Source organism: Galbitalea sp. SE-J8, assembly GCF_030345695.1.
Taxonomy (GTDB): domain Bacteria; phylum Actinomycetota; class Actinomycetes; order Actinomycetales; family Microbacteriaceae; genus JAUASV01.
Map to the genome: position 1 here is coordinate 1 of NZ_JAUASV010000024.1, position 49,878 is coordinate 49,878.

The following is a 49,878-nucleotide window of genomic DNA, read 5'->3' on the forward strand; positions in this document are numbered from 1 at the left end:
ATCGTGAAGATGCCTTTCGAGTGGGTTGTAGGAGATTCCTCGAAGGGACTACACGGTGACCGCGCCCACGTCTACGACGAGACCGGCCACCGCGAACTACACCACGTTAAGGGGCACTACTGCGCTCGCGGGCTCCTCGACCAGCGGGGCGCGTGGTCTCGAGACGCCGGCTCGCTGCGCTCGCAGGCTCCTCGACCGGCGGGGTGGCAGGCTCCTCGACCGGCGGGGGTGGCGGGTTCCTCGACCGGCGGGGTGTGGCGCAGCGGGGCGGCGCGCCCTCTCAGCGAGCGGATCGGTCTAGGATCGAGGGCGTAGGCATCCTTTAAGGCCGTCCGGAGAGGCGGGGAAGGGGGTCGGTTCTGAGCGCGCGCACCGTGTTGCAGCAGGCCGATATCGCCCGGGCGTTGACCCGGATCTCGCACGAGATCCTCGAGTCCAACCGCGGCGCAGGCGACCTCGTCGTTCTCGGCATCCCCACCCGCGGCGCGCTGCTCGCGACGCGCATCCAGGCGCTCCTCGAGGGCATCGAGCCGGGCTCGGCCGTGGTCGGCAGCCTCGACGTGACGATGTACCGCGACGATCTCGCCCGCCAGCCCACCCGCGCGCCGGGGCGCACCGCCATCCCGGCCGGCGGAGTCGGCGGCCGAACGGTCGTGCTCGTCGACGACGTGCTCTACTCCGGCCGCACCATCCGCGCCGCGCTCGACGCGATCGGCGACCTCGGCCGCCCCCGCGCCGTGCGTCTCGCGGTGCTCGTCGACCGCGGCCACCGCGAGCTGCCGATCCGCGCGGACTTCGTCGGCAAGAACCTGCCGAGCGCGACGACCGAGCGCATCAACGTGCGCCTGGCCGAGCTCGACGGCATCGACGACGTGACGATCAGCGAGGGGGCCGACGGATGAGGCACCTGCTCAGCACGCGCGACCTGTCCCGGGACGAGGCGGTCGGCATCCTCGACGTCACCGAGGACATGGCCGAGGTGAACGCCCGCGAGGTGAAGAAGCTGCCGACGCTGCGCGGCAAGACGGTCGTGAACCTGTTCTTCGAGGACTCGACGCGCACCCGCATCTCGTTCGAGGCCGCCGCGAAGCGCCTCTCCGCCGACGTCATCACGTTCAGCGCGAAGGGCTCGAGCGTGTCGAAGGGCGAGAGCCTCAAGGACACCGCGCAGACGCTCGCGGCGATCGGTGCGGATGCCGTCGTCATCCGGCACGCCAGCTCCGGCGCGCCCGCCGTGCTCGCGAGCTCCGACTGGATCGACGCCGCCGTCGTGAACGCGGGCGACGGCACGCACGAGCACCCCACGCAGGCGCTGCTCGACGCGTTCACCATCCGCAGGCGGCTGCACGGCGACGCGAGCCGCGGCCGCGACCTCGACGGCGTGCGCGTGACGATCGTCGGCGACATCCTGCACTCCCGCGTCGCCCGCTCGAACGTCTGGCTGCTCACCACGCTCGGCGCGCGCGTGACGCTCGTGGCGCCCGGCACGCTGCTGCCGTTCGGCGTCGGGGGCTGGCCCGTCGACGTGCACCACGACCTCGACGCCGCCCTCGCCGAGGGACCCGAGGTTGTCATGATGCTGCGCATCCAGAGCGAGCGGATGCACGCCGCCTACTTCCCGACGGCGCGCGAGTACGCCCGGGAGTGGGGCCTGACCGACGACCGGCTGGCGCGGCTCGCGCCCGGTACGCTGATCATGCATCCCGGACCGATGAACCGCGGGCTGGAGATCTCGGCGACCGCCGCCGACTCGCCCGCGTCGACCGTGCTCGACCAGGTCGCGAACGGGGTGTCGACACGAATGGCCGTGCTGTATCTGGCGCTCGCCGGCGCGGAGGGAGCGGGAGCATGACCGAGACCACCCTGATCCGGGGCGCGTCGCTCGCCGGCGGCGAGAGGGCTGACCTGCTGCTGCGCGACGGCGTGATCGCCGAGGTCGGCACCGGGCTGTCGGCGGCCGGCGCGACCGAGGTGGATGCCGCCGGTCTCGTCGCCCTGCCCGGCCTCGTCGACCTGCACACCCACCTGCGCGAGCCCGGCTTCGAGCAGAGCGAGACCGTGCTCACCGGTTCGCGCGCGGCGGCATCCGGCGGCTACACCGCCGTGTTCGCGATGGCGAACACGAGCCCGGTCGCCGACACCGCGGGCGTCGTCGAGCAGGTGCAGGCGCTCGGGCAGCAGCACGGCTACGTCACCGTGCGGCCGATCGGCGCGGTCACGGTCGGCCTGCAGGGCACGCAGCTGAGCGAGATCGGCGCGATGGCCGGCTCCCGCGCCCGCGTCACGGTGTTCAGCGACGACGGCGTGTGCGTCTCCGACCCGCTGCTCATGCGCCGCGCTCTCGAGTACGTCGCGACCTTCGACGGCGTCATCGCCCAGCACGCCCAGGACCCGCGCCTCACCGAGGGCGCGCAGATGAACGAGGGCGAGCTCTCCGGCGTCCTCGGCCTCGCCGGCTGGCCCGCGGTCGCCGAGGAGTCGATCATCGCCCGCGACGTGCTGCTCGCGGAGCACGTCGGCGCGCGCCTGCACGTCTGCCACGTCTCGACCGCGGGCAGCGTCGACGTCATCCGCTGGGCGAAGGCGCGCGGCATCCGCGTGACCGCCGAGGCGACGCCGCACCACCTGCTGCTGACCGAGCAGCTCGTCGCCGGGCACGGCGACGGGCACGGGCACGGCGCGGACGCCGCGCAGCACCGCGCCTACGACTCGCGCTTCAAGGTGAACCCGCCGCTGCGCCGCGCCGAGGATGTCGCGGCACTGCGCGCCGCGGTCGCCGACGGCACGATCGACATCATCGCCACCGACCACGCCCCGCACCCGGTCGAGGCGAAGGAGTGCGCCTGGGACGAGGCCGCGAACGGCATGGTCGGCCTCGAGTCGGCGCTCAGCGTCGTGCAGGCCGCGCTCGTCGACAGCGGCGCGATCGGCTTCGCGGACGTCGCCCGCCTGATGTCGAGCGCGCCCGCCGCGATCGGCCGGCTCGACGGCTACGACGCGCCGCTCGCCGCGGGCGGCCCCGCGAACGTGACGCTGTACGACCCGGCCGTGTCGCGCGCGTTCGGCACCGCCGACCTGCACGGCAAGAGCGTCAACAGCCCGTACCTCGGCCGTACGCTTCCCGGACGCGTCGTGGCGACGTTCTTCGAGGGACGCCCGACGGTCGTCGACGGCGTGCTGCGCGAGCCCGAGGAGGTGTCCCGTGGATAAGGCCATCGGTGCGATCGTGATCGTCGCGATCATCGTCGTCGTCTTCTCGCTCATGGCGCTGTCCTGGCGCCGTCGCCGTCGTCGCCAGGACGCGTTCGACGCGGTCGTCGCGGCTCCGGCATCCGAGGGTCGGGCGCTCGCGACGGCCGGCGGCCTCTACCTCGCGACCACGCCGCGCGGCGACCGGCTCGACCGAGTCGTCGTCGGCGGCCTCGGCTTCCGCGCCCGGCTCGCCGTGAGCGTGCACGCCGACGGCGTCCGCCTGCCGCTGCCCGACGGCACCGTGCTCATCCCCGCCGCCGATCTCATCGAGGTCGGCACGGCGAGCTGGGCGATCGATCGCGGCATGGAGCCGGGCGGCATCACGGTCGTCAGCTGGCGGCTCGGCGACCGCGACGTGGAGAGCTTCCTCCGGTTCGACGAGCCCGGCCCGGTCGTCGCCGCCATCCAGTCCCTCATCCCCATCGCAGCAACGCAGAACGGAGGTGATCCGCAGTGACCCGCACCACCGTGCCGGCCGTGCTCGTGCTCGAGGACGGCACGCGCTACCCCGGCCGCTCCTACGGATCGCTCGGCACCGCTCTCGGCGAGGCGGTCTTCACCACCGGCATGACCGGCTACCAGGAGACCATCACCGACCCGAGCTACGCCGGACAGATCGTGCTCATGACCGCGCCGCACATCGGCAACACCGGTGTCAACGACGAGGACCCGGAGAGCCGCCGGATCTGGGTCGACGGCTTCGTCGTGCGCGACCCCAGCCGCGTCGTGTCGAATTTCCGCGCCACCCGCAGCCTCGACGACGACCTCGTCGCGCAGCAGGTCGTCGGCATCTCGGGCATCGACACGCGCGCCGTCACCCGGCGGCTGCGCGACGTCGGCGCGATGCGCGCCGGCATCTTCTCCGGCACGGATGCGACCAAGACCGCCGAGCAGCAGCTCGCGATCGTGCGCGCGGGCGCCGAGATGTCGGGCGCGAACTTCTCGGCGCAGGTGTCGACGCCAGCCGCGTACGTCATCCCCGCGGTCGGCGAGCGGATCGGCAACGTCGCGGTGCTCGACCTCGGCGTGAAGCGGGCGACGCTGCACTACCTCGCCGAGCGCGGCTTCGAGGTGCACGTGCTGCCCCAGACGGTCACGCTCGACGAGGTGCTCGCGATCGAGCCGGTCGGCGCGTTCTACTCCAACGGCCCGGGCGACCCCGCGGCGAGCGACGCGCACGTCGAGCTGCTGGGGGGCATCCTGCGCGCCGGGCTGCCGTTCTTCGGCATCTGCTTCGGCAACCAGCTGCTCGGCCGCGCGTTCGGCCTCGGCACCTACAAGCTGCCGTTCGGCCACCACGGCATCAACCAGCCGGTCGTCGACCGCACCACCGGCAAGGTCGAGGTCACGGCGCACAACCACGGCTTCGCGGTGGACGCGCCGACCGACGGCCCGTTCGAGAGCCCGGCCGGCTTCGGGCGCATCGAGGTGAGCCACGTCAACCTCAACGACGGCGTCGTCGAGGGGCTCACGGCGCTCGACATCCCGGCGTTCAGCGTGCAGTACCACCCCGAGGCCGCCGCCGGCCCGCACGACGCCAACTACCTGTTCGACCGGTTCCGCGACCTCGTGCTCTCGCGCGGCCCGCTCAATGCCACCGACCCCGCAGAGGATCGCTAACCGTGCCCAAGCGCGACGACATCAACTCCGTCCTCGTCATCGGCTCCGGCCCGATCGTCATCGGTCAGGCCTGTGAGTTCGACTACTCGGGCACCCAGGCCTGCCGCGTGCTGCGCGAGGAGGGCGTGCGCGTCATCCTCGTCAACTCCAACCCCGCGACGATCATGACCGACCCGGACTTCGCCGACGCCACCTACGTCGAGCCGATCACCTGGCAGACGATCGAGGCCATCATCGCGAAGGAGCGGCCCGACGCCATCCTGCCGACCCTCGGCGGCCAGACCGCGCTCAACGCGGCCATCCAGCTGCACGAGCACGGCGTCCTCGAGCGGTACGACGTCGAGCTCATCGGCGCCGACTTCGAGGCGATCAACCGCGGCGAGGACCGCCAGATCTTCAAGGAGCTCGTGCTCGCCTCGGGCGCCGACGTCGCGCGCAGCCACATCGTGCACACGCTCGACGAGGCCCTCGTCGCCGCCGTCGACCTCGGCTACCCGCTCGTCGTGCGCCCCTCGTTCACGATGGGCGGCCTGGGCTCGGGCTTCGCGTACGACGAGGCCGAGCTCGTGCGCATGGTCGGCGACGGCCTGCACCAGTCGCCCACCACCGAGGTGCTCCTCGAGGAGTCGATCCTCGGCTGGAAGGAGTACGAGCTCGAGCTCATGCGCGACATGTCGGACAACACGGTCGTGGTCTGCTCGATCGAGAACGTCGACCCGGTCGGCGTGCACACGGGCGACTCGATCACCGTCGCGCCGGCGCTCACGCTCACCGACCGCGAGTACCAGAACCTGCGCAACATCGGCATCGACATCATCCGTCGCGTCGGCGTCGACACGGGCGGATGCAACATCCAGTTCGCGGTGCACCCGCTCACCGGTCGCGTCATCGTCATCGAGATGAACCCGCGGGTGTCGCGCTCGAGCGCGCTCGCGTCGAAGGCGACGGGCTTCCCGATCGCGAAGATCGCCGCGAAGCTCGCCCTCGGCTACCGCCTCGACGAGATCCCGAACGACATCACGAGGGTCACCCCGGCGTCGTTCGAGCCCACGCTCGACTACGTCGTCGTCAAGGTGCCGCGGTTCGCGTTCGAGAAGTTCCCGAGCGCGGATGCCACCCTCACGACGACCATGAAGAGCGTCGGCGAGGCGATGGCCATCGGCCGCAACTACGCCACTGCGCTGCAGAAGGCGCTCCGCAGCCTGGAGAAGCGCGGCAGCAGCTTCCACTGGGTCGGCGACCCGGGCAGCAAGCGCGAGCTCGTCGAGCTCGCGGCCGTGCCGACCGACGGCCGCATGGTCACGGTGCAGCAGGCGATGCGCGCGGGAGCGGCGATCGAGGAGCTCTACGAGGCGACGGGCATCGACCCGTGGTTCCTCGACCAGATCGCCCTCATCAACGAGGTCGCCGGCGAGATCGGCTCGCTGCGCGCCCTCGACGCCGACCTGCTGCGCTACGCCAAGGAGTACGGCTTCAGCGACGCCCAGATCGCGCAGCTGCGCGGCATCAGCGAGCACGAGGTGCGCGCGCTGCGGCACCAGCTCGGCGTCCGCCCGGTCTACAAGACGGTCGACACCTGCGCGGGGGAGTTCCCGGCGCTCACGCCGTACCACTACTCGAGCTACGACACGGAGACCGAGGTGATGCCGAGCGAGCGCCGCAAGGTCGTCATCCTCGGCTCCGGTCCGAACCGCATCGGCCAGGGCGTCGAGTTCGACTACTCCTGCGTGCACGCCTCGTTCGCGCTGCACGACGCGGGCTTCGAGACGATCATGATCAACTGCAACCCCGAGACGGTCTCGACCGACTACGACACGAGCGACCGGCTGTACTTCGAACCGCTCACGCTCGAGGACGTGCTCGAGGTCATCCACGCCGAGTCGGCCTCCGGCGAGCTCGTCGGCGTCGTCGTGCAGCTCGGCGGCCAGACCGCGCTCGGCCTCGCGAAGGGCCTCGAGGCCGCGGGCGTGCCGATCCTCGGCACCTCGCCCTCGGCCATCGACCTCGCCGAGGAGCGTGGACTGTTCGCCACGATCCTCAGCGCCGCCGGTCTCACCGCACCGACGAACGGCACCGCCGTCGACGTGCGCGACGCCGTCGCCGTGGCCGAGCGCATCGGCTACCCGGTGCTCGTGCGGCCCTCGTACGTGCTCGGCGGCCGCGGCATGGAGATCATCTACGACTCGGCATCCGTCGTCGACTACTTCGAGCGGATGGCCGGCCAGGCGATCATCGCGGCCGACAGTCCGCTGCTCGTCGACCGCTTCCTCGACGACGCGACCGAGATCGACGTGGACGCGCTCTACGACGGCACCGAGCTCTACATCGGCGGCATCATGGAGCACATCGAGGAGGCCGGCGTGCACTCCGGCGACTCGGCCTGCACGCTGCCGCCCGTGACGCTCGGCAGGGAGGTGCTCGAGCGCGTGCGCGAGGCCACCCTCGCGATCGCGCGGGGCATCGGCGTCGAGGGGCTGCTCAACGTGCAGTTCGCCGTCGGCGCGGGCATCCTGTACGTGCTCGAGGCGAACCCCCGCGCCTCGCGCACCGTGCCGTTCGTCTCCAAGGCGCTCGGCATCCCGCTCGCGAAGGCCGCGTCGCTCATCATGACCGGACGCAGCATCCGCTCGCTCGTCGCCGCCGGCCTGCTGCCCGCGGCCGACGGCTTCTCGGTGCCGCTCGACGCGCCCGTCGCGGTCAAGGAGGCGGTGCTGCCGTTCAAGCGCTTCCGCACGAAGGAGGGGCTCGTCGTCGACTCGATCCTCGGCCCGGAGATGCGCTCGACGGGCGAGGTGATGGGCATCGACACGACGTTCCCGCGCGCGTTCGCGAAGAGCCAGGATGCGGCCTACGGTGGCCTGCCCGCCTCCGGCACCGTGTTCATCTCGGTCGCCGACCGCGACAAGCGCTCGATCGTGCTGCCCGCGCTGCGGCTCACCCAGCTCGGCTACTCGATCGTGGCGACCGAGGGCACCGCCGAGGTGCTCGCGCGCAACGGCATCGAGGCGCGGGTCGTGCAGAAGCACTTCCTCGGCCAGAAGGCCAGCCCGGTCGAGGCGGACATCGTCGACATGATCAACGCGGGCGAGATCGACATCGTCATCAACACGCCCTCCGGCCAGAGCGCGCGCGCCGACGGCTACGAGATCCGCACGGCGACGGTCGCGGCCGACAAGCCCCTGTTCACGACGATCGCGCAGGTCGGCGTCGCGGTCGCGTCGCTCGAGTCGGGCGGCGACGAGATCTCGGTGACCTCGCTGCAGGACTACGCGCTCGCCCGCGCCGAGAGGCTAGCGCGCGCATGACCTTCGGTGAGCGTCTCTCGGCCGCCTTCTCGGCGCACGGCCAGCTGTGCGCGGGCATCGACCCGCACGCCTTCCTGCTCGAGGAGTGGGGGCTGACGGATGATGCGGCCGGCGTGCGCGAGTTCGGCCTGCGGGTGGTCGAGGGCGCGGCCGGGCTCGTGGGCGTCGTGAAGCCGCAGGTGGCGTTCTTCGAGCGCCACGGCGCCGCGGGGATCGCGGCGCTCGAGCACGTGCTCGCCGCCGCGCGCGCCGCCGGGCTGCTCGTGATCGCGGACGCCAAGCGCGGCGACCTCGGCACGAGCGTCGAGGCGTACGGCCAGGCCTGGCTGACGCCGGGCTCGCCGCTCGAGGCCGATGCGCTCACCGTCGCGGCGTACATGGGCACGGGCTCGCTGCATCCGGTGCGCGCGCTCGCGACCGAGCACGGCAAGGGGCTGTTCCTGCTCGCGGCGACCTCGAACCCGGAGGCGGCCGCGCTGCAGCGCGCGGTCCGCGCCGACGGCGCGACGGTCGCCGCCGGTATCGTCGCTGACGTGCACGCCTGGAACGCCGAGAGCCGCCGCGCCGCCGCGCCCGCCGCGCTCGGCCCGTTCGGCGTCGTCGTCGGTGCCACCGTCGCCCTCGCGGACTACGCGATCGCCGACACGGAGCTCGTCGGCACCCCGGTGCTCGCGCCGGGATTCGGCCACCAGGGCGCCCGGTTCCGCGACGCGACCGCGCTGTTCGGCGCCGCGACCGGCGGCGTCGCGATCAGCTCGTCGCGCGGCGTGCTCTCGGCCGGGCCCGATCGGTTCCGCGCCGCCCTCGCGCAGCAGGCGGACGAGGTGCGCGAGGCGTGCGCCGCGTGAGTGCCCGTCCCGAGCCGCCCGAGGTCGACCGCGCAGCGGCCGGTCGCGCCGCGATCGCCGCCCGCCGAGCCCGTGCCGCTGTGAAGCGCGCGGTCGCGGACCGCAGTCGCACCGCGCTCGACGTGGCCGAGACCGCGTGGGCGGATGCCGCATCCGCCGAGGCGGGACTGCGCGTGCGCGACCTGCTCACGAGCATCCCGACCCTCGGCCCCACGCGCGTCGCGAAGGCCATGCGCGCGCTCGGCATCGCCGAGTCGAAGCGCGTCGGCGGCCTCGGCGTGCGCCAGCGCGCGCGACTGCGGCACTGGCTCGCGGCGCGCCGGGCGCCCGCGGCGACCTCGCGGCTCGTCGTGCTCGCCGGACCGACGGCGGTCGGCAAGGGCACCGTGAGCGCGTACATCCGCGAGCACTACCCCGACGTGCTGCTGAGCGTCTCGGCGACCACGCGCCGGCCCCGGCCGGGCGAGATCGACGGCGTGCACTACTTCTTCGTCGACGACGCCGAGTTCGACCGGATGGTCGGCGCGGGGGAGCTGCTCGAGTGGGCCGTCGTGCACAACTCGTACCGCTACGGCACCCCCCGGCCGCCCGTCGACCGGGCGCTCGCGGAGGGCAAGCGCGTGCTGCTCGAGATCGACCTGCAGGGCGCCCGCCAGGTGCGGGCGTCGATGCCCGAGGCGGTGCTCGTGTTCCTGCTGCCGCCCTCCTGGGAGGAGCTCGTGCGCCGGCTCGTCGGCCGTGGCACGGAGTCCGCTGAGGAGCAGGCGCGCCGGCTCGAGACCGCGAAGGTCGAGCTCGCCGCCCAGGACGAGTTCGACGTGCGCGTCGTCAACTCCGAGGTGGGCGAGGCGGCGCACGAGGTCGTAGACTTGATGCTCGTGCCCGAGGCGCCCGGCGCCCCCCACTGACCTTTCTCCGCTCTCGTTAGGAGCCCGCAATGGCCGACAAGAACTCCGGCATCATCGACCCGCCCATCGACGACCTGCTCGCCAAGGTCGAGTCGAAGTACCAGCTCGTCATCTTCGCGTCGAAGCGCGCGCGCCAGATCAACGACTACTACGCCGATCTGCACGAGGGCTCGCTGTTCGACAACGTCGGCCCGCTCGTCGACTCGACGATCGACGACAAGCCGCTCTCGGTGGCGCTGCACGAGATCGGCGAGGACAAGCTCGTCCTCCAGCGTCTCGCGCCCACGGAGTAGCTCCGCGTCAGCGCAGGGCCCGACCGTCCGCGGTCGGGCCCTTCGTCGTTCCCGGTGCTCTGCGTTCGGCGGTAGATCCGCGCACCAACGGACGGCGTTCTCGCGTTCGGACGGAGTTCCTGCACCAGCCATATGCGCGAACTCCGTCCGTAGCTCCACGGACGGTACGGCGTTCGGCCCGCGGCGGAGCGTTCAACGGGCGGCGGGCGGGCGGGCGAGCGCCGGGGCTCGCCCGCTCGCTAGGCTCGGGGCCGTGGGTCTCACCGTCGTCGTCGGCATCTCGGGCGGCATCGCCGCCTACAAGGCGGTCGGCGTCATCCGCGCGCTCGTGCTCGCCGGGCACGACGTCCACGCCGTCGCGACGGATGCCGCCCTGCGCTTCGTCGGACGTCCCACCCTCGAGGCGATCAGCCGCAATCCCGTCGAGACGGACCTGTTCGAGGGCGTCGCACAGGTGCGCCACGTCGCACTGGGCCAGGCCGCCGACCTCATCGTCGTCGCGCCCGCGACCGCCCACACGATCGCGAAGATCGCGACCGGTCTCGACGACGACCTGCTCGGCACCACGATCCTCGCGAGCCGCGCGCCGCTCGTGATCGCCCCCGCGATGCACACCGAGATGTGGCAGAACCCGGCGACCGAGGCGAACATCGCGACGCTCCGCGAGCGCGGCGTCACCATCGTGGGACCGGAGTCCGGCCAGCTCACCGGCAGCGACAGCGGCCAGGGGCGCATGGCCGAGCCGGAGGACATCGTCGCCGCAGCCCTCGCCGTCACGGGTCCGCGGGACCTCGCAGGCCGGCGCATCGTCGTCACGGCGGGCGGGACGCGCGAGCCGCTCGACCCGGTGCGCTTCCTCGGCAACCGCTCGAGCGGGCTGCAAGGGGTCTCGATCGCCGAGCGGGCCGCCGCGCGCGGTGCCGATGTGACGCTCATCGGCGCTCACCTCGAGGTGCCGGTGCCCGCATCCGTCGCCTTCGTCCCCGTCGGGACGGCGCGCGACCTGCAGACGACGGTGACGGATGCGGTCGCCGGCGCCGACGCGCTCGTCATGGCCGCGGCGGTCGCCGACTACCGCCCCGAGTCGGTCGCCGAGACCAAGATCAAGAAGGAGCAGACGGGCGACGAGCTCGTGCTGCGCCTCGTGAAGAACCCGGACGTGCTCGCCGAGCTCGGCGCGCAGCGGCGTCCGGGGCTGACGCTCGTCGGCTTCGCGGCCGAGACGGAGACCGACGACGACGCGCGGCTCGAGCTCGGCCGCGCCAAAGCCGCGCGCAAGGGTGTCGACTTTCTCGTCCTCAACAGGGTCGGCTGGGCCGAGGGTTTCGTCACCGACCGCAACAGCGTCACCGTGATCGACGCCGCCGGTACCATCGTCACGGAAGCGAGCGGGGCGAAGGTGACGGTGGCGGACCGTATCCTCGACCTGCTCGCCCGCTGACCCTCCCCCGCTCGAAGGACCCTGATGTCGCTGCGCCTGTTCACGTCCGAATCCGTGACGGAGGGGCACCCCGACAAGATCTGCGACCAGGTCTCCGACTCGATCCTCGACGCGCTGCTCACGGTCGATCCGGCCGCCCGGGTCGCCGTCGAGACGCTCGTCACGACCGGGCTCGTGCACGTCGCGGGCGAGGTCACGACCTCGGGCTACGTCGACATCCCGGGCATCGTGCGCCGCCGCATCACGGACATCGGCTACACGTCGAGCGACGTCTGGTTCGACGGCCGCTCGTGCGGCGTGAGCGTGTCGATCGGCGAGCAGTCGCCCGACATCGCGCAGGGCGTGGACCACGCGTTCGAGACGCGCGAGGGCACCTCGACGGATGCCGTGGACGAGCAGGGCGCGGGCGACCAGGGCATCATGTTCGGCTACGCCACGCGCGAGACCCCGCAGCTCATGCCGCTGCCGATCTGGGTCGCGCACCGCCTCGCGGAGCGTCTCGCGGAGGTGCGCAAGTCGGGTCAGGTCGACTACCTGCGTCCCGACGGCAAGACGCAGGTCACCGTCGGCTACGAGGGCAGCGTGCCGAAGACGATCGAGACGGTCGTCGTCTCCACCCAGCACTCGCCCTCGATCAGCACGGGCGACCTCCGCGCCGCGATCGACGAGCTCGTCATCGCGCCCGTGCTCGACTCGCTCGACCTCGACTCCGCCGCGCGCGAGACGCTCGTCAACCCGACCGGCGTGTTCCACATCGGCGGCCCGCAGGGGGATGCCGGCCTGACCGGACGCAAGATCATCGTCGACACGTACGGCGGCGCGTCGCGCCACGGCGGCGGCGCGTTCAGCGGCAAGGACCCGTCGAAGGTCGACCGTTCCGCCGCGTACGCGATGCGCTGGGTCGCGAAGAACGCGGTCGCGGCCGGTCTCGCCGACCGCCTCGAGGTGCAGATCGCGTACGCGATCGGCAAGGCAGCGCCCGTGGGCCTCTACGTCGAGACGTTCGGCACCGGGCACGTTCCCGACGACACGATCGTGGAGGCGCTGCGCGAGGTGTTCGACCTGCGCCCGGCCGCGATCATCCGCGACCTCGACCTGCTGCGCCCGATCTACGCGCAGACCGCCGCCTACGGTCACTTCGGGCGCGAGCTGCCCGACTTCACCTGGGAGCGGCTCGACCGCGTCGACGACCTGCGCGCCGCAGCGCGGCTGTAGCCATGGCCGGGAGCGTCGCGCGCGTTCTCGTGGACTCGCCGCTGCCGCAGCTCGACAGGCTGTTCGACTACCGGGTGCCCGACGCGCTCGCGGCGGATGCCGTGCCCGGGGCGCGCGTGACCGTGCCGCTGCGCTCGGCCGGCCGCACGAGCGCGGGCTGGATCGTCGAGCTCGCCGAGTCGGCCGACTTCGCGGGCGCGCTCAGCGAGCTCGACTCGGTCGTGTCTCCCGTGGCCGTGCTCACCCCCGAGGTGTGGCGCCTCGCGCGCGCGGCGGCGACGCGCGCGGCGGGCAACGCGAGCGACATCCTGCGGGTGGCGATTCCCGCTCGCCAGGTCCGCGTGGAGAAGAAGTGGCTCGCCGGGCACGCCACCTCGACCGAGCGCGCCCCGCGGATCGAGCCCGCCGAGACCCCGGCCGCCGCACACGTGCCGGTGCGCGCGATCCGTGCTGGCGGTCGAGCCGCATCCGTCCCCGGCTATCCGCACCTCGCGCAGGCCGTCGCGGCCCACGCCCGCGTCGCGGTCGACGCGATCCCCGGCGTCGTCGACGCGGGCGGCACATGGGTCGGCGCCTGGGCGCGCACCCTCGCCGAACTCGCCGCGGCGACGCTCGCGCGCGGGGAGTCCGCGATCCTCGTCGTGCCCGACCACCGCGACCAGCGGCAGCTCGAGGCCGCGCTCGCGCAGCTCGTCGACCCGGGCGACATCGCGCCGCTCGACGCGAAGCAGCCGAACGCCGACCGCTACCGGCACTTCCTGCGGTGTCTCGAGCCGCGCCCCGTCGTCGCCGTCGGCACCCGGTCGGCCGTGTACGCGCCGGCCCACGACCTCGGCCTCGTCGCGATCTGGGACGACGGCGATCCGCTGCACGCCGAACCGCTCGCGCCCTACGTGCACGCGCGCGACGCGGCCCTGCTGCGCCAGGAGCAGAGCGGATGCGCCCTCGTCGCCCTCGGCAACACCCGCAGCACCGACGTCGAGCGGCTCGTCGAGATCGGCTGGCTGCTCACGATGAGCCCCGAGCCCGCGGTGCTGCCGCGCGTCATCCCGACCGCGAGCGTCGTGACGGATGACGCGCGCGCCCCGTCCGCGCGCATCCCCTCGACCGCGTGGCGCGAGGCCAAGCTCGCGCTCGAGTCGGGTCCCGTGCTCGTGCAGGTGGCGCGGCCGGGCTACGCGCCGCGACTCGCGTGCGCGGACTGCGGGCGCAGCGCGCGCTGCCTGCGCTGCGAGGGGCCGCTGCACGTCGTGCGCCGGGGCGCGACGCCGTCGTGCCAGTGGTGCGGCGCGCTCGCCGTCGACTGGCGCTGCTCCAACTGCGAGGGCACGCGGTTCCGCCTCGCTCGCGCCGGAAGCACGCGCACCGCGGAGGAGCTCGGCCGCGCCTTCCCCGGCGTGCGCATCATCCTCGCCGACGGGGAGCACCCTGTGCTTGAGGTCGACGCCGAGCCGGCCCTCGTCGTCGCGACGCGCGGCGCCGAGCCGGTCGCGGCCGGCGGCTACCGGGCCGTCCTCCTGCTCGACGGCGAGAGCATGATCGCGCGGGAGAGTCTGCGCGTGAGCGAGGACTGCCTGCGCTGGTGGTCGAACGCGGCGGCGCTCGCGGCGCGGCGCGCGCCCGTCGTGCTCGTCGGCGTCGGGGGAGCGGTCGCCTCCGCGCTGAGCACCTGGCGGCAGGCGGACTTCGCGCGCAGCGAGCTCGCGGATCGGGCGGAGCTGCGCTTCCCGCCGGCGGTGCGCGTCGCATCCGTGACCGGTCGCGAGGCGCTCGTGAGCGAGACCATCGAGCGGCTCGACGTGCCGCCGGTCGACGTGCTCGGTCCGGTGTCGATCGGCGAGGGGAACGCGCGCACGATCGTGCGGTTCGACTTCGCCCGCGGCGCCGCGATCGCCGAGCAGCTCAAGGCGGAGACGGTGCGGCTCGCGACCGCGCGGCGCGCGCCGACGCTCCCGGGCCAGCGTCCGTCGCCGCGCCCGACGGTGCGCGTGCACGTGGACGACCAGGAGCCATTCCTCGACCTCTGAGCCTCGCTGGTCGAGGAGCGCCCGGCGCCCCGCCTCGCTGGTCGAGCAGCGCCCGGCGCCCCGCCTCGCTGGTCGAGGAGCGCCCGGCGCCCCGTTCGCTGGTCGAGGAGCGCCCGGCGCGAAGCGTCGGTCGCGTCTCGAGACCATGACGGATCTCTGTGGGGGGCGGGGTGGTCTCGGGACGCGACGCTCGCTGCGCTCACGGCGCTCCTCGACCAGCGGGGCGGCGCTCCTCGACCAGCGCGCGACGCTCCTCGACCGGCGGGGTAGCGCTCCTCGACCGGCGGGGGCGGCGCTCCTCGACCAGCGCGCGACGCGCGACCGGCGAGAATGGACCCCGATGTCCCCCCTGCGCCTCCTCTTCGCCGGCAGTCCGGCCGCCGCCGTCCCGTCCCTCAAGGCGTTGATCGCGAGCGGGCACGATGTCGCCGCGGTGCTCACGCGCGCCGACTCGCCGCAGGGCCGCAAGCGCGTGCTCACGCCGACCCCGGTCGCCGCGCTCGCGGAGGAGCGCGGCATCCCGGTGCTCCGCGCGAACCGCATCGACGAGGCGACGACGCGCGCGATCGCCGACCTGCGGCCGGACCTCGGGGTGATCGTCGCCTACGGCGCCCTGCTGCGCGAACCGCTGCTGAGCACCCCGCGCCTCGGCTGGATCAACCTGCACTTCTCGCTGCTGCCGCGCTGGCGGGGCGCCGCCCCGGTGCAGCGGGCGATCATCGCGGGCGACGACGTCACGGGCGCGGCGGTGTTCCAGCTCGTGCCCGAGCTCGACGCGGGCGATGTCTACGGGCAGCTCACCGAGTCGATCGGCTCGCAGCAGACCGCGGGCAGCCTGCTCGAGCAGCTCAGCGGCAGCGGCGCGACGCTGCTCACCCGGGTCGTCGACGCTCTCGCCGTCGGCACCGCGCGCGCTGAGCCGCAGGCCGGCGACGTCACGCTCGCGCCGAAGCTCACGATCGCCGACGGGCTGATCGACTGGACGACGGATGCCGCGTCCGCCCACGCGCGCATCCGCGGCGTCACCCCCGAGCCGGGCGCGTTCGCGCTGCTGTCGGGGGAGCGGTTCAAGATCCACCGGGCGGCGATCGCGCGGGACGTGCCGCGACCGGCGCCGGGGACGCTCGCGGCGAGCGGCGGACGCGTGCTCGTCGGCACGGCGACCGACCCGATCGAGCTGCTCGAGGTGCAGCCGGCGGGCAAGCGCCCGATGGGCGCCGCCGACTGGTGGCGCGGGCGCCCGGCCGACGCGCCGGACGCGTTCGACCCGGCCGGGGCATCCACATGAGCGACGACGCCGCGGAGGCACGGCCGGGCGGTGCACGGCGCCCGCGCCCGGGCCGGGCGGGCGCCGACGCCTCCGGGACGGCCGGACGTGCCGCCGATCCGTCGTCGGCGACGCCGGGAGCGGTGCCGCGCCCCGGTGACCCGCGGTCGGCGACACCCGACACGGGCGGTTCGCACTCGCCAGCGCCGCGCGCCGACGACCCGCCGCCGGCCGCGCCCCGCGCCAGACCGCGCGCCGGCGATCGACCGCCCGCCGCGGCGAGCGCGCGCCGCGTGGCCCTCGACGTCATCCGTGCGGTGCACGCGGACGACGCCTACGCGAACCTCCTGCTGCCGGCCCGCATCGCCCGCGCCCGGCTGAGCGCCGCCGACGCCGGCCTCGCGACCGAGCTGACCTACGGCACGCTGCGGATGCAGGGCTACTACGACGTCATCATCGGCATCGCCGCGCGCCGGGACCCCACGCGCATCGACGCGCCCGTGCTCGACGTGCTGCGCCTCGCCGCGCATCAGCTGCTCGGCATGCGCGTACCCGCCCACGCCGCCGTCGACGAGGCGGTCGAGCTCACCCGCGCGATCGGCGCCCGCAGCGCGTCCGGCTTCGTCAACGGCGTGCTCCGCACGATCACGAGAACGGATGCCGCCGCCTGGCGCGAGCGCGCCCTCGCCACCGCGGGCACCGGGCTCGAGTCCCGGGCGATCGGCACGAGTCATCCGTCCTGGGTCGTCGAGGCGTTCACGCGCGCCCTCGACGCGGACGGACGCCTGCCCGGCGGCGACACGGCCGAGCTCGACGCCCTGCTCGCGGCGGACAACGACGCCCCGCGCGTCGCGCTCGTGGCGCTGCCCGGCCTCGAGGGCGTCGCCGAGCTCGTCGCCGCGAGCGGGGGAGTGCGGGCGCCCTACTCTCCCGTCGCGGTGCGCGAGGTCGCGGGCGATCCTGCGGCCATCGACGCCGTGCGCGGCGGCACGGCCCGTGTGCAGGACGAGGGGTCGCAGCTCGCCGCCCTCGCGCTCAGCCGCGTGCGGGCGGTCGAGCCGGGCGAGCGCTGGCTCGACCTGTGCGCGGGACCCGGCGGCAAGGCGGCGCTCCTCGCGGCCGAGGCGCGACTCGGCGGCGCGCGGCTCACGGCGAACGAGCTCGTGCCCGCCCGGGCCGGGCTCGTCGAACGGGCGCTCACCGCGGCGTTCGGCGCCGACGCCCCCGAGGTCACGACGGGCGACGGCACGCTCGTCGGCGCCGCCGAGCCCGGGCGCTACGACCGCGTGCTGCTCGATGCGCCGTGCACGGGCCTCGGAGCGCTCCGCCGCCGGCCGGAGGCGCGCTGGCGCAAGCGCCCCGGGGACGTCGCCGAGCTCGCGGACGTCCAGTCGCGTCTGCTCGACTCGGCGATCGCGGCGACGCGCCCGGGCGGCGTCATCGCCTATGTGACGTGCTCACCGCATCCGGACGAGACGGTCGCGGTCGTCGAGAACGCGCTCGCGCGCCACGGCGACGCGATCGCCCTGATCGACACGCCCGAGGTGCTGCGCGCGATCAGCCGCGAGACGATCGACGTGCGCGGCGCGACGAACGCGCAGCTCTGGCCGCACGCGCACGGCACCGACGCGATGTTCATCCAGCTGATCGCTAGGGTCGAGAGGTGACCGCGCGCATCGAACCCAGCATCCTGGCCGCCGACTTCGTCAACATGCAGGCCGCGCTCGAGTCGATCGCGACCGCGGATGCCGTGCACGTCGACGTCATGGACAACCACTTCGTGCCCAACCTCACGTTCGGGCCGCAGATGGTCGGCCGGATCCAGGACACGAGTCCCGTGCCGCTCGACGTGCACCTCATGATCGACGACCCGGAGCGCTGGGCGCCCGGCTACGCCGAGCTCGGCGCGTTCAGCGTCACGTTCCACGCGGAGGCGGCGCGCGACGCGGTCGCGCTGGCCCGTCGCATCCGTTCGATCGGGTCGCGCGTCGGCATCGGGCTGAAGCCCGGAACGGATGCCGCCCCCTACCTCGACCTGCTCCCGGAGTTCGACCAGGTGCTCGTGATGACCGTCGAGCCGGGCTTCGGCGGGCAGTCGTTCATGGCCGACACGATGCCGAAGCTGCACGCGCTGCGCGAGGCCGTCGACCGGCACGGGCTCGACGTGTGGCTGCAGGTCGACGGGGGCATCGACGACACGACGATCGCGGTAGCGGCCGAGCACGGCGCCGACACGTTCGTGGCCGGCTCGAGCGTGTTCCGGGGAGATCCCGCCGAGCGGATCGCGGCGCTGCGGGCAGCCGCGTCCGCCGCGTCGCACGCGCATCCGGGCGGGGCCGCGTGACCGGCGGACCGCGTGACGGGCGGGGCCGCGTGATGGGCACGGCCCGGCCGACCCGCTCGCACGGCGAGAGCGGGCGGGCGTGAACCGCCCCCGCTTCGCGGCGATCGACGACGGCATGCTCCGTCGCCTGCGCGTGCTGTTCGCGTTCGTCGGCGTCGTCTGGACGGCCTTCGGGGTCGTGCGGATCGTGTACGCCACGAGCCTCGGCGGCCCGGTGCTGACCGCGATCGTGCTGGTGATCGGGCTGGGCTTCGTCACGGCATCCGTGCTCGCGCACGTCGAGCTGCGCGCCCGGGGTTCGGAAACTCAGGAGTAGCGCACCCGCCGCCCCCGAACGCCGCGGTGCGACGGCCGCGCGCCGCGACAACTCCTGAGTTTCCGAATGTGCGACGCTGGAGGCATGGCTGACACCAACCGCACCAAGCCCGAGATCGAGTTCATCGAGGGCCCCGCTCCGACGGAGCTCGTCATCACCGACCTCATCGAGGGCGACGGCCCCGAGGCCGCGCCCGGCGCCACGGTCGACGTGCACTACGTCGGCGTCGACTTCGAGACCGGCGAGGAGTTCGACTCGTCGTGGAGCCGCGGCCAGTCGATCCAGTTCCCGCTGCAGGGCCTCATCAAGGGCTGGCAGGACGGCATCCCCGGCATGAAGGTCGGCGGCCGCCGACGGCTCGTCACGCCCCCGGCGCTCGCGTACGGCCCGGCCGGCGGCGGGCACCGCCTCTCCGGTCGCACGCTCGTCTTCGTCATCGACCTGCTCGGCGTGAAGTAGCCCGCGCCCAACCCGAGTCCCGAGACCGAGTTCCGAAAACTAAGGAGATCCCGCCGGGATCGCGCCCGAACCGCCCGGTTCGCGCAGCACCGGCGCGGATCTCCTTCGTTTTCGGATGCACGCGCCGGTTCTCGCGCGCACGCGCCGACTCTCGCGCGCACGCGCCGGCACGGGTACGCGCCGGGTGCACGGATGCCGCCCCCGCACCCCGGGACCGCCGCCCCCCGCGCCCCGGGACCGCCGCCCCCGCCCCGACCCGGTACCCTGGGAGCGTGAAGACGTTCGACGAGCTGTTCGCCGAGCTGACCGAGAAGGCGGCGAACCGCCCCGAGGGCAGCGGCACCGTGGCGGAGCTCGATGCGGGTGTGCACTTCATCGGCAAGAAGATCGTCGAGGAGGCCGCCGAGGTCTGGATGGCGGCCGAGTACGAGAGCGACGACGACCTCGCGCTCGAGCTCAGCCAGCTCGTCTACCACGCCCAGGTGCTCATGGTCGCGAAGGGCCTCACCCCGGCGGACCTCTGGCGACATCTCTGAACCCCGCCCCGTTCAGAGAGTCCTAGCCGAAAGACACCCATGCTTCGAATCGCAGTGCCCAACAAGGGGTCGCTGAGCGAGACCGCCGCCGACATGCTCGCCGAGGCCGGCTACGCCGGCCGCCGCGACGCGCGCTCGCTCTCCGCCCTCGACGCCCGCAACGACGTCGAGTTCTTCTACCTGCGGCCGCGCGACATCGCCACCTACGTCGGGTCGGGCGCGCTCGACGTCGGCATCACCGGGCGGGACCTCCTGCTCGACGCCCGCAGCGGAGCGCGCGAGATCCAGACCCTCGACTTCGGCGACTCGACGTTCCGGTTCGCGGGACGCCCCGGGGAGTTCTCCGACATCCACGACCTCGCCGGCAAGCGCGTCGCGACGAGCTACGTCGCCCTCGTCGGCGACTTCCTCGCGCGCCACGGCGTGCAGGTGACGATGGTCGGTCTCGACGGCGCGGTGGAGTCCGCGGTCAAGCTCGGCGTCGCGGATGCCGTGGCCGACGTCGTGAGCACCGGCTCGACGCTGCGCGCGCAGGGCCTCGAGATCTTCGGACCGGTCATCCTCGAGTCGAGCGCCGTGCTGATCAGCGCGAACCCCGCCATCGCGGGCATCGACACGCTGCAGCGCCGCCTGCAGGGCGTGCTCGTCGCGCGCCAGTGGGTGCTCATGGACTACGACGTGCCGACCGCGAGGCTCGCCGAGGTCACCGCGATCGCGCCGGGCTTCGAGAGCCCGACGGTGAGCCCGATGCAGGACCCGGACTGGGTCGCCGTGCGCGTCATGGTGCGCCGCGTCGAGGTCAACCAGGTCATGGACGCGCTCTACGCCGCGGGCGCCCGCGCGATCCTCGTGAGCGCGATCCACGCGGCGCGGATCTGAGCGGGGGCCCCGTGACCGTCGCGCAGTGCTGGCCGGTGACGACGTGACCGTCGCCACCCGCGTCATCCCGTGCCTCGACGTCGCCGCGGGGCGCGTCGTGAAGGGCGTCAACTTCCTCGGACTGCGCGACGCCGGCGACCCGGTCGAGCTGAGCCGCCGCTACTACGAGCAGGGGGCCGACGAGCTCACGTTCCTCGACGTCAAGGCCACGGTCGACGACCGCGACACGATGTACGACGTCGTGCGCGCGACGGCGGAGCAGGTCTTCATCCCGCTCACCGTGGGCGGCGGCGTGCGGAGCGTCGACGACGTGAGCCGGCTGCTCGCGTGCGGCGCCGACAAGGTCGGGGTCAACTCCGCGGCGATCGCCCGGCCCGCGCTCGTCGGCGAGATCGCCGACGTGTTCGGCGCGCAGGTGCTCGTGCTCAGCCTCGACGTGACCCGCGCGGAACGGATGCCGTCGGGCTTCGTCGTGACGACCCACGGTGGCAGTCGCGAGACCGAGCTCGACGCCCTCGACTGGGCGCGCGAGGCGATCGAGCGCGGTGCGGGGGAGCTGCTCGTCAACTCCATCGACGCCGACGGCACGAAGCAGGGTTTCGACCTGGAGCTCGTGCGCGCCATGCGCGAGGTCTCGTCGGTGCCCGTCATCGCGTCGGGCGGGGCGGGCGCGCTCGAGCACTTCGCCCCCGCGGTCGCGGCCGGCGCGGATGCGGTGCTCGCGGCATCCGTGTTCCACAACGGAGAATTGACCATCGGCGACGTGAAGGGCGCCCTCGGCGCCGAGGGGATCCTGGTTCGATGACCGACAGCAAAGCCACCGGCAGCACCGCATCAGACAGCACCGCGGCCGTGCTCGACCGGGCCGCGTTCGGCGCCGACGGGCTGCTGCCCGCGATCATCCAGGAGCAGGGCACGAAGGACGTGCTCATGCTCGGCTACATGGACCGCGAGGCGCTGCGCCGCACGCTCACCGAGGGCCGCGTGACGTTCTGGTCGCGATCCCGGCGGGAGTACTGGCGCAAGGGCGACACGAGCGGTCACGCGCAGTACGTGAAGGCGGCCGCGTTCGACTGCGACGCCGACACCCTGCTCGTCACGGTCGAGCAGATCGGTGCGGCGTGCCACACCGGCGCGCACGCGTGCTTCGACGTCGACCCGCTCGAGGCCACGGTCGGCGCGCCGCCCGCGAGCAACACGCCGCCGAGCGACACACCGCCGAGCAACACGCCAACGAGCAACGGAGGAACGGATGCCTAGCACCGGCCGCGCCGAGTTCGAGGAGCGCCTGCGCGCCGGTCACCGCGTCGTGCCGGTCGTGCGCGAGCTGTTCGCCGACGGGGAGACGCCCGTCGGCATCTACCGCAAGCTCGCCGCGGGCCGCCCGGGCTCGTTCCTGCTCGAGTCGGCCGAGCAGGGCGGCATCTGGTCGCGCTTCTCGTTCGTCGGCGTCGCGAGCTTCGGCGTGCTCACCCAGCGGGAGTCCGACGACGGCACGGCCACGGCGCTCTGGCTCGACTACGGGCTGTCGGCCGAGCGGGCGCTCGGGCCCGGCGCGCCGGCCGGACCGCTCGACGCGGTCGCCGCGCTCTACGCGCGCTGGGCGACGCCGGCGGTCGACGGCGCCCCGCCGCTCACGGGCGGCCTCGTCGGCTTCATCGGCTGGGAGGCGATCCGCCAGATCGAGCACCTGCCCGACGCCCCGCCCGCCGACTACGCCGTGCCCGGCCAGGCGCTGAGCTTCGTCTCGGAGCTCGTCGCGATCGACCACCGCGACGGCACCGTGCAGCTCGTGGCGTCCGCGCTCGGCTCCCCGGACGGCGAGGCGATCGACGCGGATGCCGCCTGGGCCGACGCGCAGGCCCGCCTCGACGCGATGCAGGCCGAGCTCTCGCGCCCCTCCGACGCGTGGGTCGGCACGGTCGACTTCGCCGCATCCGTCGCCGACGCGGAGCGCCGGTCGACGCGGGCCGAGTTCGAGGCCGTGGTCGACGCCGCGAAGCGGTTCATCCGCGACGGCGACGTGTTCCAGGTCGTGCTCTCGCAGCGCTTCGCCCTCGAGCTCGAGGCGAGCGCCGTCGACGTGTACCGCGTGCTGCGCACCCTCAACCCGAGCCCGTACATGTACCTGCTCGCGCTCGAGACGCCCGACGGCGAGCCGTACTCGATCGTCGGCTCGAGCCCCGAGGCGCTCGTCAAGGCGCAGCGCGGCCGCGTCTACATGCACCCGATCGCCGGCTCCCGGCCGCGCGGCGCGACCCCGGAGACGGATGCGGCGCTCGCCACCGAGCTGCTCGCCGACGAGAAGGAGCGCGCCGAGCACCTGATGCTCGTCGACCTGGCGCGCAACGACCTGCTCAAGGTGTGCCGCGCGGGCTCCGTCGAGGTCGTGGAGTTCATGCAGGTGGAGCGGTTCAGTCACATCATGCACCTGGTGTCGAGCGTCGAGGGCGACCTGCGCGCGGACGCGGGCCCGATCGACGTGTTCCGTGCGACGTTCCCCGCGGGCACCCTGAGCGGCGCCCCGAAGCCGCGCGCGCTCGAGATCATCGACGAGCTCGAGCCGGCCCAGCGCGGCGTCTACGGCGGCATCGTCGGCTACTTCGACTTCGCGGGCGACCTCGACCTGGCGATCGCGATCCGCACGGCGACGATCGTCGGCGACCGCGCCTACGTGCAGGCCGGCGCGGGACTCGTCGCCGACTCGGACCCCGCGACCGAGCACCAGGAGACCGTGAACAAGGCCGCCGCGCCGCTGCGCGCCGTCGCGATCGCGAACACCCTGCGCCGTCTGGCACCCGACGGGGAGGACGGATGACGGACGCGCGCGGCCGGCGCGCGAAGTCGCTCCTGCTCACGGGCGACCTCGTCGGCGCGGCGCTCGTCTTCCTGGCCTGGACGCAGACCTGGGTGTCGGTGACGCTGCCCGACCTGCCGGCGATCGCCGCGGACGGCTCCACGGCGGCGCCGGCGCTCACCGCGCTCGCGCTCGCCCAGGCCGCGCTCGTCGGCGCCCTCGCGATCGCGGGAGTCGTCATCCGTCTCGGCCTCGGTGTCGTGCAGGTGCTGCTCGGCGTCACGGTCGTCTGGCAGTCGGTCGTCGCGATCGCCGATCCCGCGACCGCGGCCGGACCCGCGATCGCCAAGGCCACGGGGGTGACGGGCGGCGCCCTCTCGCACGGCGCCCAGGTCGCGCTCGCGGGCTGGCCGTGGCTCGCGGTCGCCGGGGGCGTGCTCCTCGCGCTCCTCGGCCTCGGCGTGATCGTCACGGCGCGGGCCTGGCCGGGCTCGGCGCGCAAGTACAGCGCGGTGCGCGTCGCGTCCTCCGACGGACAGCGCTCGAGCGTCGACGACTGGGACGCGCTCAGCCGCGGCGACGACCCGTCCGCGCCGCCCGAGTGACACCGGCGGGCGCCGCCGGACGATCCGGTTCGGGCGACTGATCGACGGCGCCCGGTGTCAGCGCTCCCGAACCGGACCGAACAGGCGCGAGCCGATCTCCGCTGCCCCTCGACAGGGGGATAGTCGAGCCCCTATCGTGTGCCGTGCACCCGGGTACCACTCGCCGACGAAGGAGTACCGATGTCCTCTCGACCCTTGATCCGGCTGAGCGGGGTCGTCGCGACCGCGCTGCTCGCGGCCGTCGCCCTCGTGCCGGCCGGCACGGCGACCGCGGCGCCCGCGAACCGGTGGACCCGCGTGAGTCTCGGCGCGATCAACAACTTCACGAGCCCCGACCTGCTGCGCCTGCCGACGGGTGCGCTGCTCGCGGCCTGGCAGGAGAACGGCTCGGGCGCGTCGCCCACCGACGACTCGATCCAGGCGGCGATCGTCTCGCCCGACGGCCGGAAGGTCGGCTCGCGCAGCACGATCGCGAGCGGCTGGGCCACGCTGTCGTCGTCGCCGCACCTCGCGATCGCCGACGGCTCGGTGCTCGCCGCGTACGTCGGCATCCACTCCCTGGTCACCGAGGATCCGCTCAGCGGCCCCGTGCTCGGCTCGCGCAGCGCCGACGGGGTCACGTGGGCCCAGGACGCGCTCCCGCTGTCCGGTCCGCGGGCCGGCGGCGTGTACGGGCTCGACCTCGTCACCGACGGCCACCAGCCATACACCGCGTTCATCCCGACCTCCACCGACACGATCGGCTACCATGCCGGGCAGGCGACCTCGTTCGACGACGCCGGCGACGTCGGCATCGTGTCCGCGCCGGCCGGCGACGCGTACGACGTCGCGCTCGTTCGCGACAGCGCCACGGGCGACATCTACTCCACGTGGAAGGCGCTCGGCGGCCCGGCGAAGGGGCTGAACGCGCAGCGGATCTGGCCCACCCCGGGCCCGGCGACGCCGCTGCCCGGCGCCCTCACCGGCGGCGACTTCACCGGCGGAGCGGTCGCCGTGCCGATCGGCGCGACGAGCACGAGCCGGGGCGGCGTCTGGCTCGCGTACGGCGTCGGCTATCCGACGGCGACCACGGTGCTGCTCTACAACCCGGCGTCCGGGAAGCGCCTCACCGTGGCGTCGAAGCAGCCGGGCGTCACCGGGGTCACGGCGAGCGCCGGCCCCGACGGCCGGGTCTGGGTGGCGTGGCTCACCAGGAATGCGGCCGGATCGAGCATCGTGCGCGCGGCGCGCAGCAACAGCGCCGTCACCCGTTTCGGGGCCGCGGCATCCGTGCCGGTGCCGGCCTCGCACGGCTACGGCTCGGCGTCCAACGTCGCCGCCGAGGGCAGCTCGGGCGCGCTCGACGTCGTCGTGAACGCGAGCGTTCCCGGTGACCCGAGCCGCACGGCGCTGTACCAGACCCGCATCCCGCCGCTGCTCTCGGTGGCGCTGTCCAAGACGGCCGTGTCGAGGTCGGCCGCGAAGAGCATCCGGGTCACCGTGACGGATGCCGGCGCGCCCGTCGCCCGGGCGAAGGTCACCTGGCGGGGCAAGAAGTTCACCACCTCGAAGAAGGGCACGGTCACGATCCGCGTGCCGAAGGGGCTGCCGGCGGGCAAGAAGTCGATCGCGGCCGCGAAGTCCGGGTACACGCCGGGCGCCGCGAAGCTCACGATCACGAAGCGCTGACCCGCGAGAGGCTGACCGCGACCGGCGCGCGGCACCCCCGCCCCGGCGGGGACGGGGGCGCCGCGCACGGTACGCTGGTCGGGTAACGCCGTCCGAGACTCAGGGAGCACCATGGCGCACGACGCGAACGAACCCGGCCACGGCAACTCGCCCGCCGCCTGGACGGCCGTGGTGATCATGCTCGTCGCGTTCGCGGCGGGCACCGTGTTCTTCTGGCTCGACCTGCCCGCCCTGGTCTGGGCGAGCGCCGCGCTCCTCGTCGTCGGCCTGCTCGTGGGCATCCTGCTCAAGAAGCTCGGCTACGGCGTCGGCGGCGACCGGATCACGCAGAAGGCGCACGAGTAGAGTGCTCGACTCCCTCCTCGCCGGCGCTCTCGCCGACGCGGCGGAGCGACGGGAGCGCACGAGCCTCGCGGATGTCGAGGCCGCAGCCCTCGCACGTCCGGCCGCGCTCGACGCGCTCGCCGCCCTCGCTCCCGCCGACCGCGTGAAGATCATCGCCGAGGTCAAGCGCGCGAGCCCCTCGCGCGGCGATCTCGCCGCGATCCCCGACCCCGCGCTGCAGGCCGCCCGCTACGAGCAGGGCGGCGCGAGCGCGATCAGCGTGCTCACCGAGGGCCGCCGCTTCAAGGGCACGCTCGCCGACCTGACCGCGGTGCGCGAGCGCGTGACGCTGCCGGTGCTGCGCAAGGACTTCGTGGCCGACCCGTACCAGGTCTTTGAGGCGCGCGCCGCGGGCGCCGACCTCGTGCTGCTCATCGTCGCGGCGCTCGATCAGCCGGCGCTCGCCGGGCTGCACGCGCTCATCGGCGAGCTCGGCATGACCGCGCTCGTCGAGGCGCACGACGCCGACGAGCTCGCGCGCGCGGCCGACCTCGGCGCTCGGCTGGTCGGGGTCAACGCGCGCAACCTCTCGACGTTCGAGCTCGACCAGACCCTATTCGGCTCGCTCGCCGACCGCTTCCCGGCGGACGCCATCCGGGTCGCGGAGTCGGCCGTGACCACCCCCGACGACGTGCGCCGCTACCGCGCGGACGGCGCCGATGTCGTGCTCGTCGGCGAGGCGCTCGTCACGGGCGACCCGGTCGCGACCCTGAGGGCGTTCCTGGCATGACCGGGCTCCGCGACGTCACCGGCCCGTACTTCGGCGAGTTCGGCGGCCGTTTCGTGCCGGAGAGCCTCATCGAGGCGCTCGACCAGCTCACCGAGGCCTACGAGTGGTCGAAGACCGACCCCGGTTTCGCCGCCGAGCTCGCCGGGCTGCACCGCAGCTACACCGGCCGCCCGAGCCCGGTCACCGAGGTGAAGCGCTTCGCCGAGCACGCCGGCGGCGCGCGGGTGCTGCTCAAGCGCGAGGACCTCAACCACACCGGCAGCCACAAGATCAACAACGTGCTCGGTCAGGCGCTGCTCACCAAGCGCGTCGGCAAGACCCGCATCATCGCCGAGACCGGGGCCGGCCAGCACGGCGTCGCGACCGCGACCGCCGCGGCGCTGTTCGGGCTCGACTGCGTCATCTACATGGGCGAGGTCGACACCCGGCGCCAGGCGCTCAACGTCGCGCGGATGCGCCTGCTCGGCGCCGAGGTGATCGCGGTGCGCAGCGGCTCCCGCACCCTCAAGGACGCCATCAACGAGGCGTTCCGCGACTGGGTGACGAACGTCGAGACGACCAACTACATCTTCGGCACGGTCGCGGGGCCGCATCCGTTCCCCGCGCTCGTGCGCGACTTCCAGAAGATCATCGGCGAGGAGGCGCGCGAGCAGGTGCTCGAGCTCACCGGCGCGCTCCCGGATGCCGTGGCCGCGTGCGTCGGCGGCGGCAGCAACGCGATGGGCATCTTCGACGCCTTCCTCGACGACGCGGGCGTGCGCCTGCTCGGCTTCGAGGCCGGCGGGGACGGCGCGGACACGCCGCGGACCGCCGCGACCATCACGGTCGGCAGCCCGGGCGTGCTGCACGGCGCGCGCAGCTACCTGCTGCAGGACGAGGACGGCCAGACGATCGAGTCGCACTCGATCTCCGCGGGCCTCGACTACCCGGGCGTCGGCCCGGAGCACTCCTGGCTGCACGCCATCGGCCGCGCCGAGTACCGCCCGGTCACCGACACGGCCGCGATGGAGGCGCTGCGCCTGCTCAGCCGCACCGAGGGCATCATCCCGGCGATCGAGTCGGCGCACGCGCTCGCGGGCGTGCTCGACCTCGGCCGCGAGCTGGGACCGGACGCGACGATCCTGGTGAGCCTGTCCGGCCGCGGCGACAAGGACATGGAGACGGCGGCGGCCTGGTTCGACCTGTACGACGCCGAGCCGGAGGCCACCGAGGGCGACCTCGGCGGGGTCGAGTCGTGAGCCGCGTCGCTGCGGCGATCGGCCGGCGCAACCGGGAGGCCGCGGGCGCGCTCGTCGGCTACCTGCCGGTCGGCTTCCCGGACCTGCCGACGAGCATCGAGGCGGCCGTGGCCCTGGTCGAGAACGGCGTCGACGTGCTCGAGCTGGGCCTGCCGTACTCCGACCCGGTGATGGACGGCGTCGTCATCCAGGACGCGACCCAGCGGGCGCTCGCGAACGGCTTCCGCCTGCAGCACGGCTTCGAGGCCGTGCACGCGATCGTCGAGCGCACCGGGGCGCCCGTGCTCGTGATGACCTACTGGAACCCGGTGCTCCGGTACGGCGTCGACCGGTTCGCCGACGACCTCGCCGCCGCCGGGGGAGCGGGCCTCATCACGCCCGACCTGATCCCGGACGAGGCCGCCGGGTGGCTCGCGACGTCCGACCGCACCGGGCTCGACCGGGTGTTCCTCGCCGCGCCCACCTCGACCGGGACGCGGCTGCGCCGCGCGGTCGAGCTCAGCCGAGGCTTCACCTACGCCGTCTCGACGATGGGCATCACGGGCGAGCGGGCGGATGTGGCGCGCAGCGCGCGCGATCTCGTCGAACGGATGCGCGCGGTCGGCAGCGACTCGGCGTGCGTCGGCATCGGCATCTCCACCGGCGAACACGTGCGCGAGGTGCTGGAATACGCCGACGGGGCGATCGTCGGCACCGCCCTCGTGCGCGCCCTCGCGGACGGCGGCGTCGCGGGCGTCGCCCGCACGGCCGCCGCTCTCGCCGCCGGTACACTCGGCTAGGCCTCCACTCTCACCGACCCGGGGCCTCCCGCCGAATAGGCCCTCCCTCGAAAGGCGCATCGCGACGTGACCGTCCCCGCAAGCATCCCGAGCCCTCCCGAGGCGTTCCAGACCTTCACGATCCCGCTCGGTTCCTGGCTGCACTTCCTCGGCGTGCCCGAGAGCTACGGCCTGACGATCCACGCCTATGCGCTGTGCATCCTGGTCGGCATCGTGCTCGCGGTCGTGGTCACCTCCCGCCGGCTCACGAAGCGCGGCGCTGAGCCCGGCGTCGTGCTCGACATCGCGCTGTGGACCGTGCCGCTCGGCATCATCGGCGCGCGCCTGTTCCACGTCGTCACGCACCCGGGCGACTACTTCGGCACGACCGAGAAGCTCGTCTCGATCCTCTACATCTGGGAGGGAGGGCTCGCGATCTTCGGCGCCCTCATCGGCGGCGCGATCGGCGTGCTCATCGGCTGCCGCATCACGGGCATCCGGTTCTGGGCCTTCGCCGACGCGATGGCCCCCGGCCTCATCCTCGCCCAGGCCTTCGGCCGCCTCGGCAACTGGTTCAACCACGAGCTCTTCGGCTGGCCGACCAGCGCGCCGTGGGGCCTGCAGATCGAGTCGTCGAACCCCGCCTTCCCCGTGGGACTGCCAGCGGACACGCTGTTCCAGCCGACTTTCCTGTACGAGATCATCTGGAACACGCTCGGCTTCCTGGTGATCCTGTTCTTCGCGCGCCGGCTCCAGTGGGGCAAGCAGCTCGCGGTGTACCTGATATGGTACGGCGCCGGTCGCATGGTCTGGGAGACGATCCGCGTGGATCCGAGCCTGTATTTCCTCGGAATCCGCACCAACGTCTGGGCGGCGCTCGTCGCCGTCGTGCTCGGAATCGTGATCCTCGTCGTGCAGTCCCGGCGGCATCCGGGAGCCGAGCCGAGCGTGTACCGGCCCGGTCGCGAGTGGGCGGGCCCGACGGGCTCTGCGGTAGACTCGGCAGAGACCTACTCGGACACCGACGACGACGGCGATGACGCCACGGCGACACCCGAGAACCCGACCGCCACAAGCGGAGCTGACAAGCGCGGTGCCGAAAGCACCGAGGTCACCGCGTCCACACCTGCCGGACCATAACCCCTCAGCTGGGCCACCGACGTCCCCGCCCACGCGCCATTCCCACGAGTGAGGACGGATCGATGGCTCTCACCCATTCACACGCGGCCCCGACGCCCGCATACGAGCGGTTCAGCGGCGTGCCCGCGGCCCAGGGGCTGTACGACCCGCGCCGCGAGAAGGACGCCTGCGGGCTCGCCATGGTCGCGACGCTGCGCGGTACGGCCGGTCACGACATCATCGATGCCGCGCTCGGCGCGCTGCGCAACCTCGAGCACCGCGGCGCGATCGGCTCCGACGCCGGCACCGGCGACGGCGCGGGCATCGTCACGCAGATCCCCGACGAGTTTCTGCGCGCCGTGACGAGCTTCGAGCTGCCCGAGGTCGGCTCCTACGCCGTCGGCATGGCGTTCCTGCCGACGGATGCGGTGCAGCGCGCGAAGGTCAAGAAGGGCATCGAGCGGCTCGCCCACGCGGAGCACCTCGAGGTGCTCGGCTGGCGCGAGGTGCCGGTGCGCCCGGACGTGCTCGGCAACCTGGCGCGCGCCGCGATGCCCGCGTTCCAGCAGCTGTTCGTGCGCTCCACCCGCGTCGACGCCGAGGGCGTGCGCCCGTCGGGCCTCGCGCTCGACCGCCAGGCGTTCCGGATGCGCAAGCGCATCGAGCACGAGCTCGGCACCTACCTGCCGAGCCTGTCCTGCCGCACCCTGGTCTACAAGGGCATGGTCACGACGCTCCAGCTCGAGCCGTTCTACCCCGACCTGTCCGACGAGCGGTTCGCGTCGAAGCTCGCCCTCGTGCACTCGCGCTACTCCACGAACACGTTCCCGTCCTGGCCGCTCGCGCAGCCGTTCCGCCGCATCGCCCACAACGGCGAGATCAACACGGTGCAGGGCAACCGCAACTGGATGCGCGCGCGCCAGTCGCAGCTGGAGTCGGAGCTGATCGGCGACATCCGTCCGCTGCTGCCCATCAACGGGCCGAGCGCGTCCGACTCGGCCTCGTTCGACGAGGTCGTGGAGCTGCTCGAGCTCTCCGGCCGCTCGCTGCCGCACGCGATCATGATGATGGTGCCGGAGGCGTGGGAGAACGCGCCCGACATCGACCCGGCGCGCAAGGCGTTCTACGAGTACCACGCGATGATGATGGAGCCGTGGGACGGCCCCGCCGCGCTCGTGTTCACCGACGGCACGCTCGTCGGCTCCACGCTCGACCGCAACGGCCTGCGCCCCGGCCGGTTCCTCGTCACCGACGACGGCCTCGTCGTGCTCGCGAGCGAGATCGGCGTGCTGCCCGACATCGACCAGACCCGCGTCGTGCGCAAGGGCCGCATCCAGCCCGGCCGCATGTTCGTCGTCGACACGGATGCCGGCCGCATCATCGAGGACGAGGAGATCAAGTCCACGCTCGCGGCCGCCGAGCCGTACGCCGAGTGGCTCGAGCAGGGCCGCATCTTCCTGTCCGACCTGCCCGAGCGGGAGCACGTCGTGCACACGCCCGCGTCGGTCGCGCGCCGCCAGCGCACGTTCGGCTACACGGAGGAAGAGGTGCGCATCCTCATCGGCCCGATGGCGCGCACCGGGGCCGAGCCGCTCGGCGCGATGGGCTCCGACACGCCGATCGCGGTGCTGAGCGATCGCCCGCGCCTGCTGTTCGACTACTTCACGCAGCAGTTCGCGCAGGTGACGAACCCGCCGCTCGATTCGATCCGCGAGCAGATCGTCACCTCGATGAAGCTCGGCCTCGGACCGGAGCGCAACCTGCTCGCCGCGACGGGCGAGCACGCCAAGCAGATCGTGCTCGACTTCCCGGTCATCGACAACGACGAGCTCGCGAAGATCCAGCACTTCGAGACCGCGTCCGGCCGCCGGCCGACCGCGACGATCCGGGGGCTGTACCGCGCCGACAAGGGGCCGAAGGCGCTGCAGAAGCGCATCGCCGAGATGTGCCGCGAGGTCGACGCCGCGATCGCCGCGGGCGCGCAGTTCATCGTGCTGTCCGACCGCGACTCGAACCGCGACCTCGCGCCGGTGCCCTCGCTGCTCATGCTCGCGGGCGTCCACCACCACCTCATCCGCAACGAGAACCGCATGAAGGTGGGGCTGATCGTCGAGGCGGGCGACGTGCGCGAGGTGCACCACGTGGCGCTGCTCATCGGCTTCGGCGCGAGCGCGATCAACCCGTACCTCGCCATGGAGACCGCGGAGGAGCTCGTCCGCGGCGGCCACCTCACGGGGGTCACGCCCGAGAAGGCGACGAAGAACCTGATCAAGGCGCTCGGCAAGGGCGTGCTCAAGATCATGAGCAAGATGGGCATCTCGACGGTGTCGTCCTACGCGGGCGCGCAGTGCTTCGAGGCCGTGGGCCTGTCGCAGGAGTTCGTCGACGAGTACTTCACCGGCACCGCGAGCCTGCTCGGCGGCGTCGGCATCGAGGTGATCGCCGCGGAGAACGCGGCCCGGCACGCCTACGCCTACCCCGAGGACGGCGCGGCGACCGCGCACGAGCGCCTGCTCACCGGGGGCGAGTACCAGTGGCGCCGCGAGGGACCGCCGCACCTGTTCAGCCCCGAGACGGTGTTCCGCCTGCAGCACGCGACGCGCGAGCGCCGCTACGACGTGTTCCGGGAGTACACGAAGCAGGTCGACGACCAGGCCGAGCGGCTCATGACGCTGCGCGGGCTGTTCCGGCTGAAGACGCACGCGCGCACGCCCGTGCCGATCGACGAGGTCGAGCCGGTCGCCTCGATCGTGAAGCGCTTCTCCACCGGCGCGATGAGCTACGGCTCGATCAGCGAGGAGGCGCACTCCACGCTCGCGATCGCCATGAACAGCCTGGGCGCGAAGAGCAACACGGGCGAGGGCGGCGAGGACGTCGAGCGCCTGCTCGACCCCGAACGGCGCAGCGCGATCAAGCAGGTCGCCTCCGGCCGGTTCGGCGTCACGAGCATGTACCTGACGCACGCCGACGACATCCAGATCAAGATGGCGCAGGGCGCGAAGCCCGGCGAGGGCGGCCAGCTGATGGCCGCGAAGGTGTACCCGTGGGTGGCGCGCACGCGCCACTCGACGGCCGGCGTCGGCCTCATCTCGCCGCCGCCGCACCACGACATCTACTCGATCGAGGACCTCAAGCAGCTCATCTTCGACCTCAAGCGCGCGAACCCCGGCGCCCGCGTGCACGTCAAGCTCGTGTCGCAGAACGGCATCGGCGCGGTCGCGGCGGGCGTCACGAAGGCGCTCGCGGATGTCGTGCTCGTCTCCGGCCACGACGGCGGCACGGGAGCGTCCCCGCTCAACTCGCTCAAGCACGCCGGCACGCCGTGGGAGATCGGCCTCGCCGAGACGCAGCAGACGCTCATGCTGAACGGCATGCGCGACCGCGTCGTCGTGCAGGTCGACGGCCAGATGAAGACCGGCCGCGACGTCATCATCGGCGCGCTGCTCGGTGCCGAGGAGTTCGGCTTCGCGACCGCGCCCCTCGTCGTCTCGGGCTGCATCCTGATGCGCGTCTGCCACCTCGACACCTGCCCGGTCGGCGTCGCGACGCAGAACCCCGAGCTGCGCGCGCGGTTCAGCGGCAAGCCCGAGTTCGTCGTGAACTTCTTCGAGTTCATCGCGCAGGAGGTGCGCGAGTACCTCGCCGCGCTCGGCTTCCGCTCCATCGACGAGCTCATCGGCCGCTCCGACCTGCTCGACGTCGACCGCGCCGTCGAGCACTGGAAGGCCGACGGCCTCGACCTGTCGCCGATCCTCGTCGGCCCCGACTTCAGCGACGACGAGCCGCGCCGCAACGCGCGCTCGCAGGACCACGAGCTCGAGAAGCACTTCGACGTGCAGCTCATCGAGCTCGCGGCCGACGCGCTCGAGGGCGGTGGGGCGGTCGCGATCGAGCTGCCGATCCGCAACACGGAGCGCGCGGTCGGCACGATGCTCGGCCACGAGGTCACGAAGCGCCACGGCGAGAACGGCCTGCCCTCGGGCACGATCGACGTCACGCTGCGGGGCTCGGCCGGGCAGTCGTTCGGCGCGTTCATGCCCGCCGGCATCCGGCTGCGGCTCATCGGCGACAGCAACGACTACGTCGGCAAGGGCCTCTCGGGCGGCGAGATCATCGTGCGTCCCGTGCCCGGCGCGTCGTTCGCCGCCGAGGAGAACGTGATCGCCGGCAACGTCATCGGCTACGGCGCGACGCAGGGCACGATGTTCATCCGCGGCATCGTGGGCGAGCGGTTCCTGGTGCGCAACTCCGGCGCGACCGCCGTCGCGGAGGGCGTGGGCGACCACGCGCTCGAGTACATGACGGGCGGGCTCGCCGTCATCCTCGGCTCGACCGGGCGCAACCTCGGCGCCGGCATGTCCGGCGGCACGGCGTACGTGTACGGGCTCACCCCCGAGAAGGTCAATCCCGACGCCCTGGCGGCGGGCGAGCTGCGCCTGGAGAAGCTCGACAGCGCCGACCGCGCGATCCTCGTCGACCTGCTCACGCGGCACCGCGACGAGACCGACTCGACGCTCGCGAACCGCCTGCTCGACGACATCGACGCGACCGTCGACGCGTTCGTCAAGGTGCTGCCGCGCGACTACGCGGCCGTGCTGCAGACGCGCCAGGTGGCGGTCGACGAGGGCCTCGACCCCGACGGCGACGTCGTCTGGGGCCGCATCCTGGAGGCGACGAACGGATGACGCTGCACCGCATCCGTCCCCTGACCCCGACGACCGCGTCCCTGCCGGATGCGTTCCCGAACGAATCGGAGGTGCCCCGTGGCTGACCCGAAGGGCTTCCTCAAGACGCGCGAGCGCGAGCTGCCCGCGCGTCGTCCCGTCGCGCTGCGCCTGATGGACTGGCGCGAGGTGTACGAACCCGGCGACCAGAACGTCACGCGCACCCAGGCGGGCCGCTGCATGGACTGCGGCGTGCCGTTCTGCCACCAGGGCTGCCCGCTCGGCAACCTCATCCCGGAGTGGAACGACCTGACCTGGCGCGGCGAGGGACGCGACGCGATCGAGCGCCTGCACGCGACGAACAACTTCCCGGAGTTCACGGGCACGCTGTGCCCGGCGCCGTGCGAGTCGTCGTGCGTGCTCGGCATCAACCAGCCCGCCGTCACGATCAAGAACATCGAGATCTCGATCATCGACCAGGCCTTCCAGCACGGCTGGGTCACGCCGCACCCGCCGGAGCGCCTGACCGGCAAGACCGTCGCCGTCGTCGGCTCGGGCCCGGCCGGCCTCGCGGCCGCCCAGCAGCTCACCCGCGCCGGGCACACGGTCGCCGTGTACGAGCGCGAGGACCGCATCGGCGGGCTGCTGCGCTACGGCATCCCCGATTTCAAGATGGAGAAGAAGCGTCTCGAGCAGCGCCTCGCGCAGATGCAGGCCGAGGGCACCCGTTTCCGGGCGGGCGTCGCGATCGGCCGGGACATCTCCTGGAGCGACCTCAGGGCGCGCTACGACGCCGTCGTGGTCGCGACCGGGGCGACCGTGCCGCGCGACCTCCCCATCCCGGGCCGCGACCTGCTCGGCGTGCAGTTCGCGATGGACTACCTCGTGCAGCAGAACAAGGTCGGCGCGGGCGACCAGGTCGCCGACCAGATCACGGCGGAGGGCAAGCACGTCGTCGTCATCGGCGGCGGCGACACCGGCGCGGACTGCATCGGCACGGCGCACCGCCAGGGCGCGCTGAGCGTCACGAACCTCGCGATCGGCAAGCAGCCGCCCAGCGAGCGGCCCGAGCACCAGCCGTGGCCGACCACGCCCAACCTGTTCGAGATCACGAGCGCGCACGAGGAGGGCGGGGAGCGCGTGTTCCTCGCCTCGACGGTCGAGTTCCTCGCGAACGAGGCCGGGGAGGTGCGCGCGCTGCGCGTCGCCGAGACCGAGTACGTCGACGGCCGCCGCGTGCCGAAGGCGGGCACGGAGCGGGAGATCCCCGCCGACCTCGTGCTCATCGCGATGGGCTTCACGGGCGCCGAGCGCGACGCGCTCGAGGACCAGCTGCGGATGCCGTTCGACGACCGCGGCAACGTCGCGCGCGACGCGGACTACGCCACGAGCGAGGCCGGCGTCTTCGTCGCGGGCGACGCCGGGCGCGGCCAGTCGCTCATCGTCTGGGCGATCGCCGAGGGCCGCGCCGCGGCCGCCGCGGTCGATCGCTACCTCGAGGGGACGACCGTGCTGCCGGCGCCCGTGCGCGCCACGGATCGGGCGCTCACCGCCTGATCGGCTCGATAGGCTCGACCGGAGACGTCTTCCTCCACCACCACAGTCTCTTGCGGAAGGAATCCATGAGACGCGCCAAGATCGTCGCCACCCTCGGGCCGGCGACGTCGAGCTACGACAGAATCAAGGCCATCATCGAGGCGGGCGTCGATGTCGCCCGCATGAACCTGAGCCACGGCAGCTACGACGTGCACGAGGGGGTCTACGCCAACGTGCGGCGGGCCGCCGCGGACGCGGGCAAGCCCGTCGCGGTGCTCGTCGACCTGCAGGGCCCGAAGATCCGCCTCGGCAAGTTCGAGGGCGGACCGTACGACCTCGAGGTCGGCGACCTGTTCACGATCACGATCGAGGACATCGTCGGCACCAAGGAGCGCGTCGGGACGACCTTCACGGGTCTCCCGCAGGACGTCAAGCCCGGCGACTACCTGCTCATCGATGACGGCAAGGTCAAGGTCGAGGTCGTCTCGACCGACGGCACGGATGTCGTCACACGCGTCCTCGTCGCGGGTCCCGTGTCGAACAACAAGGGCATCAACCTGCCCGGCGTCGCCGTCAACGTGCCGGCCCTGAGCGAGAAGGACGAGGCGGATCTGCGCTGGGGCCTGAAGCTCGGCGCGGACTACATCGCGCTCTCGTTCGTGCGCAGCGCCGCCGACGTGGACCGCGTGCACGAGATCATGGCGGAGGAGGGTCGCAAGATCCCCGTGATCGCCAAGATCGAGAAGCCGCAGGCGGTCGATGCGCTCGAGGAGATCATCGACGCGTTCGACGGCATCATGGTCGCCCGCGGCGACCTCGGCGTCGAGCTGCCGCTCGAGGCGGTGCCGATCGTGCAGAAGCGCGCGGTCGAGCTCGCCCGCCGCATGGCGAAGCCCGTCATCGTGGCGACGCAGATGCTCGAGTCGATGATCGGCAGCCCGGTGCCGACGCGTGCCGAGACCTCCGACGTCGCCAACGCGGTGCTCGACGGCGCCGACGCGGTCATGCTGTCGGGCGAGACGAGCGTGGGGGAGTACCCCGTCGTGACCGTCGCCACCATGGCCCGCATCGTCGCCTCGACCGAGGAGCACGGCCTCGAGCGCATCCCGCCGCTCGGCACGAAGCCGCGCACGCAGGGCGGCGCGATCACGCTCGCCGCGGCCGAGGTCGCCGATTTCGTCGGCGCGAAGTACGTGTGCGTGTTCACCGAGTCGGGCGACTCGGCCCGCCGCATGTCGCGCCTGCGCTTCCCGATCCCGATGAAGGCGTTCACGCCCGACCCGGCGATCCAGCGTCGCATGAGCCTCACGTGGGGCATCGAGGCCTTCCTCGTCGACCGCGTGACGCACACCGACGCGATGTACCACCAGGTCGACGAGATCCTGCTCGGTGCCGGTCGCGCCGAGGTGGGTGACAAGGTCGTCGTGATCTCCGGGTCCCCTCCCGGCATCCCCGGCTCGACGAACGACCTGCGCGTGCACGTGATCGGCGCCGCGGTCAACAAGGCCGTGCCGGTGTGGGAGTCGGGCGAGCACGCCGACTGACGCCCCGGTCGCTCGACGACGGCGCCGGACCCTCGCGGTTCCGGCGCCGTCGTCGTGCGGTCGGCAGCGGCCTAACGCGTCGGCAGGATGCGGGAGTACACCGGCACCGCGACCGCCGCCACGATGACGTGCATGAGCATGAGCGCGACGCCGCCGACGGCCGTGGTGCCGGGGATGAACCCGGTGGCGATGAGCACGATGTCGGGCACGAGGCTCGCGAGCACGACGGCCGGCACGAGTGCGCGCAACACCGTGCGCGATCGCGCGCTGCGGCGCACCACGAGTCGCCATCCGACGAAGCCGACGACGACCCCGACGGCCACGAACGGCAGGTACACGGCGGGCGTGAGCGGGGCGAACGCGGTGGCGCCGGCGGCGACCGCCGCGAGCGCGTCGATGCTGCAGGCGATGCCGGCCACGACGAACGCGGCGCCGAGCAGTGCGAGGGTGCGCGCCCGGCCGGGCGCGTGAACGGATGCGGTGGTGGTGGCCATGGCGGTTCCTCTCGTCGATCAGTACGGCTTTCGTACCATTGCGACGGTAGGCGTGCCGTGGTCGATCCGCCAGACCCCGGGCCGGGATTCATCCCGGGGGAGTAGCGGCCCTCATCCCCCGGGATCGCGGTCGGCCCGGGCCGCGATCGAGCTGAGCGCGGCCGCGAGCCGGTCGCGCTCGGCGGGCGGGAGGCCGACGACGAGGTCGCCCACCCAGGCGCGCAGCTCGCGCTGGATCACCGCGGCGATCTCGGCACCGCGCGCCGTCGGCGTGACGAGCAGGTGGCGCCGATCGGCCGGATCGGGCCCGCGGTCGACGAGGCCCGAGCGCACCATCCGGGCGACGACGCCCGTCATCGTCGACTTCCGCGCCCGCAGCACCGAGCCCAGGCCGAGCATGTTCGTGGGGCGCACCGCGAGCACGAACAGCAGCCGGGCCTCGGCGAGCGTGACACCCTCCCGCTCCGCGATCCGCGCGTACTCGTCGCTCACCAGGGTCGACACGCGCAACAGAGCGGGACCGAACGCCAGCGCGTCATCCGTCACCCTCGCACTGTAGCCGCTTGTGGCTTCCGGCCAACGCGCGCGGATTTCCCTGGGCCGACGGGGGAATTTCCCACAGCTCATTCGTTCTATCCCCCGTCCGGGGGTAAAGTCGGATCACGGCGCCGCTCCATCGGAATCGGGTCGTGATCGCGACACAGACCACACGGATGAGGGGAACATCATGGTGATCCTGGACAGCACTATTCAGGCGGAGACGGGCTCAGAGACGAGCACGACGCCCGGCACGGCCACGAGCAGCACAGCCACGAGCAGCACGGCCACGAGCAGCACGGCCACGAGCAGCACGGCCACGGGCACGGGGGCGGCCGTGGACAGCACCTCGATCACGCTGCAGTGGGAGCCCGTCGAGGGCGTCGAGCCGGCCGCATGGGTGGGCCGCGTCCGCGGCTCGTTCGTCGGGATGATCGAGGCGCGCTGGCAGGAGGGCTTCACCGCCACGACGCGTCTCGGCCGCAAGCTCGGCACGTTCGGCACGCTCGAGGACGCCGAGAGCGCCTTCATCGTCCGCCGCCACTGACGCCCGAGCACTGACGCCCGAGCACGGACGCACACGAGCCCGAGCACTGACAGGCACTGCGCGCCAGCCCTGTGCACGAGCACGGACGTACAGGCCCAGCGCGCGAGCACTGGCGCACAGGCACTGCGCACGCACGCACACGAGCCCGAGGGCGTCGCACCGCCGGTGCGGCGCGCTCCGTCGCGCGGCGCCGCGAGATCACGGCCGCGTCGCCGAATCGGTCCGCGTCGTCGAATCGGGCCGCGTGGGCCGCCGTGTCGCGCGTCGGCCCGGCGCGCACGCGCTGCGGCGGTCGTGCCGGAGGTGGTGTCGTGCCGGATGTGGGACTCGAACCCACACGCCCTCGCGGGCAACCGATTTTGAGTCGGTCGCGTCTGCCATTCCGCCAATCCGGCCGACGCCCTCCGCACGGGGCGGGGCACGGCGCGACCGACGATACCGTAGGCTCTCTCCGTGACAGACCAGCAAGCATCGTCCGCTCCCCGTCGCGTCGTCGTGGCGGAAGACGAGTCGCTCATCCGTATGGACATCGTCGAGATCCTCAAGGACAACGGCTTCGACGTCGTGGGAGAGGCCGGTGACGGCGAGACGGCTGTCGCGCTCGCGACCGAGCTGCGCCCCGACCTCGTGGTCATGGACGTCAAGATGCCGCAGCTCGACGGCATCTCGGCGGCGGAGCGCCTGACCAAGGACCACATCGCCCCGGTCGTGCTCCTCACCGCGTTCAGCCAGAAGGAGCTCGTCGAGCGCGCGAGCGAGGCGGGCGCGCTCGCCTACGTCGTGAAGCCGTTCACGCCGAACGACCTGTTGCCCGCGATCGAGATCGCGCTGAGCCGCTACACCCAGATCCTCACCCTCGAGGCCGAGGTCGCCGACCTCGTCGAGCGGTTCGAGACGCGCAAGCTCGTCGACCGCGCGAAGGGCCTGCTCAACGAGAAGATGGGCCTGTCGGAGCCCGAGGCGTTCCGCTGGATCCAGAAGGCCTCCATGGACCGCCGCCTGACCATGCACGACGTCGCCCAGGCGATCATCGAGCAGCTCGCGCCGAAGAAGTAGCCCCGTGCAGCCCCGGTCGCCGAGCGATCCGGGGCAGGCCGCGGTCCCGCCCGGCGCGGTCGTCGTGACCGGCGGCGCGCGCGGCATCGGCGCGGCCATCGCGGACCGCCTCGCCGCCGACGGATGGCGCGTGGTCGTCATCGACCGGGAGGAGTCGTCGCGGCATCCGACGGTCGTGGGCGACGCGGGGGATCCCGCCGTCACGGCCGGCGCGATCGCCGCTGCGCCCGTGCCGCTGCGCGGCTGGGTGAACAATGCGGCGGTGTTCGAGGACGCCGATCTGCATGACGATGCGGGGCGCGTGCGACAGCTCGTGGACCGCAACCTCGCTCCCGCCCTCGTCGGAACGACGACGGCCCTCCGCGCGTTCCTCGCTCACGGGACCACGGGCGCGATCGTCAACGTGTCGTCGCACCAGGCGTCGCGCCCGGTGGCCGGTGCCGCACCCTACTCGATCGCCAAGGCGGCGATCGAGGGGCTCACGCGGGCGACGGCGGTCGACTACGGACGCCTCGGCATCCGGGCGAACGCCGTCGCGCTCGGCTCGATCCGCACGGAACGCCTCGACGCATCCCTCGAGCCGGCCCTGGCCGGGGTGCACGCGCTCGGACGCGTCGGTGAGCCGGTCGAGGTGGCCGACGTGGTCGCGTTCCTGCTCTCCGAGCGCGCGTCCTTCATCAGCGGCGCGATCATCCCCGTCGATGGCGGGCGCTCGGCGCGCGGCCCCGATGCCGAGGCGCGCACCGTCGGGCCGGAGCCGAACCCGACGCGAGGCGGTGCCCCCGGCCTCAGTGCATGATCATGCCGCCGGTGACGTTGATCGCCTGCCCGGTGAGATAGTCGCCGTCGGATGACGCGAGGAAGGCCGCCACTCCGGCGACGTCCTCGGGCACTCCGAGCCGTCCGAGCGGCGAGTAGCTCGACCACTCGGCCACGTCCTCGGCTGTGCGGGTCGCGGCGCCCATCTCGGTGAGCACGTAGCCCGGGCACAGGGCGTTCGCCGTGATCCCGTGCGCGCCGAGCTCGATGGCCGTCACCCGGGTGAGCGCGATGACGGCGGCCTTCGACGCGGCGTAGTGGCCCTGGCCTTCGCCCCCCGCCTTGCCGGCCATGCTCGCGAGGTTGACGATCTTGCCCCCGCGGCCCGCCTCGATCATCGCCCGGGCGACCTCCTGCGTGGTCACGAGCATCGGCCGGAGGTTGATCGCGAACGTCTCGTCCCACTCCTCGAGCGACATGGACAGCAGCGGGGAGAAGCGCAGGATGCCGGCGTTGTTGACCAGGATGTCGACCCCGCCGAGCGCCCCGATCGCCGCCGTCAGCGTCGCGCGGGTCTGCGCGGCGTCACGCACGTCCGCGCGGAAGAACCGCGCGCCGACCGCCTCGGCCGTCTCCCGCCCCTCGGATTCGAGCAGGTCGAGGATCGCCACCTGGGCGCCGTCCGCGACGAACCGCTCCACGATCGATCGGCCTATCCCGCGGGCGCCCCCGGTGACTATCGCCCGCCGCCCCTCGAGCCGGCGGCTCACGCCTGCACCCGCCCGCGGACCCAGGCGCCGTCGCGCAGCGCGTAGTGGAGCCGCCGGTTGAGCGAGCCGGCGTGCCCCTCCCAGAACGTGACGGCATCCGGAACCAGGCGATACCAGATCCAGTAGTCCGGTCGCGGGATCGGTTCGCCGTCCTCGAGCAGCCGCTCGAATGCGCGCAGCTGCGCCGCCTCGTCGTCGAGCGGGCGACCGTGGAACGACACCGTGCGCGACGCCTGCACGGCCCGGCTGTCCGCGGCGAAGCGCGCGTCGTTCTCCGCGTCCTCCGCGATGACGACCCGCCCGGTGACGTTCACGGACTGCGCGGTCTCGCGCCAGTAGGCGGAGATCGCTGCACGCCCGGTCTCGAGCATCTCGACGCCCTTCCGGCTGCCGAGGTTCGTGGTCAGCAGCAGCGCGTCGTCCTCGACGCCGAGGAGCTGCACCGTGCGGCTCGAGGGCACGCCGTTCGCGGATGCGGTGGCGAGCGTCACGTACATCGGCTCGAGCACGTCGCGCCGCACCGCACCGTCGATCCAGTGCTCGAGCAGGCGCAGCGGATGCGCGGGCGCGGCGTCCGCCGAGATGCTCTCCACGTCGTCGGGGAGGGTCGGGAAGGTGGTCTGACCGGCTGGTCGTCGAAGGTCCATGGCTCTCTCTCCGAGCTCGTTCGCTGTCCGGGACACGCCCGCAGTGCGTGCCCTGCAGACAGCATCCCGGATCGCGGGCCGGGCCACGACGATTCGCCTAATCGTTTTACATGCTCGTAATAGAACGATTTAGATTTCTCGCTAGCATCGCTTCCAACTCGGCGCCGCGGTCGCCGCACCGTCGCTCCGAGCGACCAGGACGGCACGTCCCGTCCGCAGCACAGCACCGCCCGCACCACGTAACCCGTACATCGCCGGGGCTCGCCCCGCCAACCCTCGAGGGGTATGACATCGTGACGAAACATCTGACCGCGACCGCGCCTTCCGCCGCCGGTATCGCCTGCATCGCCCTGGCGGCGATCGCGCTCACCGGCTGTTCCTCCGGACCGGACAAGGACGCCAAGCCCGCCGCCGCGGACTCGAAGTACATCAGCGCCGATCGGTGCACGGCCAACCAGGACGCCGGCACGATCAACTTCCTGACCTCGTACGTGTACGCGGCATCCGTCGGCATCCTCGACGTCGTGGCGGCGGAGGAGCTCGGCTACTTCGACGACCTCTGCCTCGACGTCGCCATGCAGCCCGGCGTCGACAACAACGCCCAGCTGGTCTCCGCCGGCACCGCGCAGATCGCGGGTCTCGGCTCCGCGAGCGACACCCTCATCGCCCGCGACAAGGACGCCAAGGACATCGTCGCGGTCGCGACGTACGGCAGCCAGGGCGCGATCGAGCTGCTCACCATGGCCGACAGCGGCATCGACACGCTGCAGGACTTCGCCGGCAAGACCGTCGGCTACAAGGGCGCGATCTCGGCGCAGTTCAGCGCCATGTTCAAGAACAACGGGGTCGACCCGTCGTCCATCAACTGGGTCTCCGTCGGCTACGACCCGCAGATCCTGCCCGACGGGCAGGTGCAGGGCCTCGGCGCGTTCAAGTCGAACGAGCCCAAGGTGCTCGAGTCGCGCGGCTACGACATCAAGGAGTGGGCGCCCGAGGACTACGGCGTGCAGTCGACGTTCAACACGCAGATCGCGAACAAGAAATGGGCCGAGGCGAACCCGACCGCGGTCGAGGACTTCCTCCGCGCTTCGTTCGAGGCCTACGCGTGGATCAACGAGTCCGACGCGAACCTCGACAAGGCGCTCGGCTGGGCCGCGGACCGCTCCGAGTCCGGCTACGACCTGGACGCGAGCAAGGTCCGCTGGCAGACCGAGGTCTCGATGGTCGAGTCCGCGCGCGATCAGTCGATCGGACTCGGCGTGCAGACCGAGGACCAGTGGTCGTCGGAGCTGGGGCTCGTCGTCGACTACGGCCTCGTGAGCAACCCGCCGTCGTATGACGAGACCGTCGACGACTCGTACATCGACGCGATCTACGACGGGAACAAGCTCATCTGGCCGGCTCAGTGAGAGCTTGGCTCCAGACGGGCTTCGGCCCTCGGGCGGTGCGGGGACTCAGCGAGGTCCCCGCACCCGTCCCGGGGGCGGACGAGGTCGTGGTCCGGGTGCGGGCCTGCGCCCTGAACCGGCTCGACGTGCTTCAGCGCCGCGCACCCGTCGTGCCGACCTTCCGCCTCCCGCACATCGCCGGGATGGACGTGGTCGGCGAGGTCGTCTCGGTCGGCGAGGAGGTGCCCGCGACGGCGCTCGGCGCCCGCGTCGTGCTGGATCCGGTCGTCGTCTGCGAGCGCTGCGACCGCTGCGTCGCCGGCCTCCCGATGTACTGCCGCGAGCTCCGCACCGTCGGGTCGAGCCGCGACGGCGGCTTCGCCGACCTCGTCGCAGCGCCCTGGCGCAACTGCATCCCCGTGCCGGAGGGCGCGCTCGACGACGCGGAGCTCGCGTCCGTGCCGGTCGCATCCGTCACCGCGTGGCACGCGATCACGGGCCCCGGGGCCGTGCGGGCCGGGGAGGTCGTCGTCGTCCCGGCGGCCGGCTCCGGCGTCGGCGCGGCCGGCATCCAGATCGCGAAGAACCTCGGCGCGACCGTGATCACGACGGTCGGGGACCCGGGCAAGATCGCCGCGGCCGAGGCGCTCGGCGCGGATGCGGTCATCGATCGCACCGCCGGACCCTGGTGGGAGCGAGCGGTCGAGCTCACCGACGGCCGCGGCGTCGACGTGGTCATCGACCACGTCGGGGGCGAGTTCGTGCAGCAGGCGATCGACGCCCTGCGCATCGAGGGCCGGATCGTGATGTCCGGGACCACCGCGGGCAGCGAGGCCGCGTTCCGGGGCACCTCGCTCTTCCACTGGGGCAAACGCATCCTCGGGCACGGCGGGTACCGGCCCGCGGAGATGCGCGCCGTCGTCGAGGAGTACCTCGCGGGACGGCTCCGAGCGGTGGTCGACGGCGTCTGGGGCTTCGAGGCGCTGCCCGAGGCGGAGGAACGACTCGAGTCCGGCCGATTCAACGGCAAGTTGGTGCTGAGTATGGAGGCGGCATGAGCAAGCAATCGGCGGCGGGTGCCGCCGCGATCGACCCGACGGACGCGGCACCGGCGGGCGTCGCCGTCACGGGCGTCCGCAAGACCTTCCGCACCCGGCGCGGCGAGTTCGTCGCGCTGCAGAACGTCGACCTCACGGTGCGGCCGGGGCACTTCGTCACCCTGTTCGGACCGTCCGGATGCGGCAAGTCGACTCTGCTGCGGATCATCGCCGGTCTCGAGGTCGCGGATGCCGGGGCGGTCTCGCTGTTCGGCGACGCACCGGCCGTCGCGGCGAAGAAGAAGAACATCGGCTGGATCCCGCAGTCGTCCGCCCTGCTGCCGTGGGACTCGATCCGGTCGAACGCGACGCTCAGCGACCGCGTGAACCGCCGCGCCGATCGCAGCCGGACGACCGCGCGCGCGCCCCTCGACGCGGACGAGGTGCTCGGCGAGCTGGGGCTCGGCGACTTCCTCGACTCCCGCCCCTCGCAGCTCTCCGGCGGCATGATGCAGCGGGCGTCGATCGCGCGCGGGTTCGTGCAGGGCGCGCCGCTGCTGCTGATGGACGAGCCGTTCTCAGCGCTCGACGAGCTGACCCGGGAGAGCGCGCGCGTGCAGCTGCTGCGGCTCTGGGAGCACTACCGCAAGACCGTGGTCTTCGTCACGCACTCGGTCGAGGAGGCGGTCGCGCTCTCCGACGAGGTCGTGGTGATGTCTCCGCGACCGGGCCTGATCGCCGGTGTCGTGCCGATCGACCTGCCCCGGCCGCGTTCGACGATCGACGAGGACACGCCCGCGTTCTGGGATGCCGTCCGCCGCGTGAAGGAGCTGCTGCGCACGGGATGGACGGGCGAGGAGTGAGCGCGATCGCCCCGTCGCGGCGCGGGTCGCGCCGCGCGCTCGGCATGACCGTAACGGTGCTCGCGCCGGTGCTGCTGTTCGCGGTGCTCGGCCTCGTCTGGGAGTGGGTCGCGACCCACAACCCGAGCCTCATCCCGCCGCTGGAGAAGATCGCCAAGGAGTTCGTCTCCCGACCCGACTTCTACCTGAGCCAAGTCTGGACGACGCTCGCGTCGGCGCTCATCGGTCTCGTCATCGGCGTCCTCGTCGCGCTCGTCATCGCCGCGGCGATCGTGCACGTGCGCTTCCTCGCCGCGGCCGTGATGCCCGTCGCGCTCATCATCAACGTGACACCGATCGTGGCCATCGCGCCGGCGCTCATCGTGGCGTTCGGCTTCACCCGGCTTCCGCACATCACGGTCGCCGCCCTGAGCGTGTTCTTCCCGATGCTCATCAACGCGACCGCCGGCCTGCGCTCGATCGACTCGCAGGCGCTCGACGTGTTCCGCTCGATGTCCGCCTCGAGGTGGAACGTGTTCGTGGGACTGCGGCTGCCGACGAGTCTTCCGTTCCTGTTCGCCGGTCTCCGGCAGGCGACCTCGGCGGCGATGATCGGCGCCATCATCGCCGAGTTCACGGGCACGAACGCCGGGCTCGGAGCGACGATCACGAACGCGACGTTCTTCCTCAACCTGGCCCAGATGTGGACCGCCATCGCGCTGTCCGCGCTCGTGTCCATCATCCTGATGGGGATCGTCGCGCTCGTCGAACGGCTCGTGCTGCGGTGGTGAGGTGACCGCGATGACCGCGGGCCGCGGCCACTGGCCGGCGGTCTGGGTGCTCAGCGTCGGCTTCTTCCTGGTGTCGATCGACGGCAGCATCGTGGTCGTCGCGACCCCGAACCTGATGACGTCGCTCGGCGCGGACACCGACCTCGCCCTCTGGGTGACGAGTGCGTACCTGCTGTGCTCGGCGGCGCCGCTGCTGCTCTTCGGGCGGCTCGGCGATCGCTTCGGACGCGGACGCGTCTACCTCGTCGGGCTCGCCGGCTTCGTCGTCGCGAGTGGGCTGTGCGCGGCCGCCCCCGGCATCGGCTGGCTCATCGCCGCGCGAGCGCTGCAGGGCGTCGCGGGGGCCGCAATGGCGCCGCAGAGTCTCGCGATCATCCGGGAGGTCACGCCACCGGCGCGCCTCGGCTCCGCCATGGGCGTCTGGGGCTCGACCGCGGGGGTCGCGAACGTGGTCGGCCCGGCGCTGGGCGGCGTGCTCGTCGACGCGGCCGGGTGGCGCTCGGTGTTCCTCGTGAACGTGCCGCTCGGCGCGATCGTGCTCGCGCTCGCCCTCGTCATCGTGCCGCGCGGATCGCCGCGACGCATCGGGATGGATCCGGCCGGGGCCGCCCTCTCGTTCGTGGGGTTCGTGCTCATCGTGTTCGCGATCCAGCAGGGCGAGCGCTTCGGCTGGGGCGTCGTGGCCGGCCCGGTCAGCATCCCCGCCCTGCTCGTCGCCGGGAGCGTCGCGCTCCTCGCCTTCGTGCTCGTCGAACGACGGGCGGGGGAGCGCGCGCTCCTGCCGCTCGGCGTGTTCCGCCTCCCGGGGTACACCCCCGGGTTCGTCGGCGTGGCCGCGGTCGCGCTCATCGTCACCGCCGTGCCGATCCCGCTCGCGCTCGCCGCCCAGCAGGCGCTCGCGCTCGGCGCGACCGGAGCCGCGCTGCTCCAGCTGCCGATCGGCCTCGGCGCCGCGGCGCTCGCGGCGCCGGCCGGGCGGCTCGTCGACCGCTTCGGCGGCCGGCCCGTCGCTCTCGTCGGTGTCAGCGGCTACGTGATCGGGAGCTGGGGGATCGCCGGGGCGATCGGCGCCGGCTCGATCCCGCTCGTGGTGCTCGCGACGGCCGGCTTCGGCGTCGCCAACTCGCTCGTCTGGGCGTCCCTCGCGGCGCTCGCGATGTCGGGCGTGCCGGGCCGCCTGGCCGGCGCCGCATCCGCCTCCTACAACACCGGACGCCAGCTCGGCGCCGTGCTCGGCTCGGCGGGCGTCGCGGCGATCGTCCAGGCCGGCCTCGCGCGACAGTTCGCCGGCGATCCGACCCTGCTGGCCTCGGCGGTCGCGGGCGTCGTGCCCGGCGCCGCGGTCGGCCGATACCTCGCGGCGATGGCGGTCGCGGTGCTCGCGGCGGGCCTCGCCGGTCTCGTCGCCGTGCCGCTGCTCGCGCGGAAACCTCGAACTAGGATGGTGACGGGCGGTCGCGGGGGAGCGGCGGAGACTGGAGCGCAGCGTTGAGCGGGGACTCGTCGGGCGTGCCGAACCGGGCGGTCACGCTGCGCGAGGTTGCCGATCTCGCCGGGGTGAGCGTCGCGACCGCGAGCAACGCGCTGAGCGGCACCCGCAAGGTCGGCGCGCAGACCGTGCAGCGCGTCGTCGATGCTGCCGCGCAGCTCGGCTATCGCCGCAACGAGGTCGCCCGTTCGCTGCGCACCGGTCTGCGCAACACCATCGGCGTCGTGGTGCCCGACGTCACCAACCCGTTCTTCTCCGAGATCGTCAAGGAGATCGAGGGGCGCGCCAACGCGCTGCACTGGTCGGTCGTGCTCTGCAACACGAGCTTCGACATCGCGCGCGAGGCGAGCTACCTCGCGCGGCTCATCTCGTCGGCGGACGGCGTGCTGCTGTTCTCCACGGCGCCGGACGACGCGGCGGTCGACCCGCTCATCCGACTCGGCGTGCCCGTCGTCGCCGGGGACGAGCCGATCCTCGTGCCAGGGGTCGGCTCCGTCGTCTCCGACAACGAGGGCGGCGCCCTGCTCGCCGCCCGGCACCTGTACGAGGCCGGCGGGCGCGTGTTCGGGCTCATCGACGGGCCGCCGACGATGGCCACCGCGCGGGCCCGCGTCGCGGGCTTCCTCCGCGGCCTCGAGTCCAGCGGTCTCACCGTGGCGCCCGAGCACCACGTCCGGGTGCCGTACTCGCTCGAGGGCGGGCGCGAGGGCATGCGCCAGCTGCTGCAGAGCACGACGCCGGTCGACGCGGTCTTCACCTGCACCGACATGCAGGCGATCGGCGCGGTCTTCGAGGCGGTGGATCGCGGCCGGCGCATCCCGGACGACCTCCTCGTCTGCGGATTCGACGACATCAGCTGGTCGTCGCGCATCCACCCGTCGCTCACCACGCTGCACCAGGATGCCGAGCGGATCGCGCGGCGCGCCTTCGACATGCTCGTGTCGATGATCCTCGAGGGCGCCGAGCCGTCGACGATCGTGCTGCCGGTCGACCTGGTCGAACGGGAGTCGACCCGCCGCCGGCCCGGCTAGACACGTGAGCCCCTTCGGGTCGGGCGGCGTGGACGCGGTGGATCGCGGGCGGAGGGTGTGCAGCCCAGTGTGTGAAACAGCCCAGTGTGTGAAAACCGACCTCGACACCTTCGCGTGACTAGCCAACGCGTGGCTGGCCAGCGCGTGATTGGCCAGCACGTGATTGGTCAGCGCGTGACTGCAGTGCGGAACTGGACAATGCGTGACCGTCCAGTTGCGAGCGGGGGCGCTTGACAAGGACCTTGTGGTCCTCGACGAACTGGAAGCGGTTCACCAGTTCGTCTCCCCGGCGAATTACTTCGCCGCCTGACGGAGGATGTCGCGCTCCTCGGCGAGCTTGCGGGCCTCGGCTTGCGAGGCGGTCAGCTCCGCCTCCAACCTCACGATCGGCGCCGCCTGCGATTCCGGACGTGCGGCCGGCGCGGACGCCGGCGCTCCCGCGGTCGTGGTCCCGGAGCCCAGCCCCACGACCCACTCCTTCAACGCGCCCGGCGACGAAACTCGTCCGTGTAGTTCTTCCTGGCCATCCTTGGATTCTCCTGGCCATCCTTGGATTCTCGCTTCCCCCAGCAGTGTGCTGGATTCCACGTGTCCAAGATCAAGGGTCACGCCCCGTGTGTTGTGTGATCGGGTTCTGTGATCGCAGGGTGATGGGTGGGGGTGTTGTGTGGGGGTCGCGGGCGACGAGTTCGTAGGTGCTGGTGTGTCGTCGTTGTATCCGGTAGTGGTTGGCGTGT

General features: G+C 72.7%; 47 protein-coding genes and 1 tRNA gene. 41 read left to right on the forward strand and 7 right to left on the reverse strand.

Annotation, left to right across the window (positions count from 1 at the left end; all coding sequences use genetic code 11):
* The first annotated feature begins 359 nt into the window (after positions 1–359).
* The 32 genes from pyrR to pyk all read left to right on the forward strand — a co-directional run bounded on the left by pyrR (position 360) and on the right by pyk (position 37,753).
* The gene (gene pyrR / locus QT381_RS13500; protein WP_289249602.1) at positions 360–902 is read left to right on the forward strand and encodes a bifunctional pyr operon transcriptional regulator/uracil phosphoribosyltransferase PyrR; all 543 of its coding nucleotides are present in this window, start codon (positions 360–362) and stop codon (positions 900–902) included.
* The gene (locus tag QT381_RS13505) at positions 899–1,852 is read left to right on the forward strand and encodes an aspartate carbamoyltransferase catalytic subunit (protein ID WP_289249560.1); all 954 of its coding nucleotides are present in this window, start codon (positions 899–901) and stop codon (positions 1,850–1,852) included. Before pyrR ends, QT381_RS13505 begins: the two co-directional genes overlap by 4 nt.
* Positions 1,849–3,210 (forward strand): dihydroorotase, encoded by a 1,362-nt coding sequence (locus QT381_RS13510; RefSeq protein WP_289249561.1) that lies wholly within the window; start codon positions 1,849–1,851, stop codon positions 3,208–3,210. Before QT381_RS13505 ends, QT381_RS13510 begins: the two co-directional genes overlap by 4 nt.
* The gene (locus QT381_RS13515; RefSeq protein WP_289249562.1) at positions 3,203–3,709 is read left to right on the forward strand and encodes a PH-like domain-containing protein; all 507 of its coding nucleotides are present in this window, start codon (positions 3,203–3,205) and stop codon (positions 3,707–3,709) included. The genes QT381_RS13510 and QT381_RS13515 overlap by 8 nt, the downstream gene beginning before the upstream one ends.
* Positions 3,706–4,872: a glutamine-hydrolyzing carbamoyl-phosphate synthase small subunit gene (gene carA / locus QT381_RS13520; RefSeq protein WP_289249563.1), complete on the forward strand. Its 1,167-nt coding sequence runs from the start codon at positions 3,706–3,708 to the stop codon at positions 4,870–4,872. Before QT381_RS13515 ends, carA begins: the two co-directional genes overlap by 4 nt.
* A gap of 2 nt (positions 4,873–4,874) precedes the next feature.
* Positions 4,875–8,177: a carbamoyl-phosphate synthase large subunit gene (carB, locus tag QT381_RS13525; RefSeq protein ID WP_289249564.1), complete on the forward strand. Its 3,303-nt coding sequence runs from the start codon at positions 4,875–4,877 to the stop codon at positions 8,175–8,177.
* A complete protein-coding gene (gene pyrF, locus QT381_RS13530; protein ID WP_289249565.1) occupies positions 8,174–9,025 on the forward strand; it encodes an orotidine-5'-phosphate decarboxylase in 852 nt (283 codons plus the stop codon). The genes carB and pyrF overlap by 4 nt, the downstream gene beginning before the upstream one ends.
* Positions 9,022–9,933 carry a guanylate kinase gene (gene gmk, locus QT381_RS13535; RefSeq protein ID WP_289249566.1) on the forward strand — a complete coding sequence of 304 codons (912 nt, stop codon included), beginning with the start codon at positions 9,022–9,024 and terminating at the stop codon, positions 9,931–9,933. Before pyrF ends, gmk begins: the two co-directional genes overlap by 4 nt.
* 29 nt (positions 9,934–9,962) lie before the next feature.
* The gene (gene rpoZ, locus QT381_RS13540; protein WP_289249567.1) at positions 9,963–10,226 is read left to right on the forward strand and encodes a DNA-directed RNA polymerase subunit omega; all 264 of its coding nucleotides are present in this window, start codon (positions 9,963–9,965) and stop codon (positions 10,224–10,226) included.
* A 253-nt stretch (positions 10,227–10,479) separates the two neighbouring features.
* Complete coding sequence (gene coaBC / locus QT381_RS13545) at positions 10,480–11,667, forward strand: bifunctional phosphopantothenoylcysteine decarboxylase/phosphopantothenate--cysteine ligase CoaBC (protein ID WP_289249568.1); 1,188 nt, start codon at positions 10,480–10,482, stop codon at positions 11,665–11,667.
* Between the two features lie 21 nt (positions 11,668–11,688).
* Positions 11,689–12,882 carry a methionine adenosyltransferase gene (gene metK / locus QT381_RS13550; protein ID WP_289249603.1) on the forward strand — a complete coding sequence of 398 codons (1,194 nt, stop codon included), beginning with the start codon at positions 11,689–11,691 and terminating at the stop codon, positions 12,880–12,882.
* Between the two features lie 2 nt (positions 12,883–12,884).
* Complete coding sequence (locus QT381_RS13555) at positions 12,885–14,909, forward strand: primosomal protein N' family DNA-binding protein (RefSeq protein WP_289249569.1); 2,025 nt, start codon at positions 12,885–12,887, stop codon at positions 14,907–14,909.
* A gap of 349 nt (positions 14,910–15,258) precedes the next feature.
* Positions 15,259–16,197, forward strand: a complete 939-nt coding sequence (fmt, locus tag QT381_RS13560; protein ID WP_289249604.1) for a methionyl-tRNA formyltransferase — start codon at positions 15,259–15,261, stop codon at positions 16,195–16,197.
* Between the two features lie 272 nt (positions 16,198–16,469).
* Positions 16,470–17,843, forward strand: coding sequence for an RsmB/NOP family class I SAM-dependent RNA methyltransferase (locus tag QT381_RS13565; protein WP_502877535.1), 1,374 nt, complete (start codon positions 16,470–16,472; stop codon positions 17,841–17,843).
* Positions 17,840–18,520 carry a ribulose-phosphate 3-epimerase gene (gene rpe, locus QT381_RS13570; RefSeq protein ID WP_289249571.1) on the forward strand — a complete coding sequence of 227 codons (681 nt, stop codon included), beginning with the start codon at positions 17,840–17,842 and terminating at the stop codon, positions 18,518–18,520. Before QT381_RS13565 ends, rpe begins: the two co-directional genes overlap by 4 nt.
* A gap of 79 nt (positions 18,521–18,599) precedes the next feature.
* Positions 18,600–18,836, forward strand: coding sequence for a hypothetical protein (locus QT381_RS13575; protein WP_289249572.1), 237 nt, complete (start codon positions 18,600–18,602; stop codon positions 18,834–18,836).
* A gap of 84 nt (positions 18,837–18,920) precedes the next feature.
* The gene (locus QT381_RS13580; protein ID WP_289249573.1) at positions 18,921–19,295 is read left to right on the forward strand and encodes an FKBP-type peptidyl-prolyl cis-trans isomerase; all 375 of its coding nucleotides are present in this window, start codon (positions 18,921–18,923) and stop codon (positions 19,293–19,295) included.
* Positions 19,296–19,567: 272 nt separating this feature from the next.
* On the forward strand, positions 19,568–19,831 hold the full coding sequence (locus QT381_RS13585; protein ID WP_289249574.1) for a phosphoribosyl-ATP diphosphatase: 264 nt from the start codon (positions 19,568–19,570) through the stop codon (positions 19,829–19,831).
* A gap of 39 nt (positions 19,832–19,870) precedes the next feature.
* The gene (gene hisG, locus QT381_RS13590) at positions 19,871–20,710 is read left to right on the forward strand and encodes an ATP phosphoribosyltransferase (protein ID WP_289249575.1); all 840 of its coding nucleotides are present in this window, start codon (positions 19,871–19,873) and stop codon (positions 20,708–20,710) included.
* A 43-nt stretch (positions 20,711–20,753) separates the two neighbouring features.
* On the forward strand, positions 20,754–21,515 hold the full coding sequence (hisF, locus tag QT381_RS13595; protein WP_289249605.1) for an imidazole glycerol phosphate synthase subunit HisF: 762 nt from the start codon (positions 20,754–20,756) through the stop codon (positions 21,513–21,515).
* Positions 21,512–21,970 (forward strand): phosphoribosyl-AMP cyclohydrolase, encoded by a 459-nt coding sequence (gene hisI / locus QT381_RS13600; protein ID WP_289249576.1) that lies wholly within the window; start codon positions 21,512–21,514, stop codon positions 21,968–21,970. The genes hisF and hisI overlap by 4 nt, the downstream gene beginning before the upstream one ends.
* The gene (locus QT381_RS13605) at positions 21,963–23,528 is read left to right on the forward strand and encodes an anthranilate synthase component I (protein WP_289249577.1); all 1,566 of its coding nucleotides are present in this window, start codon (positions 21,963–21,965) and stop codon (positions 23,526–23,528) included. The genes hisI and QT381_RS13605 overlap by 8 nt, the downstream gene beginning before the upstream one ends.
* Positions 23,525–24,112 (forward strand): Trp biosynthesis-associated membrane protein, encoded by a 588-nt coding sequence (locus QT381_RS13610; RefSeq protein ID WP_289249578.1) that lies wholly within the window; start codon positions 23,525–23,527, stop codon positions 24,110–24,112. Before QT381_RS13605 ends, QT381_RS13610 begins: the two co-directional genes overlap by 4 nt.
* Positions 24,113–24,292: 180 nt before the next feature.
* Entirely contained in the window at positions 24,293–25,780 is a 1,488-nt protein-coding gene (locus QT381_RS13615) for a hypothetical protein (protein WP_289249579.1), read from the forward strand.
* A 111-nt stretch (positions 25,781–25,891) separates the two neighbouring features.
* On the forward strand, positions 25,892–26,125 hold the full coding sequence (locus QT381_RS13620) for a DUF6704 family protein (protein WP_289249580.1): 234 nt from the start codon (positions 25,892–25,894) through the stop codon (positions 26,123–26,125).
* A gap of 1 nt (position 26,126) precedes the next feature.
* Complete coding sequence (gene trpC, locus QT381_RS13625; RefSeq protein ID WP_289249581.1) at positions 26,127–26,894, forward strand: indole-3-glycerol phosphate synthase TrpC; 768 nt, start codon at positions 26,127–26,129, stop codon at positions 26,892–26,894.
* Complete coding sequence (trpB, locus tag QT381_RS13630) at positions 26,891–28,132, forward strand: tryptophan synthase subunit beta (RefSeq protein WP_289249582.1); 1,242 nt, start codon at positions 26,891–26,893, stop codon at positions 28,130–28,132. Before trpC ends, trpB begins: the two co-directional genes overlap by 4 nt.
* The gene (gene trpA / locus QT381_RS13635; protein WP_289249583.1) at positions 28,129–28,911 is read left to right on the forward strand and encodes a tryptophan synthase subunit alpha; all 783 of its coding nucleotides are present in this window, start codon (positions 28,129–28,131) and stop codon (positions 28,909–28,911) included. Before trpB ends, trpA begins: the two co-directional genes overlap by 4 nt.
* 66 nt (positions 28,912–28,977) lie before the next feature.
* Positions 28,978–30,030 carry a prolipoprotein diacylglyceryl transferase gene (gene lgt, locus QT381_RS13640; protein ID WP_502877537.1) on the forward strand — a complete coding sequence of 351 codons (1,053 nt, stop codon included), beginning with the start codon at positions 28,978–28,980 and terminating at the stop codon, positions 30,028–30,030.
* Between the two features lie 62 nt (positions 30,031–30,092).
* Positions 30,093–34,694: a glutamate synthase large subunit gene (gene gltB / locus QT381_RS13645; RefSeq protein WP_289249584.1), complete on the forward strand. Its 4,602-nt coding sequence runs from the start codon at positions 30,093–30,095 to the stop codon at positions 34,692–34,694.
* Positions 34,695–34,772: 78 nt separating this feature from the next.
* Positions 34,773–36,230, forward strand: coding sequence for a glutamate synthase subunit beta (locus QT381_RS13650; RefSeq protein WP_289249585.1), 1,458 nt, complete (start codon positions 34,773–34,775; stop codon positions 36,228–36,230).
* 65 nt (positions 36,231–36,295) lie between these two features.
* A complete protein-coding gene (gene pyk, locus QT381_RS13655; RefSeq protein ID WP_289249586.1) occupies positions 36,296–37,753 on the forward strand; it encodes a pyruvate kinase in 1,458 nt (485 codons plus the stop codon).
* A 71-nt stretch (positions 37,754–37,824) separates the two neighbouring features.
* On the opposite strand, the gene QT381_RS13660 is transcribed toward pyk, so the two are convergent.
* From QT381_RS13660 to QT381_RS13670, 3 genes are all read right to left on the reverse strand, one after another.
* Positions 37,825–38,247, reverse strand: a complete 423-nt coding sequence (locus tag QT381_RS13660; RefSeq protein ID WP_289249587.1) for a DUF6069 family protein — start codon at positions 38,245–38,247, stop codon at positions 37,825–37,827.
* Positions 38,248–38,358: 111 nt separating this feature from the next.
* Entirely contained in the window at positions 38,359–38,793 is a 435-nt protein-coding gene (locus QT381_RS13665; RefSeq protein WP_289249588.1) for a MarR family winged helix-turn-helix transcriptional regulator, read from the reverse strand.
* Positions 38,794–38,997: 204 nt separating this feature from the next.
* Positions 38,998–39,132 (reverse strand): hypothetical protein, encoded by a 135-nt coding sequence (locus tag QT381_RS13670; RefSeq protein ID WP_289249589.1) that lies wholly within the window; start codon positions 39,130–39,132, stop codon positions 38,998–39,000.
* Here QT381_RS13670 and QT381_RS13675 point away from each other — a divergent pair.
* Positions 39,122–39,331: a hypothetical protein gene (locus tag QT381_RS13675; protein WP_289249590.1), complete on the forward strand. Its 210-nt coding sequence runs from the start codon at positions 39,122–39,124 to the stop codon at positions 39,329–39,331. The genes QT381_RS13670 and QT381_RS13675 overlap by 11 nt on opposite strands.
* A gap of 312 nt (positions 39,332–39,643) precedes the next feature.
* Here the strand turns inward: QT381_RS13675 and QT381_RS13680 are convergent.
* A tRNA-Leu gene (locus tag QT381_RS13680) sits at positions 39,644–39,726 on the reverse strand.
* 58 nt (positions 39,727–39,784) lie between these two features.
* Here QT381_RS13680 and QT381_RS13685 point away from each other — a divergent pair.
* Together QT381_RS13685 and QT381_RS13690 are read left to right on the forward strand one after the other, a co-directional pair.
* Positions 39,785–40,387, forward strand: coding sequence for an ANTAR domain-containing response regulator (locus QT381_RS13685; protein ID WP_289249591.1), 603 nt, complete (start codon positions 39,785–39,787; stop codon positions 40,385–40,387).
* Between the two features lie 4 nt (positions 40,388–40,391).
* Positions 40,392–41,186, forward strand: a complete 795-nt coding sequence (locus tag QT381_RS13690; RefSeq protein ID WP_289249592.1) for an SDR family NAD(P)-dependent oxidoreductase — start codon at positions 40,392–40,394, stop codon at positions 41,184–41,186.
* On the opposite strand, the gene QT381_RS13695 is transcribed toward QT381_RS13690, so the two are convergent.
* Positions 41,176–41,916, reverse strand: coding sequence for an SDR family NAD(P)-dependent oxidoreductase (locus tag QT381_RS13695; RefSeq protein WP_289249593.1), 741 nt, complete (start codon positions 41,914–41,916; stop codon positions 41,176–41,178). The genes QT381_RS13690 and QT381_RS13695 overlap by 11 nt on opposite strands.
* Positions 41,913–42,563: a pyridoxine/pyridoxamine 5'-phosphate oxidase gene (locus QT381_RS13700; RefSeq protein ID WP_289249594.1), complete on the reverse strand. Its 651-nt coding sequence runs from the start codon at positions 42,561–42,563 to the stop codon at positions 41,913–41,915. The genes QT381_RS13695 and QT381_RS13700 overlap by 4 nt, the downstream gene beginning before the upstream one ends.
* Before the next feature lie 293 nt (positions 42,564–42,856).
* Here QT381_RS13700 and QT381_RS13705 point away from each other — a divergent pair, with 293 nt between their 5' ends.
* From QT381_RS13705 to QT381_RS13730, 6 genes are read left to right on the forward strand one after another with little or no spacing between them, the layout of a single operon-like run.
* Positions 42,857–43,972 (forward strand): ABC transporter substrate-binding protein, encoded by a 1,116-nt coding sequence (locus QT381_RS13705; RefSeq protein ID WP_289249595.1) that lies wholly within the window; start codon positions 42,857–42,859, stop codon positions 43,970–43,972.
* Between the two features lie 35 nt (positions 43,973–44,007).
* Positions 44,008–45,009, forward strand: coding sequence for a zinc-binding dehydrogenase (locus QT381_RS13710; protein WP_502877539.1), 1,002 nt, complete (start codon positions 44,008–44,010; stop codon positions 45,007–45,009).
* Positions 45,006–45,851 carry an ABC transporter ATP-binding protein gene (locus tag QT381_RS13715; RefSeq protein WP_289249597.1) on the forward strand — a complete coding sequence of 282 codons (846 nt, stop codon included), beginning with the start codon at positions 45,006–45,008 and terminating at the stop codon, positions 45,849–45,851. The genes QT381_RS13710 and QT381_RS13715 overlap by 4 nt, the downstream gene beginning before the upstream one ends.
* Entirely contained in the window at positions 45,848–46,621 is a 774-nt protein-coding gene (locus QT381_RS13720; RefSeq protein WP_289249598.1) for an ABC transporter permease, read from the forward strand. Before QT381_RS13715 ends, QT381_RS13720 begins: the two co-directional genes overlap by 4 nt.
* A gap of 10 nt (positions 46,622–46,631) precedes the next feature.
* Positions 46,632–48,113, forward strand: a complete 1,482-nt coding sequence (locus QT381_RS13725) for an MFS transporter (RefSeq protein ID WP_289249599.1) — start codon at positions 46,632–46,634, stop codon at positions 48,111–48,113.
* On the forward strand, positions 48,110–49,141 hold the full coding sequence (locus QT381_RS13730; protein WP_289249600.1) for a LacI family DNA-binding transcriptional regulator: 1,032 nt from the start codon (positions 48,110–48,112) through the stop codon (positions 49,139–49,141). Before QT381_RS13725 ends, QT381_RS13730 begins: the two co-directional genes overlap by 4 nt.
* Positions 49,142–49,435: 294 nt before the next feature.
* On the opposite strand, the gene QT381_RS13735 is transcribed toward QT381_RS13730, so the two are convergent.
* Positions 49,436–49,609 carry a hypothetical protein gene (locus tag QT381_RS13735; protein ID WP_289249601.1) on the reverse strand — a complete coding sequence of 58 codons (174 nt, stop codon included), beginning with the start codon at positions 49,607–49,609 and terminating at the stop codon, positions 49,436–49,438.
* Positions 49,610–49,878 lie beyond the last annotated feature (269 nt).

Bases quoted from the DNA above. Each gene is read 5' to 3' on its own strand.
- QT381_RS13615 (WP_289249579.1), top strand. From the start codon at position 24,293: ATGTCCTCTCGACCCTTGATCCGGCTGAGCGGGGTCGTCGCGACCGCG.
- QT381_RS13510 (WP_289249561.1), top strand. From the start codon at position 1,849: ATGACCGAGACCACCCTGATCCGGGGCGCGTCGCTCGCCGGCGGCGAG.
- pyrF (WP_289249565.1), top strand. From the start codon at position 8,174: ATGACCTTCGGTGAGCGTCTCTCGGCCGCCTTCTCGGCGCACGGCCAG.
- QT381_RS13605 (WP_289249577.1), top strand. From the start codon at position 21,963: ATGCCTAGCACCGGCCGCGCCGAGTTCGAGGAGCGCCTGCGCGCCGGT.
- QT381_RS13715 (WP_289249597.1), top strand. From the start codon at position 45,006: ATGAGCAAGCAATCGGCGGCGGGTGCCGCCGCGATCGACCCGACGGAC.
- QT381_RS13660 (WP_289249587.1), bottom strand. From the start codon at position 38,247: ATGGCCACCACCACCGCATCCGTTCACGCGCCCGGCCGGGCGCGCACC.
- QT381_RS13620 (WP_289249580.1), top strand. From the start codon at position 25,892: ATGGCGCACGACGCGAACGAACCCGGCCACGGCAACTCGCCCGCCGCC.
- QT381_RS13505 (WP_289249560.1), top strand. From the start codon at position 899: ATGAGGCACCTGCTCAGCACGCGCGACCTGTCCCGGGACGAGGCGGTC.
- QT381_RS13580 (WP_289249573.1), top strand. From the start codon at position 18,921: ATGGCTGACACCAACCGCACCAAGCCCGAGATCGAGTTCATCGAGGGC.
- trpB (WP_289249582.1), top strand. From the start codon at position 26,891: ATGACCGGGCTCCGCGACGTCACCGGCCCGTACTTCGGCGAGTTCGGC.
- pyk (WP_289249586.1), top strand. From the start codon at position 36,296: ATGAGACGCGCCAAGATCGTCGCCACCCTCGGGCCGGCGACGTCGAGC.
- QT381_RS13725 (WP_289249599.1), top strand. From the start codon at position 46,632: ATGACCGCGGGCCGCGGCCACTGGCCGGCGGTCTGGGTGCTCAGCGTC.
- QT381_RS13700 (WP_289249594.1), bottom strand. From the start codon at position 42,563: ATGGACCTTCGACGACCAGCCGGTCAGACCACCTTCCCGACCCTCCCC.
- rpoZ (WP_289249567.1), top strand. From the start codon at position 9,963: ATGGCCGACAAGAACTCCGGCATCATCGACCCGCCCATCGACGACCTG.
- QT381_RS13610 (WP_289249578.1), top strand. From the start codon at position 23,525: ATGACGGACGCGCGCGGCCGGCGCGCGAAGTCGCTCCTGCTCACGGGC.
- QT381_RS13555 (WP_289249569.1), top strand. From the start codon at position 12,885: ATGGCCGGGAGCGTCGCGCGCGTTCTCGTGGACTCGCCGCTGCCGCAG.
- gltB (WP_289249584.1), top strand. From the start codon at position 30,093: ATGGCTCTCACCCATTCACACGCGGCCCCGACGCCCGCATACGAGCGG.
- hisI (WP_289249576.1), top strand. From the start codon at position 21,512: ATGACCGACAGCAAAGCCACCGGCAGCACCGCATCAGACAGCACCGCG.
- hisG (WP_289249575.1), top strand. From the start codon at position 19,871: ATGCTTCGAATCGCAGTGCCCAACAAGGGGTCGCTGAGCGAGACCGCC.